General features: G+C 51.8%; 44 protein-coding genes. 15 read left to right on the top strand and 29 right to left on the bottom strand.

What is annotated here, in order from left to right:
* The 4 genes from ACHHZ7_RS22700 to apbC all read right to left on the bottom strand — a co-directional run.
* The coding region (locus ACHHZ7_RS22700; protein WP_001625102.1) for an IS1 family transposase at nt 1-92 on the bottom strand (92 nt) is incomplete at its 3' end.
* A 49-nt stretch (nt 93-141) separates the two neighbouring features.
* Nucleotides 142-366, bottom strand: a complete 225-nt coding sequence (locus ACHHZ7_RS22695) for a hypothetical protein (protein WP_060683548.1) — start codon at nt 364-366, stop codon at nt 142-144.
* A 284-nt stretch (nt 367-650) separates the two neighbouring features.
* The gene (locus ACHHZ7_RS22690; RefSeq protein ID WP_048234930.1) at nt 651-932 is read right to left on the bottom strand and encodes a DUF2574 family protein; all 282 of its coding nucleotides are present in this window, start codon (nt 930-932) and stop codon (nt 651-653) included.
* A gap of 265 nt (nt 933-1197) precedes the next feature.
* On the bottom strand, nt 1198-2307 hold the full coding sequence (gene apbC, locus ACHHZ7_RS22685) for an iron-sulfur cluster carrier protein ApbC (protein WP_003027343.1): 1110 nt from the start codon (nt 2305-2307) through the stop codon (nt 1198-1200).
* Between the two features lie 164 nt (nt 2308-2471).
* Between apbC and metG the strand changes: the two genes are divergently transcribed.
* Nucleotides 2472-4505 (top strand): methionine--tRNA ligase, encoded by a 2034-nt coding sequence (metG, locus tag ACHHZ7_RS22680; protein WP_060683547.1) that lies wholly within the window; start codon nt 2472-2474, stop codon nt 4503-4505.
* Between the two features lie 205 nt (nt 4506-4710).
* Nucleotides 4711-5169 carry a YehR family lipoprotein gene (locus ACHHZ7_RS22675; RefSeq protein WP_060683546.1) on the top strand — a complete coding sequence of 153 codons (459 nt, stop codon included), beginning with the start codon at nt 4711-4713 and terminating at the stop codon, nt 5167-5169.
* 43 nt (nt 5170-5212) lie between these two features.
* Here ACHHZ7_RS22675 and ACHHZ7_RS22670 read toward each other — a convergent pair whose 3' ends face one another.
* Genes ACHHZ7_RS22670 through ACHHZ7_RS22660 form a run of 3 tightly spaced genes read right to left on the bottom strand, consistent with a single transcriptional unit; the run spans nt 5213 to nt 8131 of the window.
* Nucleotides 5213-5683, bottom strand: a complete 471-nt coding sequence (locus tag ACHHZ7_RS22670; protein WP_003834454.1) for a DUF1456 family protein — start codon at nt 5681-5683, stop codon at nt 5213-5215.
* Between the two features lie 46 nt (nt 5684-5729).
* Nucleotides 5730-6449 carry a two-component system response regulator BtsR gene (gene btsR / locus ACHHZ7_RS22665; RefSeq protein WP_003840155.1) on the bottom strand — a complete coding sequence of 240 codons (720 nt, stop codon included), beginning with the start codon at nt 6447-6449 and terminating at the stop codon, nt 5730-5732.
* Nucleotides 6446-8131: a sensor histidine kinase gene (locus tag ACHHZ7_RS22660; protein WP_060683545.1), complete on the bottom strand. Its 1686-nt coding sequence runs from the start codon at nt 8129-8131 to the stop codon at nt 6446-6448. The genes btsR and ACHHZ7_RS22660 overlap by 4 nt, the downstream gene beginning before the upstream one ends.
* Nucleotides 8132-8356: 225 nt before the next feature.
* On the opposite strand from ACHHZ7_RS22660, the gene mlrA reads away from it, so the two are divergent.
* Nucleotides 8357-9088 (top strand): HTH-type transcriptional regulator MlrA, encoded by a 732-nt coding sequence (mlrA, locus tag ACHHZ7_RS22655; RefSeq protein ID WP_003027351.1) that lies wholly within the window; start codon nt 8357-8359, stop codon nt 9086-9088.
* A 52-nt stretch (nt 9089-9140) separates the two neighbouring features.
* Nucleotides 9141-9248 carry a protein YohO gene (locus ACHHZ7_RS22650; protein WP_003027354.1) on the top strand — a complete coding sequence of 36 codons (108 nt, stop codon included), beginning with the start codon at nt 9141-9143 and terminating at the stop codon, nt 9246-9248.
* Here ACHHZ7_RS22650 and ACHHZ7_RS22645 read toward each other — a convergent pair.
* The 5 genes from ACHHZ7_RS22645 to bglX all read right to left on the bottom strand — a co-directional run bounded on the left by ACHHZ7_RS22645 (nt 9229) and on the right by bglX (nt 15513).
* A complete protein-coding gene (locus ACHHZ7_RS22645; RefSeq protein ID WP_060683544.1) occupies nt 9229-9960 on the bottom strand; it encodes an ABC transporter permease in 732 nt (243 codons plus the stop codon). The two genes, ACHHZ7_RS22650 and ACHHZ7_RS22645, sit on opposite strands and share 20 nt — an antisense overlap.
* Nucleotides 9944-10891, bottom strand: a complete 948-nt coding sequence (locus ACHHZ7_RS22640) for an ABC transporter ATP-binding protein (RefSeq protein ID WP_060683543.1) — start codon at nt 10889-10891, stop codon at nt 9944-9946. The genes ACHHZ7_RS22645 and ACHHZ7_RS22640 overlap by 17 nt, the downstream gene beginning before the upstream one ends.
* Nucleotides 10884-12050 carry an ABC transporter permease gene (locus ACHHZ7_RS22635; RefSeq protein WP_060683795.1) on the bottom strand — a complete coding sequence of 389 codons (1167 nt, stop codon included), beginning with the start codon at nt 12048-12050 and terminating at the stop codon, nt 10884-10886. Before ACHHZ7_RS22635 ends, ACHHZ7_RS22640 begins: the two co-directional genes overlap by 8 nt.
* A 15-nt stretch (nt 12051-12065) precedes the next feature.
* On the bottom strand, nt 12066-12983 hold the full coding sequence (locus ACHHZ7_RS22630; RefSeq protein ID WP_060683542.1) for an ABC transporter substrate-binding protein: 918 nt from the start codon (nt 12981-12983) through the stop codon (nt 12066-12068).
* Nucleotides 12984-13215: 232 nt separating this feature from the next.
* Complete coding sequence (gene bglX, locus ACHHZ7_RS22625; protein ID WP_071845296.1) at nt 13216-15513, bottom strand: beta-glucosidase BglX; 2298 nt, start codon at nt 15511-15513, stop codon at nt 13216-13218.
* A gap of 232 nt (nt 15514-15745) precedes the next feature.
* On the opposite strand from bglX, the gene dld reads away from it, so the two are divergent.
* Nucleotides 15746-17455: a D-lactate dehydrogenase gene (gene dld, locus ACHHZ7_RS22620; protein WP_060683541.1), complete on the top strand. Its 1710-nt coding sequence runs from the start codon at nt 15746-15748 to the stop codon at nt 17453-17455.
* A gap of 101 nt (nt 17456-17556) precedes the next feature.
* On the opposite strand, the gene pbpG is transcribed toward dld, so the two are convergent.
* Together pbpG and ACHHZ7_RS22610 are read right to left on the bottom strand one after the other, a co-directional pair.
* Nucleotides 17557-18504, bottom strand: coding sequence for a D-alanyl-D-alanine endopeptidase (pbpG, locus tag ACHHZ7_RS22615; RefSeq protein ID WP_048234922.1), 948 nt, complete (start codon nt 18502-18504; stop codon nt 17557-17559).
* 180 nt (nt 18505-18684) lie between these two features.
* Nucleotides 18685-19272, bottom strand: coding sequence for a Yip1 family protein (locus tag ACHHZ7_RS22610; RefSeq protein WP_003834475.1), 588 nt, complete (start codon nt 19270-19272; stop codon nt 18685-18687).
* 239 nt (nt 19273-19511) lie between these two features.
* Here ACHHZ7_RS22610 and ACHHZ7_RS22605 point away from each other — a divergent pair, with 239 nt between their 5' ends.
* Complete coding sequence (locus ACHHZ7_RS22605; RefSeq protein WP_003834476.1) at nt 19512-20081, top strand: DedA family protein; 570 nt, start codon at nt 19512-19514, stop codon at nt 20079-20081.
* A gap of 37 nt (nt 20082-20118) precedes the next feature.
* Here the strand turns inward: ACHHZ7_RS22605 and mdtQ are convergent, their stop codons facing one another.
* On the bottom strand, nt 20119-21558 hold the full coding sequence (gene mdtQ, locus ACHHZ7_RS22600; RefSeq protein WP_048234918.1) for a multidrug resistance outer membrane protein MdtQ: 1440 nt from the start codon (nt 21556-21558) through the stop codon (nt 20119-20121).
* 169 nt (nt 21559-21727) lie between these two features.
* Between mdtQ and ACHHZ7_RS22595 the strand changes: the two genes are divergently transcribed.
* Nucleotides 21728-22462 carry a bifunctional 2-polyprenyl-6-hydroxyphenol methylase/3-demethylubiquinol 3-O-methyltransferase UbiG gene (locus ACHHZ7_RS22595; protein ID WP_008785256.1) on the top strand — a complete coding sequence of 245 codons (735 nt, stop codon included), beginning with the start codon at nt 21728-21730 and terminating at the stop codon, nt 22460-22462.
* Nucleotides 22463-22719: 257 nt separating this feature from the next.
* Here ACHHZ7_RS22595 and dusC read toward each other — a convergent pair whose 3' ends face one another.
* The 6 genes from dusC to ACHHZ7_RS22565 all read right to left on the bottom strand — a co-directional run bounded on the left by dusC (nt 22720) and on the right by ACHHZ7_RS22565 (nt 28711).
* The gene (gene dusC, locus ACHHZ7_RS22590) at nt 22720-23664 is read right to left on the bottom strand and encodes a tRNA dihydrouridine(16) synthase DusC (RefSeq protein ID WP_003834483.1); all 945 of its coding nucleotides are present in this window, start codon (nt 23662-23664) and stop codon (nt 22720-22722) included.
* 61 nt (nt 23665-23725) lie between these two features.
* Complete coding sequence (locus ACHHZ7_RS22585) at nt 23726-24919, bottom strand: 3-hydroxybenzoate 6-monooxygenase (RefSeq protein ID WP_032943986.1); 1194 nt, start codon at nt 24917-24919, stop codon at nt 23726-23728.
* Nucleotides 24920-24933: 14 nt separating this feature from the next.
* Complete coding sequence (gene maiA, locus ACHHZ7_RS22580) at nt 24934-25578, bottom strand: maleylacetoacetate isomerase (RefSeq protein WP_003834489.1); 645 nt, start codon at nt 25576-25578, stop codon at nt 24934-24936.
* A gap of 8 nt (nt 25579-25586) precedes the next feature.
* Nucleotides 25587-26288: a fumarylacetoacetate hydrolase family protein gene (locus ACHHZ7_RS22575; protein ID WP_060683539.1), complete on the bottom strand. Its 702-nt coding sequence runs from the start codon at nt 26286-26288 to the stop codon at nt 25587-25589.
* A 15-nt stretch (nt 26289-26303) separates the two neighbouring features.
* Entirely contained in the window at nt 26304-27341 is a 1038-nt protein-coding gene (gene gtdA, locus ACHHZ7_RS22570) for a gentisate 1,2-dioxygenase (protein ID WP_057066534.1), read from the bottom strand.
* 11 nt (nt 27342-27352) lie between these two features.
* On the bottom strand, nt 27353-28711 hold the full coding sequence (locus tag ACHHZ7_RS22565; protein ID WP_060683538.1) for an aromatic acid/H+ symport family MFS transporter: 1359 nt from the start codon (nt 28709-28711) through the stop codon (nt 27353-27355).
* 126 nt (nt 28712-28837) lie between these two features.
* On the opposite strand from ACHHZ7_RS22565, the gene ACHHZ7_RS22560 reads away from it, so the two are divergent.
* The 6 genes from ACHHZ7_RS22560 to ACHHZ7_RS22535 all read left to right on the top strand — a co-directional run bounded on the left by ACHHZ7_RS22560 (nt 28838) and on the right by ACHHZ7_RS22535 (nt 33132).
* Nucleotides 28838-29746, top strand: a complete 909-nt coding sequence (locus tag ACHHZ7_RS22560; RefSeq protein ID WP_060683537.1) for a LysR substrate-binding domain-containing protein — start codon at nt 28838-28840, stop codon at nt 29744-29746.
* A gap of 131 nt (nt 29747-29877) precedes the next feature.
* Entirely contained in the window at nt 29878-30282 is a 405-nt protein-coding gene (locus ACHHZ7_RS22555) for a CidA/LrgA family protein (protein ID WP_003834497.1), read from the top strand.
* Complete coding sequence (locus ACHHZ7_RS22550) at nt 30279-30974, top strand: CidB/LrgB family autolysis modulator (RefSeq protein ID WP_003027380.1); 696 nt, start codon at nt 30279-30281, stop codon at nt 30972-30974. Before ACHHZ7_RS22555 ends, ACHHZ7_RS22550 begins: the two co-directional genes overlap by 4 nt.
* Nucleotides 30975-31122: 148 nt before the next feature.
* On the top strand, nt 31123-32007 hold the full coding sequence (cdd, locus tag ACHHZ7_RS22545) for a cytidine deaminase (protein WP_008785263.1): 885 nt from the start codon (nt 31123-31125) through the stop codon (nt 32005-32007).
* Nucleotides 32008-32170: 163 nt separating this feature from the next.
* Nucleotides 32171-32890, top strand: coding sequence for an outer membrane permeability protein SanA (gene sanA / locus ACHHZ7_RS22540; RefSeq protein ID WP_003027383.1), 720 nt, complete (start codon nt 32171-32173; stop codon nt 32888-32890).
* 2 nt (nt 32891-32892) lie between these two features.
* Nucleotides 32893-33132, top strand: a complete 240-nt coding sequence (locus tag ACHHZ7_RS22535; protein WP_003834502.1) for a DUF2542 family protein — start codon at nt 32893-32895, stop codon at nt 33130-33132.
* Between the two features lie 50 nt (nt 33133-33182).
* Here ACHHZ7_RS22535 and mglC read toward each other — a convergent pair whose 3' ends face one another.
* From mglC to folE, 6 genes are all read right to left on the bottom strand, one after another.
* The gene (mglC, locus tag ACHHZ7_RS22530) at nt 33183-34193 is read right to left on the bottom strand and encodes a galactose/methyl galactoside ABC transporter permease MglC (protein ID WP_003027393.1); all 1011 of its coding nucleotides are present in this window, start codon (nt 34191-34193) and stop codon (nt 33183-33185) included.
* A gap of 15 nt (nt 34194-34208) precedes the next feature.
* Complete coding sequence (gene mglA, locus ACHHZ7_RS22525) at nt 34209-35729, bottom strand: galactose/methyl galactoside ABC transporter ATP-binding protein MglA (RefSeq protein ID WP_003027396.1); 1521 nt, start codon at nt 35727-35729, stop codon at nt 34209-34211.
* A 71-nt stretch (nt 35730-35800) separates the two neighbouring features.
* The gene (gene mglB, locus ACHHZ7_RS22520) at nt 35801-36799 is read right to left on the bottom strand and encodes a galactose/glucose ABC transporter substrate-binding protein MglB (protein WP_003027399.1); all 999 of its coding nucleotides are present in this window, start codon (nt 36797-36799) and stop codon (nt 35801-35803) included.
* 293 nt (nt 36800-37092) lie between these two features.
* The gene (gene galS, locus ACHHZ7_RS22515; RefSeq protein ID WP_032943995.1) at nt 37093-38118 is read right to left on the bottom strand and encodes an HTH-type transcriptional regulator GalS; all 1026 of its coding nucleotides are present in this window, start codon (nt 38116-38118) and stop codon (nt 37093-37095) included.
* A 144-nt stretch (nt 38119-38262) separates the two neighbouring features.
* Nucleotides 38263-39420: a DUF418 domain-containing protein YeiB gene (yeiB, locus tag ACHHZ7_RS22510; protein ID WP_060683536.1), complete on the bottom strand. Its 1158-nt coding sequence runs from the start codon at nt 39418-39420 to the stop codon at nt 38263-38265.
* Between the two features lie 14 nt (nt 39421-39434).
* On the bottom strand, nt 39435-40103 hold the full coding sequence (gene folE, locus ACHHZ7_RS22505; protein ID WP_003027410.1) for a GTP cyclohydrolase I FolE: 669 nt from the start codon (nt 40101-40103) through the stop codon (nt 39435-39437).
* A gap of 322 nt (nt 40104-40425) precedes the next feature.
* On the opposite strand from folE, the gene fghA reads away from it, so the two are divergent.
* On the top strand, nt 40426-41262 hold the full coding sequence (gene fghA, locus ACHHZ7_RS22500; protein WP_008785267.1) for an S-formylglutathione hydrolase: 837 nt from the start codon (nt 40426-40428) through the stop codon (nt 41260-41262).
* Here fghA and ACHHZ7_RS22495 read toward each other — a convergent pair whose 3' ends face one another.
* Nucleotides 41263-41652 (bottom strand): helix-turn-helix domain-containing protein, encoded by a 390-nt coding sequence (locus tag ACHHZ7_RS22495; protein ID WP_048224602.1) that lies wholly within the window; start codon nt 41650-41652, stop codon nt 41263-41265.
* Nucleotides 41649-43016: an L-serine ammonia-lyase gene (locus ACHHZ7_RS22490; RefSeq protein WP_123969774.1), complete on the bottom strand. Its 1368-nt coding sequence runs from the start codon at nt 43014-43016 to the stop codon at nt 41649-41651. Before ACHHZ7_RS22490 ends, ACHHZ7_RS22495 begins: the two co-directional genes overlap by 4 nt.
* A gap of 49 nt (nt 43017-43065) precedes the next feature.
* On the opposite strand from ACHHZ7_RS22490, the gene ACHHZ7_RS22485 reads away from it, so the two are divergent.
* Nucleotides 43066-43134: IS1 family transposase (locus ACHHZ7_RS22485; RefSeq protein WP_001680836.1), on the top strand; the 69-nt coding region annotated here is incomplete at its 3' end.

The following is a 43134-nucleotide window of genomic DNA, read 5'->3' as shown; positions in this document are numbered from 1 at the left end:
AGATAGCGCTGATGTCCGGCAGTGCTTTTGCCGTTACGCACCACCCCGTCAGTAGCTGAACAGGAGGGACAGCTGATAGAAACAGAAGCCACTGGAGCACCTCAAAAACACCATCATACACTAAATCGTAAGTTGGCAGCATCACCCATAGCCCGTATCCTGACCCGCGGCCAGTGGAGTAAGCATTGTAGCGGGAATATCGTCTAATGTAATAGTAGCGGTATTTGCTGTATCAAGGAACTTACAAGCGGTACCTGACACCATACCGGTAATTGTTAACGTACCTTCTTCAACCCCAGCAGCAAAAGCCCCGGCACTCATAAATACAGCAGACAGCACAGCAGCAGAAATAATTGAACGTTTCATAATATCTTCCTTAATAAAATAATTTCTATTTGTTAAGAGGGTTAACTCTTGGATTTAAATTCGCACACCAAAAACGTTATCGCAATGTGAACACGTTGTTTTGTTGATTTAAAACAAGTTACCAATTGCAATATAATTGCAACAAATAATTGAAGATAAACACTATTTATATATTTAATAAATTAGCGTTATTAATTGTCGTTTTTTATTTGTTAGAGAAATAGAAAAGCACTCATCATTCATATAAATGATGAGTGCTTAATATCAACACTGAGATTCTTAGTCTAATCGTAACGGTTTAACACTATCTGTCGCATAGAATCCCCTGGTACAGAAACGATCTCGGTCACGACGCCCTTCGCTGGAACAGGATCCACATGACTAACATTTGAAAGATGAAGAGATTGACCGCATTTCTGTTGAACGTTGTTATTCACGACGTCAGCACTACAGGTTGGTTCAACGACTCGCCCACTGATTGTTAAGGTCGCAGTATCGGAAGCGAAGGTAGGGGCGCTCATTCCATAAGTCAGAGCTATAATTCCCATCAGTAAACTTTTTTTCATTTTAATCGTTATTCCTGTGGTTAGCATCAAATAGCATACAGAGGACCTGTTCAGCAGATTATGGGCATAACACCCTGTTTGAACCAATTGAAATTGTAGATTAATGAGATAGATTTGATCAATTATAATGATGCATCGAGGTGATTTATTCGGAAAAAGGCATGAATTATAAACACAGAATGAACAATATCGTAAGATTTTTAAATTTAATATATTCACCGCATCAATAATACATTGATGCGGTGAATATCTGTAACGCTATAAATTACACCGCGCGGAAGGCAATCTCGCCCGGAATAACCTCTCCCTGCCAGTAGAGCTGTGCAGCCACTCGTCCTGCCAGGTCGCGGTAAATAGCAGTAAATTCGCTATCAGGACGGCTAATCACCGTCGGCGTACCACGATCGAGGTCCTCACGCAGAGAAATATGCAGCGGCATCTGTCCCAGCAGTTGAGTGTGATACTGCTCGGCCAACTTCTGTGCCCCACCGGTACCGAAGATCGGTTCATGGTGACCGCAGTTGCTGCAAATATGCATACTCATATTCTCAACAATACCCAGTACCGGCACTTCGACTTTTTCGAACATCACGATGCCCTTTTTCGCATCGATCAGCGCGATGTCCTGCGGCGTAGTGACAACAACTGCGCCCGTTACCGGAATGTTCTGCGCCAGCGTCAGCTGGATGTCACCGGTGCCCGGCGGCATATCCAGTACCAGATAATCAAGATCCGGCCATAAGGTTTCCTGCAACATCTGCAGCAGCGCTTTGCTGGCCATCGGGCCGCGCCATACCATCGCGTTATCGTCAGTGACCAGATAACCAATGGAGTTCGTTGCCAGACCATGAGACATGATCGGTGCCATGTGGGTACCATCTGGGGAGGTTGGACGCTGGTTTTCCGCGCCAAGCATTGTCGGGATAGACGGACCATAAATATCGGCATCCAGAATCCCTACCTTCGCCCCTTCTGCAGCCAGCGCCAGCGCCAGGTTCACGGCGGTAGAGGATTTACCCACGCCACCTTTACCTGAACTGACGGCGATGATGTTTTTCACACCATTAATACCCGGCTGGTTTTTCACGCGTTTCAGCGTCGCGATGTTATGCGACAGTTTCCAGTCGATCGCTTTAGCACCGGTAATACGCAGCAGATCGGCGCTACATTGCTCTTTTAAGTCCTCAAACGCGCTATGCCAGACAAACGGCATGACCAGCTCAACGTGCAACGTGTCATCCATCCAGGCGACGTGGTGCAACGCTTTAAGCGTCGTCAGATTATGCTTCAGGGTTGAATGCTGAAAATTCGCCAGCGTCCCGGCAACCATGGCGCGCAGGGTCTCTGGTGATTTGGCCTGGGATTGTGCGTTCATCCCGACTCCTTTTTGTTGTTCTGAATATACAATAGTCACCAGGTAGTTTACTCCAACCGCAACAATTATTCATTTACGGATAAATGCCCTTATCGCTTGGCGCAGTAATTACCATTTTGGTACTATCAAAGCCCTTTTCACTACAAAAGAAGTAATTGCCCACTATGACTCAAGTCGCGAAGAAAATTCTGGTAACGTGCGCGCTGCCGTACGCCAACGGCTCAATCCACCTCGGCCATATGCTGGAGCACATCCAGGCTGATGTCTGGGTCCGTTACCAGCGAATGCGCGGCCACCAGGTTAACTTCATCTGCGCGGACGACGCACACGGTACGCCAATCATGCTGAAAGCACAGCAGCTTGGGATCACGCCAGAGCAGATGATCGGTGAAATGAGTCAGGAGCATCAGACTGATTTTGCAGGTTTTGACATCAGCTATGACAACTACCACTCGACGCACAGCGAAGAGAACCGTGAGTTGTCTGAGCTGATTTATACTCGCCTGAAGGAGAACGGTTTTATTAAGAACCGTACAATCTCCCAGCTTTACGATCCGGAAAAAGGCATGTTCCTGCCGGACCGTTTCGTTAAAGGCACCTGCCCGAAATGTAAGTCTCCGGATCAGTACGGCGATAACTGTGAAGTCTGCGGCGCAACCTACAGCCCGACCGAACTTATCGAGCCGAAATCCGTCGTGTCTGGCGCAACGCCGGTGATGCGTGACTCCGAACACTTCTTCTTTGATCTGCCGTCATTCAGCGAAATGCTGCAGGCGTGGACGCGCAGCGGCGCGTTACAGGAGCAGGTTGCCAACAAAATGCAGGAATGGTTCGAATCCGGCCTGCAACAGTGGGATATCTCTCGCGATTCCCCGTACTTCGGTTTTGAAATCCCGAATGCGCCTGGCAAGTACTTCTATGTCTGGCTGGACGCGCCAATTGGCTATATGGGTTCATTCAAAAACCTGTGCGATAAGCGCGGTGACACCACCAGTTTTGACGAGTACTGGAAGAAAGATTCTGACGCCGAGCTGTATCACTTCATCGGTAAGGATATCGTTTACTTCCACAGCCTGTTCTGGCCTGCCATGCTGGAAGGCAGCAACTTCCGTAAGCCGACCAACCTGTTTGTACACGGTTATGTGACGGTGAACGGCGCGAAGATGTCCAAATCTCGCGGCACCTTCATTAAGGCCAGCACCTGGCTGAAGCACTTCGATGCCGACAGCTTGCGCTACTACTACACCGCGAAGCTTTCTTCACGTATTGATGACATCGACCTGAACCTGGAAGACTTTGTCCAGCGCGTTAACGCCGATATCGTCAACAAAGTAGTCAACCTGGCATCCCGTAACGCCGGCTTTATTGCTAAGCGTTTTGACGGCGTTCTGGCGAATGAACTGGCCGACCCGGCGCTGTATAAAACCTTCACCGACGCCGCAGTAGTGATTGGCGAAGCATGGGAAAGCCGTGAATTTGGTAAAGCTATCCGTGAAATCATGGCGCTGGCCGACGTGGCAAACCGCTACGTTGACGAACAGGCACCGTGGGTCGTGGCTAAACAGGAAGGCCGCGATGCCGACCTGCAGGCGATCTGCTCCATGGGTATCAACCTGTTCCGCGTGCTGATGACTTACCTGAAACCGGTTCTGCCAACGCTTGCTGAACGTGTTGAAGCTTTCCTGAACAGCGAACTGAGCTGGGATGCCATTGAACAGCCACTACTCGGCCACAAGGTCAACACCTTTAAAGCGCTGTACAATCGCATCGACATGAAACAAGTTGAAGCGCTGGTTGAGGCGTCGAAAGAAGAAGTGAAAGCAGCTGCTGCACCGGTTACCGGCCCGCTGGCTGATGACCCGATTCAGGAAACCATCACCTTTGACGATTTCGCCAAAGTTGACCTGCGTGTAGCGCTGATTGAAAACGTCGAGTTCGTGGAAGGTTCCGACAAACTGCTGCGTCTGACGCTGGATCTCGGTGGTGAGAAACGTAACGTCTTCTCTGGTATTCGTTCTGCGTATCCAGATCCGCAAGTCCTGATTGGCCGCCAGACCATTATGGTTGCCAACCTGGCACCACGTAAGATGCGCTTCGGCATTTCCGAAGGGATGGTGATGGCCGCAGGTCCTGGCGGGAAAGATATCTTCCTGTTAAGCCCTGACGAAGGTGCAAAACCAGGCCAACAGGTGAAGTAAATCAAACATCTCAAGCGCTGCAACCGCAGCGCTTTTTTTTGCTACGCAAGTGCTTCCTCTAATCTTAACCCCTGCTCCATTTTCGGACTGCTTCGTTGTTAATATTAGATTTATTCTATACTGCTCTGGTATCAAGGTAGTCCGGGCTCACCAGATTCGTGGACGTTATTATTTAACATCCGATATTCATGAAATGGAGTTTTACATGAAAGCGTTACAAAAATTATTTTCTCTCGCCGTGGCATCGATTGTGGTTTTTTCCCTGGCGGGATGTGGTGATAAAGAAGAGACAAAAACATTCAATGCCAACATTAATGGTTCTGATATCACCGTCTCTTACACCTATAAAGGTGATAAGGTCCTGAAGCAAATCTCCGAAAGTAAAATTAGCTATGCGTCAGTCGGTGCCAGCAATAAAGAGGAAGCAGCAAAAGTATTCGACGCATTAAGCGCCAAATATCAGAACATTACTGGCATAGAAGAAAAACTCACCTATTCAGATACCTACGCGCAAGAAAATGTCACTATCGATATGGAACAAGTTGATATAAAAGCGTTGCAGGCCATTTCAGGGATGAAGCTATCTGAAAACGCCGATAAAAACATCAGCATGAAGCAAATGCAAACGGTAATGGAATCGGCGGGTTTTAAAGAAGTGAAGTAAACCATCGGCGACCCGATTTTAATCGGCGTCGCCCATTTTTTCTTTATGGCTTCGCGTTATGTACCCGTGATGTCAAACCACGCAGAAAATAACGCAGGAACTGATCGCCGCATTCGCGATAGTTCTTATGATCAGGTGCACGCATCATGGCGGTAATTTCCGGCATCGACACACGGAATTTCTGCTCGGTCATAATAGCCAGAATATCGTCGGTTTTCAGCGAAAAGGCGATACGCAGCTTTTTCAGCACCGTATTGTTATTAACACGACGCTCCAGCGCCAGTTCCGGTGCAGAATCATCTTTACCACGCAGATGATAAATCAGGCCGTTTAAAAAACCGGAGAGAATGATATCCGGGCAACGAACAAACCCAGCCTCATCTTCTTTTGTCATCCAGGTATCGAAACCTGCGGAGGTGGATTCCATGTCAGCAAGCGCAAGAATACGCACCATGTCGTTATTGTTCGCTTTCAGGGTGTAGCGCAGGCTACGAAGAATATCGTTACTTAGCATAGAGCCTTCAACTGTCGGTGATGCAATGGCGCGCAGTGTATCAGTTTTACAGTCCAATCGCCTCTTTTAGACTTTTAAGATAACGACGACTCACCGGAACGGTCAGTCCGTTACGCAAAATCAGTTCCGCCTGACCGTTGTCTTCCAGACGGATCTCCTGCAATTGCGCCATATTTACCAGATATTGCCGATGACAACGCAGCAGAGGAGTACGGCTCTCCAGCGTCCTGAGCGTCAACTCAGTGAAGCCTTCTTTACCATCGCTGCTCGTCACATACACACCACTCATGCGACTGCTGATAAACGCCACATCATCCATTTGCAGCAAATAGATCCGGCTATGGCCGCTGCACGGAATAAACTTCAGTGCCTGCTGATTTTCTGGAAGCAGTGATACATCCTGCTTGGTACGCTCCTGACGCAAACGGATCAGCGTTTTTTCCAGCCGTGCTTCTTCAATCGGCTTGAGCAGATAATCAAACGCATGTTCTTCGAAGGCTTTCACCGCATACTCATCAAAGGCGGTCAGAAAAACAATGTACGGACGATGCTCGGGATCAAGCATGCCAACCATTTCCAGGCCGCTGATTCGCGGCATCTGAATATCAAGGAACAGAACATCCGGACGCAATTTATGCACCGCGCCAATGGCTTCCACCGCATTCGAACATTCACCGACAATCTCGATGTCGCTTTGCTCTTGCAACAGGATCCGCAGATTCTCCCGGGCTAACGGTTCGTCATCGACAATCAGCACTTTGATCATGCCAGTTCCTCCAGAGGAAGTCGTAAAGTGATTCGAGTAAAGCGGTCAGGTTCACACACTACGCTGATGCCAAAATCATCGCCAAACCGCTCGCGCAGTCGTTTATCGACCAGATTCATACCCAGTCCATTGGCTTCTGAGGTTGGCTGATACAGCCCGGCATTGTCTTCAATATCCAGCATCAGATATTGCCCTTCGCGACGGGCGGTGATCGATACTTCACCGGTATCCAGTAACTGAGAAGTACCGTGTTTGATGGCATTCTCCACGATGGGCTGCAGAGTAAAAGCGGGTAATTGCTGATGCGAAAGTTCTTCTGGGACCGTCAAGGTCACCTGAAGACGCGTCTGGAATCGTGCCTTTTCAATTTGCAGATAAGCATTAACGTGTTCAATTTCATCTGCCAGCGTCACAATTTCCGACGGGCGTTTTAAATTTTTACGAAAGAACGTCGACAGATACTGCACCAGTTGGCTGGCCTGCTCGCTATCGCGTCGGATCACAGCTTTGATGGTGTTGAGTGCATTAAACAGAAAATGGGGATTGACCTGGGCGTGCAGGAGTTTTATTTCCGACTGCGTGAGCATCGCTTTTTGCCGCTCATACTGCCCGGCCAGAATCTGTGCCGAAAGCAGTTGGGCGATCCCTTCCCCCAGCGTACGGTTGATCGAACTAAAGAGGCGGTTTTTGGCTTCATACAGTTTGATGGTCCCCATTACCCGCTGGTTTTCACCTCGCAGAGGGATCACCAGCGTCGAGCCTAATTTGCATTGCGGGTGCAAAGAGCAACGGTAAGGAACTTCATTTCCATCGGCATACACCACCTCTCCGGTTTCAATCGCGCGTTGGGTATATGACGATGAAATAGGTTTGCCGGGTAGATGGTGATCGTCACCAATACCGGTAAATGCCAGCAGTTTCTCACGATCGGTAATCGCCACCGCACCGATATCCAGCTCTTCATACAGCACCTGAGCAACCTTCATGCTGTTAACCTCATTGAACCCCTGGCGTAAAATACCTTCCGTTGAGGCGGCAACTTTGAGTGCTGTGGCGGAAAAAGCGGAGGTATATTTTTCAAACATCGCGCGTTTATCGAGCAAAATACGCATAAACAAGGCGGCGCCCACGGTATTGGTTACCATCATAGGCGCGGCAATATTGCTGACCAACCGAAACGCATCGTCAAACGGACGGGCAATTAATAAGATGATCAGCATCTGCACCAGTTCGGCGACAAAGGTAATCGCCCCCGCAGTCAGCGGACTAAAGACTTTATCGGTACGACCACGACGGGTAAGCACGCTGTGCACCAGCCCGCCGAGCAACCCTTCCACAATGGTCGAGATCATGCAGCTAAGCGCTGTCATCCCCCCCATAGAATAACGATGCAAACCGCCGGTAAGACCAACTAAACCACCGACCACAGGGCCGCCAAGCAGCCCGCCCATCACCGCGCCGATAGCACGGGTGTTGGCAATAGAATCATCAATGTGCAGCCCGAAATAGGTGCCCAAAATGCAGAAAATGGAAAAGGTGACGTAGCAAAGCAGTTTATGCGGGAGTCGGATAGTCACCTGCATCAGCGGGATAAACAAACGCGTTTTGCTCATGAGCCACGCGATAACGAGGAACACACACATCTGCTGAAGCAGCAGCAACACCAGATTAAACTCGTACATACCCGCCAACCACACATCACTTAAAAGCGCGTAACATACATGGGCTGCGTGTAACTTTCTTTGAAGTGTTGCAAAAAAAGACGAATTTGTGAGAACGATCACTCGAAAGCGCGAGCATGGTTACAAATTCACCCATTCATAGATCAAAAAACAGACAAAACTACCTGGTTCGCAAAAGAGCGTCTAAAGTAAAACTGGGACCTCGCGAGCAAGAGTGAGACGACGATGGCGCTTTACACAATAGGTGAAGTGGCTTTGCTTTGTGATATCAACCCTGTCACTTTACGCGCGTGGCAGAGGCGTTACGGATTACTTAAACCGCAGCGGACAGACGGCGGGCATCGCCTGTTTAACGATGCGGATATCGACCGGATCCGCGAGATAAAACGCTGGATAAACAACGGTGTCCAGGTCAGCAAGGTTAAAATGTTGCTCAGCAATGAGAGCATTGATGTGCATAACGGTTGGCGTGAACAACAAGAGACGCTGTTGAGCTATTTGCAAAGTAATAATCTGCATAGTCTCAGACTTTGGATCAAAGAGCGTGGCCAGGATTATCCTGCACAAACGCTCAACACCCATTTGTTCATTCCGTTACGCCGACGTCTGCAATGCCAACAGCCGATCCTACAGGCGTTACTGGGGATCCTCGACGGCGTACTGATCAACTACATCGCGATTTGTCTGGCCTCAGCACGTAAGAAACAGGGGAAAGATGCTCTGGTGGTTGGCTGGAACATTCAGGATACGACCCGTTTATGGCTGGAAGGTTGGGTCGCCAGCCAGCAGGGATGGCGCATTGACGTCCTTGCCCATTCGCTGAACCAACTGCGACCGGAGCTGTTTGAAGGTCGCACCTTGCTTGTCTGGTGCGGCGAGAACCAAACGCCCGCTCAGCAGCAACAGCTGAACGAATGGCGCGCGTTAGGTCACGATATTTATCCACTCGGCATTTAATATTCTATTAACAAATAGTGTACAATCCTTGAATTCACATAAGGAGTGCATAATGAGCGCAGCTAAAATCGGTGTTATCACCCTCTTTCTGCTAATGGCTATCGGCGGTATCGGCGGCGTCATGCTGGCAGGCTACACATTCATTTTACGTGCCGGGTAAGGCGGCTCGCTAATCGCTCAAACCCGCGGTCAACAATTACCGCCGCCAGCGCGACCAGCAGCGCTCCCTGAATCACATAGGCGGTATTGAACCCACTCAGCCCGATAATAATCGGCGTACCCAGTGTGTTCGCCCCAACGGTTGAGGCGATGGTTGCGGTGCCGATATTAATAATCACCGACGTGCGAATCCCGGCCAGAATCACCGGGGCCGCCAGCGGCAACTCGACTTTACGCAGCCGCTGCCCCTGACTCATTCCCATTCCGCTGGCAATATCCATCACGCTGGGTGAAATTCCGCCGAGTCCCGCCAGTGTTGCCTGCAAGATCGGTAATACGCCATACAGGATCAACGCGATAATTGCCGGTTCAGGACCAAATCCCATCACCGGTACAGCTATCGCCAACACCGCAACTGGCGGAAAGGTCTGCCCCACGGCGGCAATGGTTTCCACCATCGGCCGGAATTCCGCGCCCCAGGGTCGGGTTACCGCTATACCGGCCCCGGTGCCAATAAGTACGGCAATCAGGCTTGAAATCCCCACCAGGCCAAAATGGCTCAGTGCCAGCGCCGCAAAACTTTCCTGCTGATACACGGGACGCGGTAGCGCCGGAAATAGCGCACTGAACAAGGCCTGACTATGAGGCAACCCAACTAACAGGACCAGAAACAGGACAATAAGCCATAACAACGGATCAGCAAGACGTTTCACGGGTCGGCATCTCCGAAAGCAAATCACGAAAATGAAGCGTCCCGCAGGACACCCCCTGCGGGGTCACGACCGGCAAGACGTCGCAACCGCGCGCTACGAACACCGACAACGCATCACGCAGCGTCATTTCATCTACCAACGGTTCACCGGCTGTGTGTTCACCGCGACGGATAAAATCCCCTACCGTGCGAAGCGACAACAGACGTACGCCCAGTTCACTACGGCCAAAGAATGTTTGCACGAATTCGTTCGCCGGTGCTGTCAGCATCGACAGCGGCGTGCCTTGCTGCACTACCTTTCCTGCATCCATCAGAACCAGATGCTCCGCCAGCCTTAGCGCCTCGTCGATATCATGCGTCACCAGCACAATGGTACGCCCGAGCAGACGATGAATACGCGTCATCTCCTGCTGCAGCGCACCGCGGGTGACCGGATCCAGCGCGCCAAAAGGCTCATCCATCAGCAGTACCTGCGGATCTGCCGCCAGTGCGCGAGCAACCCCGACCCGCTGCTGTTGCCCGCCAGACAGCTGATGCGGATAACGATGGCGCAAACTGTCCTCAAGACCCAGCAGCGCCATCAGTTCGTCTGTTCGGTCATCAATACGAGAACGCGACCACTTTTGTAGCTGCGGCACCGTAGCGATGTTCTGCGCGACGGTCCAGTGGGGAAACAAGCCAATAGACTGAATCGCGTATCCCATGCGCCGCCTTAACTCCAGTACCGGTAGGCTGCGGATCTCTTCCCCGGCAAAGCGAATCTGTCCGCTGTCATGTTCAACCAGCCGATTGATCATTTTCAGCGTGGTGGATTTCCCGGAACCTGACGTGCCAATTAACACCGAAAAGCTGCCCTCCCCCAACCGCAGGTTAAGGTCGTCAACGGCTGTTTGCTGACCATAGGTTTTACTGACATGGCGAAATTCAATCATTGTTTGTTACCTTCAACAGCGCGAGCCCTAAATCAAACAGCGCATCAATCAATACCGCCAGTACCACAACCGGGATCACGCCCAGCAACACTAAATCGACGGCGCTACTGAGTAATCCCTGAAAGACCAGCGCGCCAAATCCCCCTGCGCCAATCAGCGCAGCAATCACCGCCATTCCCACCGTTTGCACCATCACTACCCGTAAACTGCGCAAGAAGACCGGCAATGCCAGCGGGAACTGCACCGAAACAAATCGCTGGAAAGTGTTCATTCCCATCGCTCGGGCGCTTTCCAGTACATCCCGCGGCACCTGATTCAATCCAGCCACAACGCCACGTACCAGCGGTAACAGCGCATACAGCACTAACGCAATAAGCGCAGGCGTCAGGCCGGTCCCGGCGACGCCGAGCGAACCCAACAAAGGAAAGTGCTTCACCAACCCGGCAAGGGGCGCAATTAACAGGCCAAACAGCGCGACTGAGGGAATGGTTTGGATGATATTCAGTACCGCAAAAACCGGCCCCTGACGGGAGACAGAGAAAGCACACCAGATGCCCAACGGCACACCAATAAGCAGCGCGGGCACCACGGTAGCGAACAGAATTGTCAGATGCTGCGCAAGGGCGTCGTTGAAGACATCCTGACGGTTGGCATATTCTTTAAGTAGGGAAAGTTCGTTAAACGTGCCGGAGAACAAAAGCACCAGCGGAAAAATAAACATTTGCGCGTGTAACAGCCAACGCCATGATGCCTGTTCGGTTATGCGACGAATGGCGTCACTGGCGGCCAGCAACATTAGTCCTAGCCCCAACCAGAACCCGCTGCCCAGGCTGGTTCTGGCCAGTGGACTTCCCGTCTGGGCCAGATACGTTGCCGTTGTTCCTGCGGTTACCAGCGCCGCAATCACCAGCAACTGGCTAATAACAAGCGTCAATATATTGCCGGGCTTTCCCGGTACAAAGCACAGAAGAAACAGCAGCGAACAGGCTACTGCCAATCCCCACGCCATGTCGGGCCGGATATCCCAGAGTTGGCGCCCCTCACCGGAGACCAGGCGATTAGGCGCATAGCTAATGAAAGGCAGCGCTGCCGCCGCGAAGGTAAGAAGTACCAGTAACAACAGCACCCGATTAACTGAAATCTTTGACAAAACACCCACCTGCTGCAAACTCCGTTACTTCACCCATCCTTTTTGCTTCAGGTAGTCTGCTGCAACTTTTTTCGCATCCAGCCCCTCCACGGCAATACTGGCATTCAGCTGCTGCAACGTTTTTTCATCCAGGCTGGCAAAAACCGGTTGTAGCCATTCTCCCATTTGCGGGTAGTCTTTCAGCACCGATTCACGTACGACGGGTGCTGGCGCATAAATGGGCTGGACACCTTTGGGATCGCTTAAAGTTTGCAGACCGAGCGCCGCAACCGGGCCATCGGTGCCATAAGCCATCGCCGCATTGACTCCAGAAGTCTGCTGCGCCGCTGCTTTAATCGTCACCGCGGTATCTCCTCCTGCCAGCGACAACAGCTGATTTTGATTCAGTTTGAAATCATAGGCTTTTTCAAACGCAGGCAACGCGTCAGCCCGTTCGATAAATTCAGCAGAGGCAGCAAGTTTTAACGTTCCCCCGTCTTTCAGGTAGCGGCCTAAATCAGCAAGGGACTCAAGCTTGTTCTTTTGCGCGACATCCTGGCGTACCGCAATGGTCCAGGTATTATTGGCGGGTGCAGGTGTTAGCCAGACCAGCTTATTTTGCTCTGCATCCAGCTTTTTCACTTTCTCGAAACCGGCCTGCGCATTTTTCCACGCGGGATCATTTTCATCTTTAAAAAAGAATGCGCCATTACCGGTATATTCCGGATAAATATCCAGCTCACCGGAGGTGATTGCCCCACGCACTACTGGAGTGGTACCCAGCTGTACTTTATTGACGGTTTTCACGCCATGGCTTTCGAGCACCTGCAAAATAATGTTGCCGAGCAGCGCCCCTTCGGTATCTATTTTTGAACCAACTGTGACGGGTGACGCGGCCTGTAAGGGTAGGCTGATCGCGGCTAACAGCACCAGCGAACCCACCGATACTTTTGAGATTATCATGCTGTACTCCTCATCCTTTTGCGGCCCTTTTCAGAGACTTGAGGAAAAAGCATAGTCGAAAAATCAAGCCTTAACCTGGCAATTGGGTGGTAACGCTGAGAGTTATTAGCGGTAAGGCGATAATAAAATAAAAAAAATCCGGCAAACCCAATATGAATTTGCCGGATGATACGACTTTGTCAGCCTGATAAGCGTAGGGCCATCAGGCATGCTGAATGACTTTATTCATCTATTACAGCAGTTCAAATTCGCCCTGCTTCACTCTGGCGGAATCCACGCCGATGAAAACGTTAAATTTGCCGGGTTCTGCATCGTATTTCATCTGCTGGTTCCAGAATTTGAGCGCTTCAATATCAATCGGGAAGCTGACGGTCTGAGTTTCACCTGGCTTAAGATTCACTTTTTCAAAACCTTTCAGCTGTTTTACCGGACGACTCATGGAGGCGGTCACATCCTGTAAATACATCTGAATCACCGTTGCACCTTCGCGCTTGCCGGTGTTGGTCACCTGCACGCTGGCCGTCACGGTTCCGTCACGCTTCATCGTCGGAGAAGAGAGCTTCACATCAGAAACCGTAAACGTGGTGTAGCTCAGGCCATAACCAAAGGGATACAACGGACCATTGGCTTCATCAAAGTAGCGCGACGTGTACTTGTTCGGCTTATCGGCGTTATACGGACGACCGGTATTGAGATGGCTGTAATAGACCGGGATCTGTCCAACAGAGCGCGGGAAAGACATCGGCAGCTTGCCTGACGGATTGTAATCACCAAACAGCACATCGGCGATGGCGTTACCGCCCTCCGTCCCGGCAAACCAGGTTTCGAGGATCGCATCGGCTTGTTGATCTTCCTTCACCAGCGCCAGCGGACGACCGTTCATCAACACCAGAACCAGAGGTTTACCCGTGGCTTTCAGCGCAGCAATCAGGTCACGCTGACTCTGCGGAATAGTGATATCGGTGCGGCTGGAAGCTTCATGCGCCATGCCCTGCGCTTCACCGACTACCGCGACAACCACATCAGATTGCTTCGCGGCGTTAACGGCTTCATCGATCATCGCCTGCGGCGAACGCGGGTCAACCTTTACCGCTTCTTCATACAGGTTGAGGAAATCGACAATGCCTTTGTCGTTGGTGATATTCGCCCCTTTGGCGTACAGCACTTTGCCCTGTTCGCCGACGGCATTTTTAATCCCCGTCAGCACCGTTACCGACTGATCGGCAACACCGGCGGCGGACCAACTGCCCATTACATCACGCTTGCTGTCGGCCAGCGGTCCGACAACCGCCACGGTGGCGGATTTTTTCAGCGACAACGTTTCCAGACGGTTTTTCAGCAACACCAGGCTTTCGCGCGCCACTTCACGCGCCTCTTTGCGATGCAAACGGCTTTCTGCGTTGGTGTCCTGTGGGTCAGATTCTTTGGCCCCCAGATGGCTGTACGGATCGTTAAACAACCCCATATCATATTTCACGTTCAGCACGTGGCGTGCGGCGTCGTCCAGCTCCGCCATCGTCACTTTGCCGGATTTAATCAAGCCCGGTAGATATTTGCTGTAATACTCATCGCTCATACTCATGTTGATGCCGGACTTGATCGCCACACGCACCGCATCTTCAGGATCGGAGGCGGTACCGTGCTTAATCAGTTCCTTAATCGCGCCGTGATCGGAAACGGTAATCCCCTTAAAGCCCCATTCATCTCGCAGCACGTCTTTTAACAGCCATGCATCTGAGGTTGCTGGTGTACCGTTCAGCGAATTAAGACCCACCATCACCGCACCGCTACCGGCGTCCAGCCCGGCTTTATACGGCGGCATATAGTCGTTGAACAGACGCTGTGGGCTCATATCGACGGTGTTATATTCCTTGCCACCTTCAACCGCGCCATAGGCGGCGAAGTGCTTGACGCTGGTCATCACCGAATAGCGGTCAGCCGGGCTTTTCCCCTGCATCGCTTCCACCATGGTTTTACCCATCGTAGCCGTTAAATACGTGTCTTCACCAAAACCTTCTGAAGCACGGCCCCAGCGCGGATCGCGAGAGACATCGACCATTGGCGCCCAGGTCATATTCAGACCATCATCGGCAGCCTCATACGCGGAAATACGGCCAACTGTTCTGACCGCATCGAGATTAAAAGAGGACGCCAGGCCGAGACTTATCGGGAACACGGTACGCTGGCCGTGCAATACGTCGTAGGCAAAAAAGAGAGGAATTTTCAGGCGGCTGAGCTCCATCACCTGATCCTGCATTTTGCGGATATCCTGGCGCGTGACGGTGTTAAAAATTGCCCCAACCTGCCCGTCTTTGATCATCTCGCGGATGGCTTCTTTCGGGTTATCAGGCCCTACGCTTATCAAGCGTAGTTGCCCAATTTTCTCATCCACGGTCATCTGTTTAAGTAAATCGGTAACGAATGCATCCCGCGCTTCTGGCGTCAGAGGATGGTTACCAAACAGCGTGTCCGCCAGCGCTGGTTGCAACGCCAGACTCACCGCGACACCTACAGAACATAGCCATTTCATGTTGATTCTCTCTTTATTTTTTCCCGACGAGGCAGCGAAAATATAACAAAAACCGCAGTTTGCCGTAAGACTAAACGGGAGCGATAAAGAAAGCTAAGGTTATTATCCTAATTTTCGAAACCAACGCGACTCAGTGGAGGACAACCCAGAGACAATGTGAATGAGAAAGCGTATTGTCATACAAAGCGCTATGCTTGTTCCTGATATTGAGTCCCACCACAAGGAGTGGAGAATGTCTTCCATTACAACAGATAATAAAGCTTTTCTGAATGAACTGACCCGTCTGGTAGGTCATTCACACCTGCTCACAGACCCTGCTAAAACCGCCCGCTATCGCAAGGGATTCCGTTCCGGTCAGGGCGATGCACTCGCCGTGGTGTTCCCTGGCTCGCTTTTAGAACTGTGGCGCGTCCTCAACGCTTGCGTCGCCGCAGATAAAATTATCCTGATGCAGGCCGCCAACACTGGCCTGACCGAAGGCTCTACGCCGAGCGGTAATGATTACGACCGCGAGATTGTCATTATCAGCACCCTGCGCCTTGATAAGCTGCACGTCATCGGCAAAGGCGAACAGGTGCTGGCCTATCCCGGCACCACGCTTTATTCACTGGAAAAAGCGCTCAAGCCGTTTGGCCGTGAGCCGCATTCGGTGATCGGATCTTCCTGTATCGGCGCTTCAGTGATTGGCGGTATTTGTAACAACTCTGGCGGCTCGCTGGTTCAGCGCGGTCCGGCATACACGGAGATGTCGCTGTTTGCGCGTATTGACGAGCAGGGTAAATTACAGCTGGTTAACCATCTGGGTATCGAACTGGGCCAGACCCCAGAACAGATCCTTAGCAAACTTGATGACGAGCGTATCAAAGATGACGATGTGCGCCACGATGGACGTCATGCACACGATCACGACTACGTTACCCGCGTCAGAGATATTGAGGCGGACACGCCCGCTCGCTATAACGCCGACCCGGATCGGTTGTTTGAATCATCCGGTTGTGCAGGCAAGCTCGCGGTTTTTGCGGTGCGTCTGGACACCTTCGAAGCCGAAAAAAACCAGCAGGTCTTTTACATCGGTACCAACCAGCCAGAGGTGCTGACGGAGATCCGCCGTCATATTTTGGCAAAATTTGAGCATCTGCCGGTCGCCGGTGAATATATGCACCGCGATATTTATGACATCGCTGAGCAATACGGCAAAGATACGTTTCTGATGATCGACAAGCTCGGCACCGACAAAATGCCGTTCTTCTTCACCCTGAAAGGTCGCACCGATGCAATGCTGGAAAAAGTGAAAATTTTCCGTCCACATTTCACCGATCGGGCAATGCAGAAATTTGGCCATTTGTTCCCCAGCCACTTACCCGCGCGCATGAAAAGCTGGCGCGATAAGTACGAACATCACCTGCTGTTAAAAATGGCCGGTGGTGGCGTGGCTGAAGCGCAAAACTGGCTAAGCGAGTTTTTCAAAACCGCTGAAGGCGACTTCTTTGCATGTACGCCGGAAGAAGGCAGCAAGGCGTTTTTGCATCGCTTTGCGGCGGCTGGCGCGGCGATTCGTTATCAGGCCGTACATGCCGATGAAGTGGAAGATATTCTGGCGCTGGATATCGCGCTGCGCCGTAACGACACCGAATGGTACGAGCATCTGCCTGCAGAGATCGACAGCCAACTGGTGCACAAACTCTATTACGGCCACTTTATGTGCCACGTCTTCCACCAGGATTACATCGTGAAAAAAGGCGTGGATGCGCATGCGCTGAAAGAGCAGATGCTGGAGCTTCTGCACGAGCGCGGAGCACAGTATCCGGCAGAGCATAACGTCGGACATCTGTATAAAGCACCGGAAACATTAACCCGTTTTTACCGCGAGAATGACCCCACCAACAGTATGAATCCGGGGATTGGTAAAACGAGTAAGCAAAAGTTCTGGAAAGAGTCGTAAACCAGAAAAAGATAAGCGCCACCGGGCATGTTGCCGGGGGCGCTTCGCTTGCCCGGCCTACCGCTACATTAGCTATGTGTATGCCGGATGAGGTGTCTTATTTAATCGTTCTGTGCAGTTTGCTCGCTCGTCGCTGAACCCGCCGCTGCCATCTGCGCCGCTTTTTGCTTTTTATAGCTCAGCGCCGCTGCCGGAACCGGCATCACCTTGCCCGTTTCGATCCAGGTACGTAAACGGCTGGCATCGGCAAAGTGGGTATATTTACCGAACGCATCCATCACCACCAGCGCCACCGGTTTGTTATTGATCACGGTGCGCATCACCAGACAGTGGCCTGCCGCATTGGTAAACCCGGTTTTGGTTAACTGAATATTCCAGTTATCGCGGTATACCAGATGGTTGGTGTTACGGAATGGCAGCGTATAAGCCGGGTTGGCAAAGGTCGCCATATCTTCACGCGTGGTGCTTAACTGGCCAATCAGCGGATACTGCTTGCTGGCGATCAGCAGCTTGGTTAAATCACGGGCGGTCGAGACGTTATGAATCGATAAGCCGGTTGGTTCCACAAAGCGTGTCTGAGTCATGCCGAGCGCTTTCGCTTTGGCATTCATGGCCTTAATAAACGCGTTATAACCGCCAGGGTAATGATGCGCCAGGCTCGCCGCCGCACGGTTTTCTGATGACATCAGCGCCAGCAGCAGCATGTCTTTACGGCTAATTTCACTGTTCAGTCGCACACGAGAGTAGATGCCTTTCATTTCCGGCGTCTGGCTGATATCAACTTTCAGCTTCTCATCCAACGGCAGTCGTGCATCAAGCACCACCATCGCGGTCATTAATTTGGTAATCGACGCAATCGGACGCACAAGGTCCGGGTGGTTCGAATAGATAACTTTGTTGGTATTCAGATCAACAATCATCGCGCTACCGGACGCTATCTCAGGCTGAGAAGCTGCTGCGGTAGTTGCCGTTTTAGCCACGGCTTGGGGTGCAAAAGGAACGGCCAGCACCAGGGCAAGGCTTAATAATGAAACTCGGAATTTCAGCATGATGAGATTTCTGATAATGGTTCACGCACGTCACAACGCACACCGCCAGAGACTAAGTATTATCTCAAGCTAGCTCAGGCATCATAGCGATCCGGCAGGTTTGCCGCCACAGGAGAATCGTCTCGAAATGCTGCGTTGCTGACTTTTACGTCAACAACGCAGCGCAGACAGGTTTATCCGTCAGAATAACCGATAGCCGTAACCCCACAGGATTACCGTAATCGCCAGCAGAACTTCCAGTACCAGCACACCGATCGCCAGCGTCGAACTGGAAAAGCTCAGGCCTTCCTCTTTAGAGATATTCAGGAACGTCGGAATGCCGAGATAGAGTAAATAACCGGTGTAAAACAACGCAATGGTCCCCACCAATGCGCACAGCCAGACCAGCGGATAAAGTGCGACCAATCCGCTTAAAAACAGCGGCGTCGCGACATACCCTGCAAAGACCATGCAATGCGCCAACGATGGGCGCTGCGGGTAATTACGTGCCATCCACCAGATAACCCGGCCCATGACGGCGACGCCTGCCAGCATCACCCCGTAAAACAGAATTGCCATCGCAAATCCGGTCAACAGAGATAACTTCAGGATATTGCCATCGCCAAAATTCCAGCCGATTTGCGTGGTACCGATAAACGCGCAAACAACCGGGATTGCCGCCATCAGCAGTACATGGTGGGTATAGTGATGCGAAACACTTTCGTTTTCGCTGTTGATCACGTGCATTTCACGATCGGGATGGGAAAACAGCCCCCAGACATGGTTCATACCGCCCCCTTCTTGTCAGCTCCGGACCTCAACACTTCAAGTATAATTCAGCTTTTGATTATTTTATGTACACATGAAAAATACCGAAGCGCCGGGTAAAAAGTGTGTAAGCCGTAGGCTTGATAAGCGAAGCGCCATCAGGCATTAGGGAACTGAACGACGTTAAGCGCTACTATGCGTCTTTTCCGGCATCAAGTATTCATAGGGTGTATGCTATTACCGTGGAGGTCATACAACGTATGGATATAACGCATTATGTTGCGCAGTACGGCTATGCTGCGTTAATCATCGGCAGCCTGGCGGAAGGTGAAACCATTACCCTGTTAGGCGGCGTCGTGGCGCATCAGGGAGTCCTGAAATTCCCGCTGGTGGTACTCTCGGTCGCACTAGGTGGGATGATTGGCGATCAGTTGCTCTATTTACTCGGACGTCGTTTTGGCGGCAAAATTCTGCGTCGTTTCTCGCGCCATCAGGCGAAAATTCATTATGCGCAGAAAATGATCCAACGGCGTCCTTACCTGTTTGTGGTCGGTACGCGCTTTATGTACGGCTTTCGCGTTATTGGTCCCTTACTGATTGGCGCCAGTCACCTGCCGCCGAAGATATTTTTACCGCTGAATATTCTTGGCGCGTTTGTCTGGGCGTTGCTATTTACCACCCTCGGCTACGTCGGTGGTGAAGTGATCGCGCCGTGGCTGCATAGCCTTGACCAGCATATCAAGCATGGCATCTGGCTGGTGCTGGTTATCGGGATAGTCGCGGGCGTCCGCTGGTGGATGAAACGCCGAAGCACGCGTAAAGCGCAATGAAGATGGCCCGACAGCGGAACACCGTCGGGCCGAACAATCAGGATGCGTGATAACCGCCGCCCAGCGCGCTGGTCAACTGGATTGAGGCATCCAGCCATTGGCCTTGCAAAAGCAGACCGTTGCACTGTTCACGTAATGCCGGGATCTTTGCCTCGCTGACCCTGGAGCCCGCAATAATACCCGCATTAAAGCGCGCCTGCGCCAGCCCCACTACGCGCTGAGCGTCATGTTCAATCTGCTGCTGATGCTGATTTTTCTGCGCCAATGTTTCTACCTGCGATGCCGCACGTGCCACGTCATTCACCGCATCCACCACAGCTTTGTTGTAATTCGCCACCGTCAGGTTACTTTGCGCTTTCGTAATATCGAGATTCGCATTCAGCCTGCCACTGTCAAAGATAGGCAGCGTCAGCCCGGCGGTTACGCCCATTTGCTGCGCGGAATGGCGGAACAGGTCACTCAGATGTAACGCATCCTGTTGTAAAAATGCCATCAGATTCACATCGGGATAAAACGCCGCTTTCGCCGCATCAATGCTACTCAGCGATGACTCAATGTACCAGTGAGCTGCCTGCAAATCTGGTCGACGGGCCAGCAGCGAATAACCTAGCTGGGACGGAAGCTGACTTTCAACCACGGGCAGTTTGGTCGAATGGAGCTTCAGGGCAACGGACTGCGAGTTGCTCAACGCGCTTAGGCGCGCCTCAATCACCTTCATTTTACCGCTGACATCATTCAGCTGCTGCTCTGTTTTGCTGGAATCGATATCGGTTTCGACGCCTTCCACCGAAGAAGTGAGGCCGTTTTGATACAGTTGACGATCGACGGTAATCACATTTTGCTGCTCGCTTTCGATTTGCGTCAGCACGGTTTTCAGCGCCGCCTGCGTCTGCCATTCCCAGTAAAGACGGGAGACACCGCTCGCCAGCAGCTGCCGGGTTTGCTCGCGCTCAGCTTCACGCGCCTTAACGGCTCCAATGCGCGCAGTCACTTCGGCCCGATTCTTACCCCACAGATCCAGATTCCAGCCGGCAGTTAAACCAAAAGTACCGTTGGTATACCACGGCCCCGTGGTTCCTGCTGCGGGATCGGTTATGGCGAAAGGTCCCATCAGCCCCTCAGCTGACATTCTCTGACGCTCAACGTCTGCGGAGAAGTCGATCTCCGGGCCATCTTGCGCTTCCACGGCCTTAGCCTGCGCCTCCGCCAGTTGAATGCGCTGTTCCGCGACCTGCATATCAGGAGAATTTCGCAACGTGCTGTCAATCAACGCATTAAGCTGGGGGTCGTGATATGCCTTCCACCACTGGCTGTCCGGCCAGCCATTTTTTAACGCGGCAGGCAATGTGGTATCGACATTTGCGGCAGGCGTCTGCTGTGACAGAGACTGACGGTCATCATGCATCGGCGCGCAGCCAGACATCAGAACAAAAAGCGGCAACAATGCCGTCGTGACAAACACAGAATTACGATTCATGGAGATATACAGGTAAGAAAAGATGTGCAGAGATTACGACTTGTCGCTGTTGCTTTTTTAGTTACGCGTGGCAATACATCTTTGGCAATAAAAATATATAATCAGCAAAATATACACCTAGTGAATAATATAGATTAAATAATTTTAATAATTAATGGATGGAGATGTTATGTCACAGAATATCTATGACGATCCTGAGTTCTTTGCCGGATATGCCACGCTGGATCGTTCAGTAAAGGGACTCGACGGCGCGCCAGAATGGCCGACAATACAAGCGATGCTCCCCTCTCTTCAAGGCAAAAACATTCTTGATTTGGGCTGTGGATATGGTTGGTTTTGCCGCTACGCGCGCGATAATCAGGCAGCCAGCGTAATGGGACTGGATATTTCACAAAAAATGTTAACCCAGGCACACAGTATGACGCAGGGTAATGGCATCGTTTATCAGCGTGAAGATCTCGAAACGCTAACCCTGTCCCCAAATTCTTTTGACCTGGTTTATAGCTCGCTTGCCCTGCACTATTTGCACGATATAGAACGATTATTCGTAACCATTTACCAGTCATTAACACCAGGCGGTATGTTAGTTTTCTCTGCCGAGCATCCAATTTATACCGCACCGCTTAATCAGGGCTGGATAAAAGATAAAACCGGGCAGCTGTCCTGGCCGGTTAATCATTATCAGCAGGAAGGTGAGCGCATCAGTAACTGGTTTGCTGAAGGCGTCAAAAAACAGCACCGTAAGCTGGCGACCTGGATTAATGCGCTGATTGCCGCCGGATTCGAGATCGTCTGTGTCGATGAATGGGGACCGTCCGCGCAACAGATTGCTGAAAACCCGGCTTTAGATGAAGAAAAAGAGCGGCCGATGGTGTTTCTGCTCAGCGCACGTAAACCTGCATAACAACGCCTCCAGGCAGAATGATTGATACTTTCCTATACTCAATCTGAACTTACCAAAAAAAGGAAAGTTAATGAAAATTCTGCTGTGGGTAATTCTGATTATTTTTCTGATTGGGCTATTGGTGGTAACAGGCGTGTTTAAGATGATTTTCTGATGTCGTCATTTCGCCCAGGCCTGATAGCAGAAATCTCAGGCTATTATTCTCTCTGATGCCGGATGGCGGCGTAAACGCCATATCCGGCCTACTGGAGCTGAGTTCAGGCAGTAATCTCGATAGCCTGAATCGCACGTGCGATATCCGGCGAATTATTTAACGCTCGAATTTCCTGAAACAGTTCTGTTGCCTCTGAATATTCTTTGCGCAAATACCCTAACCACTGCTTAATCCGCGCTACATGATACAGCCCGGTGTCCCCCTGCTTTTCAAGGCGGGTATATTTTTGCAACAGCGTCACGACTTCAGGCCACGGCATACGCGGCTCGTTGTATTTCACCACGCGGCTCAGGTTCGGAATATTTAATGCGCCACGTCCGATCATCACCGCATCGCATCCGCTGATGGCCATACAATCCTGGGCGCTCTGCCAGTCCCAGATTTCGCCATTCGCAATAACCGGAATGGTCAGCCGCTGGCGGATCTCGCCAATCGCCTGCCAGTTGATATGTTCCGCCTTGTAGCCCTGCTCTTTGGTTCGGCCATGCACCGCCAGTTCGCTGGCACCAGCCTGCTGGACGGCATCGGCAATTTCAAACTGCCGGTCGCTGTTGTCCCAGCCCAGACGAACTTTCACTGTCACCGGAAGATGAGCCGGGACCGCCTCGCGCATAGCTTTTGCGCCCCGGTAGATAAGCTCAGGATCTTTCAATAATGTTGCGCCACCGCCGCTACCATTCACCAGCTTCGATGGACAGCCACAGTTTAGATCGACACCGTACGAGCCCAGTTCTACCGCTCGTGCGGCATTCTCCGCCAGCCACTGCGGATACTGTCCTAACAGCTGAATGCGAACCAACGTGCCGGATGGCGTCCGGCTGTTGTTATGGAGTTCCGGGCAGAGTCGATGAAATACTTTTGCCGGCAGGAGCTGATCCACCACGCGCACAAACTCGGTGATGCACAGATCGTAATCATTCACTTCAGTCAGCAGCTCGCGCACCAGTGAGTCGAGCACGCCTTCCATCGGCGCCAGTAAAACACGCATATCGTCACCCGCAAAAAAAGAGGCGCTATGGTAGCGCCTCCGTTCGGGAGATTAAAGAGGCTCAGCGCGGCAACAGGCAGTTATCTTCTTTCCAACCGTACAGCCATTCCATACCGCGATAAAACTCCGCCTGCGATTTGTCTTTCCACAGCAGATTACGCACCTGCCGCTCGACGCCTGCGGCGTGGTAGACACGGCCCATTTCACGCGTTGACCAGACGATGCGTGCGGTACGCGGAATACGCACCGACTCATACAGCGCAAAGGCATCAGCCGCATCGCCATCACACTGCTGTAGCGCTTTACCGAGCGTTACAGCGTCTTCCAACGCCATACAGGCACCCTGCGCCATATATTGCGCCACCGGGTGCGCGGCATCCCCCACCAGCGTGATGCGGTCGGTTCCCCATTTTTCTACCGGCTCGCGGTCGGCGGTGGACCAGCGCCGCCATGACGTCGGTTTATCCAGCATCTGACGCGGGCGCGGATGAATACCCGCAAAATAGGAGAGCACTTCCTCTTTGCTGCCATCCTTCACGCCCCACTCTTCCTGCTGACGACTGTGGAAGGTCACCACCAGGTTATATTGCTTACCGCCGCGCAGTGGATAGTGCACCAGGTGACAGTGTGGTCCGGCCCACAGCACCGGTGCGTTAATGCGTAAATCTTCCGGCATATCATCGCAATCAATCACGGCGCGATAGACCACGTGTCCGGTAACCCGTGGCGCATCGCCAATCAGAGACTGACGAACGACCGATTTTACACCGTCACAGCCCACCAAAATATCCGCCGTCCAGCTGTTGCCGTGCTCATCAAATACCGTCACGTCATTCTCGGTCTGGCGAATATCAACCACGTTAGTTGAAGTGCGATACTCAACGTTAGGATGCACCAGCGCCGCTTCCCACACAGAAGCATGAATATCAACCCGATGGATAACCGCATAAGGACCGCCAAAGTGATCGCGGAACGCCTGGCCGGTTTCAATGCGGACCACCTCTTTTGCGTTTACCGCATCCATCATCGTAATGTGGTCGGTGAAAACGGCGCGCTGACGGGCGACTTCCCCCACGCCAAGGCTGTCCAGAGCAGAGAATGCATTCGGCCCGAGCTGAATACCCGCGCCAATTTCACCAATCTCGTGCGCTTTCTCCAGCAACATCACTTTAATGCCCTGACGAGCCAGCGATAGCGCGGTCGCCGCGCCGCCAATCCCGCCACCCACGATAATTGCGCGTGTCACTTTAGCCATTGTCGTTCTCCTTATCAGGCTGGAATTTTATCTTGTTGATTCTCGGGCGCGGCGGCGATAAACGCCGGAAGCTGAGTACAGGCATCATATACCGCCTTACAGCGCGGATATCCGCTCAGATCGCAACCCATACGTAACGCGTTCGCCCACTGTGGGATCAGACAGCAATCCGCCAGCGTCGGCGCATCACCCACGCAGAACTTCCCCGAATGACTCTGGCGCAGCATCTGTTCCACCGCGCTTAACCCTTGCTGGATCCAATGTGCATACCAGCGTTTTTTATCTTCTTCACTGACCTTTAACTCTTCGCTCAGGTAGCGCAGTACCCGCATGTTATTCACCGGGTGGATATCACAGGCGATGGCATAGACAATTTCCAGCACCTTACTGCGCACCGGGAAGTCGGCAGGCAGCAGTGGCGTTTGCGGAAAGTGGCCATCCAGCCAGTCAATTATTGCCAGCGACTGCCCAAGTGATTCTCCGTCATCGGTCACCAGAGTCGGCACCAGTCCCACCGGGTTCATCCGTCGGTAGGCCAGTTCGTTCTGCTGACCGATGCGAATGTTGACGCCCACCGTCTGGTAATCCAGCCCCTTCAGCGCCAGCGCAATGCGCACCCGATATGACGCCGAGCTATTAAAGAAACTGTACAGCTTCATCATCCACCTCAGATAATCTTCACGGCGATGGGGGTTAAACCGTCTACGTTTCCGGTGATCACATCCCCTTTCACTACCGCCCCCACGCCTTCTGGGGTACCGGTGTAGATCAGATCGCCCGGCTGCAGTTCGAAGAAACCAGACAGATAGCTGATGGTTTCATTCACAGACCAGATGAGGTGGCGAATATCGCTACGCTGATGATCGTCGCCGTTGACCTGCAACCAGATTGGCGCATGGTTAACATCCACACTTTCGCTGGCTTTATGCAGCGGCGCGATGGGCGCGGAGAGATCAAACGCTTTGCCAATTTCCCACGGACGCCCCATCTGGCGCATCTCCATCTGCCGGTCACGGCGGGTCATATCCAGACCGGTGGCATAGCCCCAGATATATTCGTGCGCTTTTTCCAGCGGAATATCACTGCCCTTTTTGCCAATCGCCACCACCAGCTCTATCTCATAGTGATAGTTATCGGTTTGCGATGGGTACGGCAGTTCGAGGATCTGACCAGCCGCCACCGGGACTACCGCATCGGCAGGTTTACAGAAAAAGAACGGCGGTTCGCGATCCGGATCAAAGCCCATTTCACGGGCATGAGCGGCATAGTTACGGCCCACACAGTAAACACGGCGCACAGGAAATTGTTCATCACAGCCAACAACCGGAACGGTAACAGGCGCTTGTGGTTCAAATACGTATTGCGTCATTTTCTCTCTCCCAAATTAATAGCGTGCTTCGCGGAACAACCCCAGTGCTTCCTGAACCGGTCTGTCCGAAAAACTGAATAAGACGGTATCTTCGTGGGTCTGGAACGACACGCCGTGCCAGGTTGGCACCACAAAGATATCTTTTGGCGAAAAGTTGAAGGTCTCGTTACCAATGGTGACCTGCCCACATCCTTCCACCACGTGGTAGATAGTGCTGTCGGTGGTACGCGCCATCCGTGAGGAAAAGCCCTGCGGCAACAGTTGCAGGAAGGTTCCCATCGAAGGCATGGGATAACCGCCGGTTACCGGGTTAACGTAACGCATCTTGTAACCGTCCCACTCATCGGCGTCGCCCATGCGGGTCAGGTCATGCAGTGCTTCACGGCTGCGATCGTAGCGATAGTTAAAAATAGGCGATGAGTTACCTTTCTGATGACGCAGCGGCAGCATATTGGCCGCGTAGCGCGGTAAGTAATCCCCTTCCTTGCGCGTGACCGGCTGCTGATCTTCCGGGTAGTCTTCCGCAAAGCCACAGCCCAGCAGGTTCACCAACGGCAGGTCCAGACCGTCCAGCCACACCACCGGTTCACTGCCCGGGTTGCCGTGATCGTGCCAGCGCCACTGCGGCGTCAGAATAAAATCGCCTTCATGCATTTGGGTGCGCTCACCGTCCACGGCGGTAAATGCTCCTTTCCCTTCGACAATAAAGCGCAGTGCAGACTGATTATGACGATGACTCGGCGCAACCTCGCCCGGCATAATTAACTGCAATCCCGCGTACAGCGTTGGGGTGATTGAAGACTGTCCACGCAGCATTGGGTTTTCCAGCACCAGCACGCGGCGAATCGCCTCTTTCGCGCCAATCAGATCGCCACTTTCCAGCAGCAGCGGGCGGATCTCCTGATAGTTCCAGTACGCAGACGCGCAATGTGCGTTCGGTGTTGGCGGCACCAGGCGGTGCAGCGACTCCCACAGCGGGGTCAGATTCTGCCCGGAAATATGCTGGTAAAACTGCTGACGGCTGTTCTTAACGTCCTGATTCAGTTCAGACATAGGGATTCTCCTTATTCATTCACAACACCTGCGCGTGGCAGAGTATTTGAGACAGAGGCCGACTGGCGGATAACAACCGTCAGCAGCGTAAGCATTACCGCGCTGATGGCCGCCGGGACGGCAATAATGAAAAACAGGTTATCGAATGAGAAATTCATCGCCATCATCACCCCGCCGGAAAGCGAGCCGACAATCGCGCCGCAGCGCCCCACTGCATTAGACCAGCTGACGCCCGTCGCCCGGCTTTGTGTCGGATAAAGCGTAGCGGTTAACGCATTAAGACCAACCTGAGAACCGCTGATGCCGATGCCGGTGCCAAAAATAGCCAGTGCCATCAGCCACAGACCGTTTTCGCTCAGGCCAATCATGACGATGCACACTGCGCCCAGCGCATAACTCACGGCCAGCACGCGGAAAGGATTGTATTTGTCCATCAGCACGCCCAGCGCCAGTGCCCCCAGCGTTCCTCCAATCTGGAAGGCGGCAGTTACCCAGGAGGCATGCTGCAGATCAATTCCACGATGGTTAAGCAGCGTTGGCATCCAGCTAGAGAGCAGATAAATAATCAGCAGGCTCATAAAGAACACTACCCATAGCATCAGAGTAATAGGCAGCTGCCGCCCAACGAACAGCTGGCGAATGCTGCCTTTAGCTATCGCGGCACCTTCGTTGAGATAAAAATGGGTATTGTCATAACATTCCCGGGTGATGGCGCTAACGGTTCTGGCAATCACGTTTTGCGGCAGTTGACGACGAACCTGCCAGCGCGGGGATTCCGGTAGCGCAAACAGCAGAGCAACAAACAGCATTAGCGGCAGAACGCCTCCCAGCACCAGAATGCCGTGCCAACCAATCACCGGCACCAGCTGTGCGCTGACGATACCGCCCATTGCCGATCCCAGAGTAAAGCCACAGAACATCATGGTGACCAGTGCGCCACGCCGACGCGCGGGCAGGTATTCCGAAGTCATAGTAATGGTATTCGGCATCGCGCCGCCCAGCCCTAAGCCGGTAAGAAAGCGCAAAATAACCAGCGTTTGCAGATCGGGTGAAAAAGCCGAAATTAGACTAAGCGCACCGAACAGCGCCACGCAGAGTTCTATCACTCGTTTGCGGCCAAAACGGTCGGACAGCGGGCCACAGAGCAGCGCGCCAGCGGTCAGCCCCAGCAGACCAGCGCCAAACAGCGGTGCCAGATCGCCGGCAGTCAGCTGCCAGTGAGTGCGAATGTCGGGTGCGATAAAACCAATCGCCGCGGTATCAAATCCGTCAAGCATGACAACCAGAAAACAGCAGATAATAACGCGCCACTGGGTCTTACCGACGGGGGCGGAATCGATCAGTGCTTGTAGATCACGTTGTTGAGTCATAGTGAATGCCTCAGTGCAGGTAGAGTAGATGTCTGTTTTGTTTTAGGTATGTTGCGACTTTGTATGTTTGGAGATGAAATGTACAATGGCTTTTCATGCAGAGGCATAACCTGGAGGTTATAGCAAATGGCAAACTGGGCGCAGAAACTGAAGTTGCAACACCTGCAAACGCTTATCGCGCTGGGCGAACAGGGAAATCTGACGCACGTCGCCCGGATGATGAATATCACCCAGCCCGCGTTGTCGAAATGGTTATCACAGCTCGAAGATGAGATTGGCATCACGCTCTTTGAACGTCACAGTAAAGGCTTGCGCCCTTCCGAAGGCGGCAAGTTGCTACTGCAACATGCCCAACGCCTGATCAATGATATGGAGCGTTCGCAGTATGAAATCGCCCGTTTTAAGCAAGGCGGCCTTGTAGGGAGTCTGAAGATTGGCTGCTCGCCGGTAGCGACCGACTGTGTTTCACAGGCAATACTGGGTTTGCTCACAGAACTGCCAACCCTGCATCTAAATATTGAAGAGAAAGTGATGACCCCGCTGCTGCACGATCTGCTCGCGGGTTCGGTGGATGTCGTCGTCGGTCGGGTCGGCGGTCGGGCGCTTCAGTTGCCGCTCAATTATCAAGTGCTGTATACCGAGCCGGTCTGTTTCGTCGCCCGCCCCGATCATCCCTTGGCAAAATATCCCCTGCTCACCTGGCACGATCTGGCTAACTGGCGCTGGATTGTCTGGCCGACAGGAACCCCTATCCGGATAAGCATTGATAACGCGCTGGTTGATAACGGCGTAATGTTGCCGGAAAACATCATTGAATCGGCATCAATCAACGTCAGTACCAACCTGCTGCAAAGTAGCGACATGATCTCTATTCTTTCTCTACGGCTGGCACAACGGTATGCCGCCCAGGGACAACTGGTTATCCTGAATCTGCCGAAGATTGAACAAAAAGGCAGCGTCGGCGTATTCTGGCGCAACAACGAAACGCCTACTACCGCCCTGAATCGTTTTCTGTTCTACCTGGCACAAGTTTAGCGCGGAGAGTTAGGGCCATCGCCCGATGTTCCAGATATCTATTTCCTCTATGCTTAGAATTCATGATGTGATCGGTAGCACGTTTTTAAGTTTAATTGTATGATGAATGAGTCTCGTCAAGGGTTTCAACTATGAGCAAAGCACTGAACGTTATCTGGCAATATTTGCGCGCATTCGTCCTGATTTATGCCTGCCTCTATGCAGGTATTTTTCTTGCATCGCTACTCCCTATCACCATTCCGGGCAGCATTATCGGCATGCTGATTCTGTTTGTTTTACTGGCTTTGCAGGTGTTACCGGCAAAATGGGTTAACCCCGGCTGCTACGTGCTGATTCGCTATATGGCCCTGTTGTTTGTCCCGATTGGCGTGGGGATCATGCAGTACTTTGACCTGCTGCGCGCGCAATTTGGTCCGGTGGTAGTGTCTTGTACCATCAGTACGCTGGTCGTTTTCCTGGTGGTGAGCTGGAGCTCGCACATTGTGCACGGTGAGCGCAAAATCGTTGGGCAAAAAGAGGCTAAAGCAAAAAAATGATGTCGTATATCTGGTGGTCATTACCTCTTACGCTGGCGGTATTTTTTGGCGCACGTAAGCTGGCAGCTCGCTTTAAAATGCCTTTGCTGAACCCTCTGCTGGTCGCCATGGTGGTAATTATTCCCATTCTGCTGCTGACAGGTATTCCCTACGATCACTATTTCAAAGGCAGCGAAGTGCTGAACGATTTGCTGCAGCCTGCCGTGGTCGCGCTGGCCTATCCGTTATACGAACAGTTGCACCAGATTCGCGCCCGCTGGAAATCAATCATTGCTATCTGTTTTGCCGGGAGCGTTGTGGCGATGGTTACAGGTACAACAATCGCCTTGTTGATGGGCGCATCGCCGCAAATTGCCGCGTCTATCATGCCAAAATCGGTCACCACGCCTATCGCTATGGCCGTGGGAGGCAGTATTGGCGGCATTCCGGCGATCAGCGCCGTATGCGTCATTTTTGTCGGCATTCTCGGGGCGGTATTTGGACATACGTTACTCAATGCCATGCGTATTCGCACTAAGGCCGCTCGTGGGCTGGCAATGGGCACCGCGTCGCACGCCCTGGGCACCGCACGCTGTGCGGAACTGGACTATCAGGAAGGTGCGTTTAGCTCACTGGCGCTGGTCATTTGCGGCATTATTACCTCGCTGGTAGCCCCGTTCCTGTTCCCGATTATTCTGGCAGTGGTGGGTTAATCTTCATTTTTTAGCTATTTATTTGCGATGCGTTGCACATTTTTCATTTAAGTTTCATAAGTTGCATACACAATGAGATTTGGATCACATATAAAGCCATAGCAGGCCCGTAAACTACGATTCCATTACATTGTTATGAGGCATCGCCATGCATCCACGTTTTCAAACTGCTTTTGCCCAACTCGCGGATAACTTGCAATCAGCCCTGGCCCCTGTTCTGGCGGATGCACATTTCCCCGCCATGCTGACTGCTGAGCAGGTCTCTTTGCTGAAACGCGAATCGGGACTGGACGAAGACGCGCTGGCATTCGCTCTGCTGCCGCTGGCTGCGGCCTGCGCACGTACTCCGCTGTCCAACTTCAACGTTGGGGCAATTTCTCGCGGCATCAGCGGCAACTGGTACTTCGGTGGGAACATGGAGTTCCTGGGCGCGACCATGCAGCAAACTGTTCATGCCGAGCAAAGCGCTATCAGCCACGCCTGGCTGCGCGGTGAAAAAGGGCTCGCCGCCATCACCGTCAACTACACGCCGTGCGGCCACTGTCGCCAGTTTATGAACGAACTGAACAGCGGACTGGATTTACGGATTCATCTGCCGGGACGTGCGCCACACATGCTGCGTGATTACCTGCCAGATGCCTTCGGCCCGAAAGATCTGGAGATTAAAACGCTGCTGATGGACGATCAGGATCACGGCTTCGCGCTGCAGGGCGATGCGTTGACCCAAGCGGCAATCACTGCTGCCAACAGATGTCATATGCCGTACAGCAAATCCCCAAGCGGCGTGGCGCTCGAGTGTAAAGATGGCCGTATTTTTAGCGGCAGCTATGCTGAAAATGCCGCCTTTAACCCGACCCTGCCACCGCTGCAAGGCGCGTTAAACCTGTTGAATCTGAACGGTTATGATTATCCAGATATCCAACGCGCCGTGCTGGCTGAAAAAGCCGACGCGCCGTTGATTCAGTGGGATGCGACCTCCGCCACGCTGAAAGCACTGGGCTGCAATAATATTGAGCGCGTTCTCCTGGGTTAATCGACTCAATAACGCCGGTTCGTAGGCCGGATAAGGTGTTTACACCGCTATCCGGCACTATGCAGAATGCCTAAAATCCCCTCAATCAGACTGCTGTTTCTTGCGCTACGTCTTCCGGTACAGTAGCCTGATTGAAATTCCATCCAAATAACGAGTTTTCTGCATGTTAAAGCGCGTGTTTTACAGCCTGTTAGTCCTGTTAGGCTTGCTGCTTTTGACTGTGCTTGGACTCGATCGCTGGATGAGCTGGAAGACTGCTCCCTACATTTACGACGAACTGCAGGATTTACCCTACCGCCAGGTCGGTGTGGTTCTGGGCACGGCAAAGTATTACCGCACCGGCGTCATCAATCAGTATTACCGCTACCGCATTCAGGGCGCATTGAACGCCTATAACAGCGGGAAGGTAAACTATCTGCTGTTAAGCGGCGACAATGCCCAGCAAAGCTACAACGAACCCATGACGATGCGTAAGGATCTGATTGCTGCAGGCGTCGATCCCGCTGACATCGTGCTTGATTACGCCGGATTCCGCACGCTCGACTCCATCGTGCGTACGCGTAAAGTATTCGACACCAACGATTTCATCATTATTACTCAACGATTCCACTGTGAGCGCGCCTTGTTTATTGCGCTGCATATGGGCATTCAGGCTCAGTGCTATGCGGTGCCTTCGCCAAAAGATATGCTCACCGTGCGGGTACGTGAATTTGGTGCCCGTTTTGGCGCACTCGCCGATCTCTACATTTTCAAACGTGAGCCCCGTTTTTTAGGCCCACTGGTGCCCATCCCTACCATGCATCAGGTACCGGACGATGCGCAGGGGTATCCGGCGGTCACGCCTGAACAATTACTCGAATTACAAAAGAAACAAGGAAAATAAGCATGGAAGGAAAAACGATCTTTATCGTTATTGGCGTACTGATGATTGTTCTCTGGACGTGCAGAGAAGGCCTGAAGGGACTGCGTTCCGGTATCGTCGAGAAAACAGTGAAAGGTTCGCAGACGCCAATGATCATTTCTCGCGCTAAAGAACCCAGCACTTACTGGAGCTATATCATCGTTTATTTCGGTATGGCCATTGGTGCACTGTTCACTGGTATCTGGTTACTCTTTATCAAATAAAAAACCGATGCAGAAAGCCTCTGCACCGGTTTTATTTTTCTCTTCCCAGATTACTTCTTACGCGCGTACTTCAGTGAGTCCAGCGCGACCGCGAAGATGATAATGCCGCCTTTGATAATATACTGCCAGTAAGGGTTCACGCCGATGTAGGTCAAACCGTAGTTGATGACGGTGAAGATGATCACACCGGTCACTACGCCAAACACGGTACCTACCCCGCCGCTGAACGACACGCCGCCAACCACGCACGCCGCAATCGCATCCAGCTCATACATAAAGCCGAGGTTGTTGGTCGCTGAGCCGATACGCCCTGCTTCCAGCAAACCACCGAAGGCATAGAACACGCCAGACAACGCATAGATAATCAGCAGGTTCAGCGCAACGTTTACACCGGACACTTTCGCAGCTTCCGGGTTTCCGCCGATGGCGAAAATGTTTTTACCGAAGCGGGTCTTGTTCCACAGCACCCACACAAAAGCCACCGCAATCAGCGCATAGAAAGTGATGTAGGAGAGTCGGAAACTGCCCAGTGCAATAAAGCCCTGCGCAAAGGTTGAGAATCCACTGTCAAAGCCAGAAATTGGCGATGCGCCGACGAAGTCGTAGTACAGGGAGTTGATCCCGTAAACGATAATCATCGTACCCAGTGTGGTAATAAACGGCGTTACGTTCAGATAAGCAATGATAATACCGTTCACCAGACCGATAATGGCGCCAATCACGCAGACAATCAGCACCACTACAATGATCGGCATCGTCGCCATTTCCGGGAACACCTTGTTGGCATTCTCCATCGACTGCAACAGAGTTGCCGCCACCACTGCCGCCAGGCCAACCTGACGCCCCGCCGATAGGTCGGTCCCTTGGGTAACAATCAGTCCAGCCACACCCAATGCGATAATAATACGCACCGAGGATTGCGTGAGAATATTACTCAGGTTCAGTAAGCTTAAGAAAGTGGGATCCTGGAAAATAATAATCGCCAGCAAAACCAAAAGAACAACGTAAATTCCGCCTTCTTTCAGGTAAGTAAGAAAACTTTTCTTATTTAACGCACTCATGAGGAGCCCCTAATCTTAAAGGTGCAAAGACGCAAGACGGAGGATTTCGTTTTGCGTTGTTGTTTTAGTGTCAACAATTCCAGCAACGAGACCATTGCTCATCACCAGAATACGATCGGTAATACCCAGCAGCTCCGGCATTTCAGAGGAAATAATAATAATCCCCTTATCCTTTTTCGCGAGTTCGGCAATCAACTGATAAATTTCAAATTTCGCACCAACATCGATTCCGCGCGTCGGTTCATCCAGCATCAGAATTTCTGGCTGGGTTAATAACCAACGACCAATAACCACTTTTTGCTGATTACCGCCAGAAAGTGAACCGATTTGTGTACGATGACCCGGCGTTTTTACCCTCATAGAGTCAATTACCCACTGGGTATCACTCTTCATGCGGGAATTATCCAACAGACCAACTTTGTTTTTATAGTTTTGGATATTGGAGATTAACGAGTTAAAACCAATGTCCAGATACGCATAAATACCGGTTGAGCGGCGCTCTTCCGTGACCAGTGCAAAACCATGGTTGATGGCTTCATTTGCACTGTGGTTATTAATTTTTTTGCCGTGTAGCGTAATCGTACCTGATGATTTCTCACGAATACCAAAAAGCGTTTCAACGATATCCGTGCGTTTTGCGCCTACCAGACCTGCAATCCCAAGAATCTCCCCTTTGTGCAAATCAAACGAGATATCACGAATCGACGGCTGGCGCAGCGAGGTCAGGTTACGCACTTGCAGAATGACTTCACCAGGTTTGTTTTCTTTATCCGGAAAACGTTGGTTCAGTGAACGTCCGACCATCATGGCGATGATCTTATCCATATCCAGCCCTTCCAGCGGCTGGGTCGCAATCCACTGGCCATCGCGCAGAACGGTAATTTCATCGCACAGCTGGAAGATTTCTTCCATTTTGTGAGAGATATAAACAATACCGCATCCACGCTCTTTCAGCTTACGGATGATGGTGAACAGATGGTTAACTTCTTTTTCGGTTAACGATGAAGTTGGCTCATCCATGATGACGATTTTGGCGTCATAGGAGAATGCTTTCGCAATTTCAATCATCTGCATTTGTGAAACGGATAATGTGCCGACACGCGCACGCGGATCGATATCAATATCCAGTTCATCAAATATCGCTTTGGTATCGCGGTACATTTTTTCCTGATCGACAAACATGCCTTTGGTGGGATAGCGTCCCAGCCACATGTTGTCCATTACAGAACGTTGTAATACCAGGTTTAATTCCTGGTGTACCATCGAAATACCATTTTCAAGCGCTTCTTTCGCAGAATGAAAATCGATTTCTTTACCCTGAAATAAAATACTGCCGGAATCTTTTTGATAGATGCCGAAAAGACATTTCAATAATGTTGATTTCCCCGCGCCATTCTCTCCCATGAGGGCGTGAATAGAATGCGGGCGGACTTTTAAATTGACATTATCAAGCGCCTTAACGCCGGGGAAGGACTTGTTGATGCCGGTCATTTCCAACAAGTATTCGCCTGACGACTGAGTATGTGTGCTGACCATAATTATACCTTGTTGGCCTTGCAGAGTGCGTTATTAAGGGCGCAATGAAATTGCGCCCACATACGGAGTATTTATTTGTTGGTGAACTCTGCCAGATTATCTTTATCGACACCTACGTACGGAACGCGAACAATCTTGTTCTCAATTTTCCAGTTAGTGCCATCTGCCGCACCTTTGCCGTCAGCCAGGTTTTTCGCCAGATCGAAGGTGGCTTTCGCCTGGTTGTTGGCATCGTTCAGGACGGTACCGGCCATGGCGCCAGATTTCACCAGAGCCAGCGCTTCAGGCAGCGCATCCACACCAAATACTGGTACGCTGGTTTTGTTGTGCGCTTTCAGCGCTTCAACTGCACCCATTGCCATCGCATCGTTGTTAGCGATAACCACTTCAATTTTGTTCGCGTTTGGACCAGACATCCACGCATCCATCTTATCTTTCGCCTGAGCGGTATCCCACATTGCAGTATCTAACTGCAGCTGCTCAGTTTTAATGCCTTTGTCGTTCAGCTCTTTAATCACGTAAGTGGTACGTGCTTCAGCATCCGGGTGTCCCGGTTCGCCTTTCAGCAGAACAAACTGAATTTTGCCGTCTTTGTTCAGGTCCCAGTTCGGGTTAGCTGCCCAGTGTTTGGCAATCAAATCACCCTGAATAATGCCGGACTCTTTAGAGTCGGTACCGACGTAATACGCTTTGTCATAGCTGTCCAGCGCTTTACGAGAAGGTTCTTTGTTGAAGAATACGATCGGTACGTTCTGTCCGCGTGCTTTTTCAATGACCGTGCCAGCAGCTGCCGGGTCAACCAGGTTAATCGCCAGTGCTTTAACGCCTTTTGCCAGCAGCACGTCGATCTGATCGTTTTGTTTGGACTGGTCGTTCTGCGAGTCGTTCATCAGCAGCTGTACATCTGGTGCCGCTTTGGCATCTTTTTCAATAGCCTTACGTACTACAGACATAAAGTTATCGTCATACTTATAGATAGTCACACCAATGCGGGTATCAGCAGCGTGCGCAGCCGCGCCGAATAACATGCTTGCCATTACAGCAGACAGGGTCAACACCTTCTTATTCATGGTATCTCCGGTTTTATTATGCAGGGTAGTACTTGAGATAAATGCTCGGCAGGCAGAACGTTACTGAAGTGTTACTGAACGCCGAAACTCACTTTTAAAAAATATTTCTTCCGTGTCTGGCAACGCTCCAAAAACAGGCTTTAATTTTTGTTTAAGGCACCTATACCTCGATGAAAGTGATTATTCACCGTTACATAGTAGTTACAGCGCAACAAACAGTGTCATCATAGCTATCGCATTGTTAATATACTGTGAATTTACTCACATATTGAAAGCGGTTACATCGCGCAACGTTATGAGTTAGTGATCGGTGCCGCATTCTGCCGCAGCGCTACTGAATGACGACGCACCAGCGTTGGCATAAAACAATGCGACGCCTGCGGATCCAACGTGCCAGCCGCCCCCTGTAGCGCAAGCTCCGTCGCCATTTTTGCCATTGAGGCAATGGGATAGCGCACAGTGGTTAGCTGCGGATCGGTGTAACGTGCGATGGGAATATCATCGAAGCCAATGATAGAAAGGTGTAATGGAATAGCGATGCCGTTATCTTTTAGCGCGGTCAGTGCGCCTGCTGCCATATTGTCGTTATAAGCGAAGACCGCCGTCAGTTGTAAGTTACGCCCCAGCAATTCCACCATCGCGGACTCTCCGCCCTGCATATCGGGCGAACCGGTGCCGACCCAGCTTTCTGCCGCAACAATCCCTTGCTCTTTCAGGGCAGTTAACCATCCTTCTTTGCGCATGGCGTCATCTTCAATGCGGTGGCTTGATGCCAGATAACCGATGCGTTGATGACCATTATTTAGCAGCATTCGGGTAGCCATTTTGGCACCGCTGATGTTATCCAGGCAGACGCAACGGTGGGCGTAGCCAGGAACAAGGCGGTTGATCAGTACCATGCCGGGGATTTGATCCATAAACTCGGCCAGTTCCCGATCGCTCAGCGCTTTAGAGTGTACAATCAGCGCGTTACAGCGTTGGCGAATCAACACCTCAATGGCATGACGTTCTTTTTCCGCCTCATGGTAGCTGTTGCCAATCAGGACATACTTCTGATGCTGCTGGGCAACCATATCCACGGCTTTTACCAGCGCGCCAAAAAACGCATCTGATACATCCATGACGACAACACCAATCGTGTCGCTTACCTGCGTCGCCAGTGCTTGTGCGTTGGCATTAGGTCGATAGCCAAGCTGAGTGACTGCTTTCATTACCGCTTCACGCGTATCGGGACTCACCAGCGCACTGTTGTTCAGTACGCGGGAAACGGTCGCTACAGAAACGCCAGACTGCCGTGCCACATCACGAATGGTTACCATATTCACTGCCCTGTTTTAGATTGCGGCTGCCCGCAGACACCCCAGGCTGGGTATTTTGTCAGCACAATGAAACGGACTGCGTGAGTGATGTCACAGGAATGAAAGCGCTTACATCCATTTTGTTAATGAATGTGATCCAGATCGTTATCTGGATGTTCGCGGTAATGATGTCCCCGCAGCACGCAGGGTTAATTGACGCCACAGCCATTCCACCGGGCCCTGCCGGTAGAAACGCAGCCATATGACAGAGAAAAGTAAGTTAATCGCCCAGACAGGGATGACGAAAAACAGCAGCTCCAGCCGGTCAAATTTCATAAATAAACCGGCCTGATAAAACAACGTGGTGCAGATTAAGGTTTGTAACAGATAGTTGGTTAATGCCATGCGCCCCACACAGGCGATAGCAATGACCCATTTGAAGCGACTAAGCTGTGGCCAGAAACCAAACATCAGCGCAGCATAACCAATGGTTTGCAAAGGCGCCCCCAGCTCTCGCGGGGCTTGTAACAGGAAGGCACACCAGCGGTAGGCCCAGTCCAGATGCCACTGAGCGATGATAGCAGGCAGGTTAATCGCCATGCCGATAATAACCAGCAGAACGCCAGTGCGTCGATAATGCTGCAAACTGTACTGCCCTTTTAGCCAGCCGCTACGCATTAATGCCGCGCCGAGCAGCATCATCCCCGCCAGTTGCCAGCCATATTGCGCGCCTAACGCCAGCAAGCTATTGGACATCATATCCACGCGATTGCTGATTGCTTCCATTCCGCCGTTCACTTTCCAGTATTTTTCATACAGCAGCGCTGAAGCATCCGGCGTCCAGGCCCGGCTGGTTTCGCTCCCGGAGATCACACCCAACAGCAGTAATACACCAACGCCCGCCAAATAAAGCACCACGCCGGTGTTAAACAAGCTTTTCACCGACGGCGCATCCCGGATCAGCCGCCAGCAAATCAGGCCGATCAAGCCATATGCCAGCAGGATATCGCCATCCCAGAAGAGTAAACCGTGAAGGAATCCCAATAGCACCAGCAACGTAAGCCGCGACTGGATCCAGCGTTTACCACGCGGGAGCAGCATTTGCAGACCAGCACCAAACAGCAGAGCAAACAGCGTGAGGAATTTTACCTGCGCGAAGAGATCGAGCAGCGCCCAGGTCCAGGCGTCAGATAAGGTAATGTCGCCATACCAGGCGGGGTTGAGATATGCCGCCTTCGGCAAGCCAAAGGCGCTAATATTGAGAAGCAGGATACCAAGAATGGCAACGCCACGAATAAAATCCAGCGTGACATTACGCTCCATGGTTCCTGTCCTAATCAGTTGTGATGACGTACTGCGCGCAGAAATTCCTGACGCGTGTTCTGGCTGGACTTAAACAATCCGCCAAGAGAAGTGGTGGTGGTCGCACTGGTCGCATCGCGAATGCCGCGCGCTTTCACACAGTAATGCACCGCATCAATCGATACCGCCACATTATTCGTCCCGAGCAGCGTTTGCAGCGCGGTGAGAATTTGCTGGGTCAGACGTTCCTGTACCTGCGGACGCTGCGCAAAGAACTGCACAATGCGGTTAATCTTCGACAGACCAATGACCGAATCTTTCGGAATATACGCCACCGTCGCTTTGCCATCGATAGTGACAAAGTGGTGTTCGCAGGTGCTGGTCAGCGTGATATCGCGAACCGTGACCATCTCGTCCACCTTCATTTTGTTTTCAATGACGGTGATTTTCGGGAAGTTGGCGTAATCGAGGCCGGAGAAAATCTCATCGACATACATTTTCGCAATGCGATGCGGAGTTTCCATCAGACTGTCATCGCTCAAATCGAGATTGAGCAATTGCATAATCTCGGTCATATGGCCAGAGATAAGACGTTTGCGTGTTTCGTTATCCATCTCTTGCACGGGCGGGCGCAGCGGGGTTTCGAGACCACGCGCAACCAGCGCTTCATGAACCAGTGCCGCTTCTTTACTGAGTGATGACATTTCTTCTTCTCCTGCAGGTGGGGCGCCTCTGCCCTGCATGGGGCAAAGTTTTTAGGCTGTGTCACAGCCAGAACATTGTGCGTGAGGCGGCGCACATAATCCAGTATTCACCGTGATAATTATTGAAATTGGCACAGCCTTTCAGCGTTGCTGATTTCACTTGTCGTTCAGCCCGGTGACGTCGAGTGTTAATGTAAAGTTATATAGATGATGAAGTATGTTTGCTCAATGCGGAAGTGAAAGTTACTCACAGTGCTATGAATAATCTGTATTATGATGAGTTCGCAAACACATTCAGGTTCAACACAACAAGGAGCCACGCATGGAAATGCTTGAAGAGCACCGCTGTTTTGAAGGCTGGCAGCAACGCTGGCGTCACGACTCCGCCACGTTAAATTGCGCCATGACCTTCAGTATTTTTCTTCCACCACCCCGTGATAACGCCGCACCTCCGGTGCTGTACTGGCTGTCGGGCCTGACCTGTAATGATGAAAACTTCACCACCAAAGCAGGCGCGCAGCGCATTGCTGCTGAGCTGGGTATTGTTCTCGTGATGCCGGACACCAGCCCGCGCGGCGAGCAGGTTGCCAACGATGATGGCTACGATTTAGGTCAAGGGGCCGGATTTTACCTCAATGCCACCCAGCAGCCGTGGGCAACGCATTTTCGTATGTATGACTATCTGCGTGATGAGCTTCCGGCACTGATTCAGTCGCAGTTTAACGTCAGCGATCGCTGCGCCATCAGCGGACACTCCATGGGCGGCCACGGCGCATTAATTATGGCGCTGAAAAATCCCGGGAGATACACCAGCGTTTCCGCCTTTGCGCCGATCGTAAACCCTTGTCGTGTTCCGTGGGGTGAGAAGGCTTTTAGCGCTTATCTGGGCGAAGATAAAACACAGTGGGCAGAGTGGGATAGCTGCGCGTTAATGCTGGCCAGCAAACCCGCAGACGCGATCCCGACGCTAATCGATCAGGGAGACAGCGATCAGTTTCTTGCCGATCAGTTGCAGCCCGCGGTACTGGCCGAAACTGCCCGTCAGACCGCATGGCCAATGACGCTACGCATCCAGCCTGGTTACGACCACAGCTATTACTTTATTGCGTCGTTTATTGAGGATCACCTGCGCTTCCACGCCCAGTATTTGCTGAAGTAATCACCAGTAAAGAGTGTTTTCTATTGCCGCGCTGTAGCTCATCTCTTCTGATTGCGGCGCGGATGCTTTACGATTTAGATCGGCCGCCTGTTGGCGTACCTGTAATCGCCCCACGCTCTCACCGCCTTCATGACCTTCGTTAAAATTACGCACTTCAGACTCGAATAAGATTGCATCCAGATGGTGCAACTTATTCAGTGCCCGCAGCAGGGAGATAAGCGTGTCCAGATTGAGGCCGCCGCCTTTCTCAATGCGTTTAATGGTCGCAATGCCCACCTGTGCGCGGTCAGCAAGCTGCTGCTGCGTTAGCGCCAGAGAAATCCGCGTTTCTCTGATGCGAGCGCATAATGACAAGATGATTTCATCATTATTCATGGTGTGATATTTCATGCCGCCCTCCCCGATTTTTTTGGCTGAATTTTCCCAAGGCAGCCGTGATACGTTTCACGGTACTTCGCACTCATGTCTTTACCCGTTTCATACATGGCAGCAATCACCTCATCGAGCGAAACACATGGCTCGCTGACACGGCTCATCGCCATCGTTGCGGCGTTAATCGCTTTTACGGACGAAATCGCGTTTCGTTCGACACAGGGAATTTGTACCTGTCCGCCAACCGGATCGCAGGTCAGCCCGAGATGATGCTCCATGGTGATTTCTGCAGCGTTCAGCACCTGAGCAACTGACGCTCCCATCAGTTCCGCTAATCCGGCCGCGGCCATCGAACTGGCCACACCGATCTCTCCCTGACACCCGACTTCAGAACCTAAGATAGACGCGTTTTGTTTGAACAGTAGCGCAATGGCGCCAGCAGTGAGGAAAAAGCGGATAACCGATGCACTATCCAGCTTACAGACAAACTTATCGTACCAACTTAGGACCGCTGGGATGATACCGCTGGCACCATTGGTCGGCGCTGTCACCACTCGCCCTCCTGCGGCGTTTTCCTCGCTGACGGCAATCGCAAACGCATTCACCCAGTTGAGGTTGGTGAGGAAGTCGTTAGCAGAGGGTTTCATTGCCAGTAATTTATAGAGCGAGCAGGCCCTGCGCGGCACCTGATACGAGCCAGGCAGTAGTCCTTCAGTATGCAGACCACGATGGACTGCCTGCTGCATTATCGCCCAAACATGCGCGAAATAGTCATGCAACGCCGCCTGAGAATGCATCTGTAACTCATTTTTCATCATTAACGCCGCAACGGATAATCCATTACGCTGACACAGCGCCTGCAGCTGCGCGGCATTTTGAAACGCAAAAGGAAATGCGTTTTTTTGCGCGGTTCTCTCGGGCACCGACTCGCCGGGTTTGCGAACCTGGCCGGCGCCGGTTGAAAACCATGTTTCTTCATACAAGGTAAAATAATCATCTCTGGCGCGAAACGTCATCGCGTAGGGATGACCAGAATGCGGTTGTTGATTCGGCTTAATTACGACCGTCACGGTAACTGAAGGAGAAAGCGTCAGGGTGCCGTCCTGTTCAGCACGTTTAATGAGATCCATCTGCTGGCGTAAATCAACATCATCCGGCTGGTTGCCCAACAGCCCCAGATAAAGAGCGATATCAACGTTATGACACTTGCGGCTTAATGAGAGCGCGCCATATAGCTCAACCTCGATTTCTCGCGTTAGCGGTAAGATCTCCTGTAGCTTTAATTGTGAAATGAAGTTAAACGCGGCACGCATTGGCCCTACTGTTCTTGAACTGGAAGGCCCAATGACGACTTTAAAAATATCAATACAACTTTCGGTGATGCTGCCAACTTACTGATTTAGTGTATGATGGTGTTTTTGAGGTGCTCCAGTGGCTTCTGTTTCTATCAGCTGTCCCTCCTGTTCAGCTACTGACGGGGTGGTGCGTAACGGCAAAAGC

Origin of the sequence: Citrobacter freundii complex sp. 2024EL-00216 (genome assembly GCF_043945515.1) — a bacterium.
Classification (GTDB): domain Bacteria; phylum Pseudomonadota; class Gammaproteobacteria; order Enterobacterales; family Enterobacteriaceae; genus Citrobacter; species Citrobacter portucalensis.
Note: the sequence above shows the minus strand (reverse complement) of the source record. Positions and strands in the feature narration are given on the sequence as shown.

Coding starts and splice junctions, on each gene's coding strand:
- ACHHZ7_RS22695 (WP_060683548.1), bottom strand. CDS start 366: ATGAAACGTTCAATTATTTCTGCTGCTGTGCTGTCTGCTGTATTTATG.
- ACHHZ7_RS22690 (WP_048234930.1), bottom strand. CDS start 932: ATGAAAAAAAGTTTACTGATGGGAATTATAGCTCTGACTTATGGAATG.
- apbC (WP_003027343.1), bottom strand. CDS start 2,307: ATGAACGCACAATCCCAGGCCAAATCACCAGAGACCCTGCGCGCCATG.
- metG (WP_060683547.1), top strand. CDS start 2,472: ATGACTCAAGTCGCGAAGAAAATTCTGGTAACGTGCGCGCTGCCGTAC.
- ACHHZ7_RS22675 (WP_060683546.1), top strand. CDS start 4,711: ATGAAAGCGTTACAAAAATTATTTTCTCTCGCCGTGGCATCGATTGTG.
- ACHHZ7_RS22670 (WP_003834454.1), bottom strand. CDS start 5,683: ATGCTAAGTAACGATATTCTTCGTAGCCTGCGCTACACCCTGAAAGCG.
- btsR (WP_003840155.1), bottom strand. CDS start 6,449: ATGATCAAAGTGCTGATTGTCGATGACGAACCGTTAGCCCGGGAGAAT.
- ACHHZ7_RS22660 (WP_060683545.1), bottom strand. CDS start 8,131: ATGTACGAGTTTAATCTGGTGTTGCTGCTGCTTCAGCAGATGTGTGTG.
- mlrA (WP_003027351.1), top strand. CDS start 8,357: ATGGCGCTTTACACAATAGGTGAAGTGGCTTTGCTTTGTGATATCAAC.
- ACHHZ7_RS22650 (WP_003027354.1), top strand. CDS start 9,141: ATGAGCGCAGCTAAAATCGGTGTTATCACCCTCTTTCTGCTAATGGCT.
- ACHHZ7_RS22640 (WP_060683543.1), bottom strand. CDS start 10,891: ATGATTGAATTTCGCCATGTCAGTAAAACCTATGGTCAGCAAACAGCC.
- ACHHZ7_RS22630 (WP_060683542.1), bottom strand. CDS start 12,983: ATGATAATCTCAAAAGTATCGGTGGGTTCGCTGGTGCTGTTAGCCGCG.
- bglX (WP_071845296.1), bottom strand. CDS start 15,513: ATGAAATGGCTATGTTCTGTAGGTGTCGCGGTGAGTCTGGCGTTGCAA.
- dld (WP_060683541.1), top strand. CDS start 15,746: ATGTCTTCCATTACAACAGATAATAAAGCTTTTCTGAATGAACTGACC.
- pbpG (WP_048234922.1), bottom strand. CDS start 18,504: ATGCTGAAATTCCGAGTTTCATTATTAAGCCTTGCCCTGGTGCTGGCC.
- ACHHZ7_RS22610 (WP_003834475.1), bottom strand. CDS start 19,272: ATGAACCATGTCTGGGGGCTGTTTTCCCATCCCGATCGTGAAATGCAC.
- ACHHZ7_RS22605 (WP_003834476.1), top strand. CDS start 19,512: ATGGATATAACGCATTATGTTGCGCAGTACGGCTATGCTGCGTTAATC.
- mdtQ (WP_048234918.1), bottom strand. CDS start 21,558: ATGAATCGTAATTCTGTGTTTGTCACGACGGCATTGTTGCCGCTTTTT.
- ACHHZ7_RS22595 (WP_008785256.1), top strand. CDS start 21,728: ATGTCACAGAATATCTATGACGATCCTGAGTTCTTTGCCGGATATGCC.
- dusC (WP_003834483.1), bottom strand. CDS start 23,664: ATGCGTGTTTTACTGGCGCCGATGGAAGGCGTGCTCGACTCACTGGTG.
- ACHHZ7_RS22585 (WP_032943986.1), bottom strand. CDS start 24,919: ATGGCTAAAGTGACACGCGCAATTATCGTGGGTGGCGGGATTGGCGGC.
- maiA (WP_003834489.1), bottom strand. CDS start 25,578: ATGAAGCTGTACAGTTTCTTTAATAGCTCGGCGTCATATCGGGTGCGC.
- ACHHZ7_RS22575 (WP_060683539.1), bottom strand. CDS start 26,288: ATGACGCAATACGTATTTGAACCACAAGCGCCTGTTACCGTTCCGGTT.
- gtdA (WP_057066534.1), bottom strand. CDS start 27,341: ATGTCTGAACTGAATCAGGACGTTAAGAACAGCCGTCAGCAGTTTTAC.
- ACHHZ7_RS22565 (WP_060683538.1), bottom strand. CDS start 28,711: ATGACTCAACAACGTGATCTACAAGCACTGATCGATTCCGCCCCCGTC.
- ACHHZ7_RS22560 (WP_060683537.1), top strand. CDS start 28,838: ATGGCAAACTGGGCGCAGAAACTGAAGTTGCAACACCTGCAAACGCTT.
- ACHHZ7_RS22555 (WP_003834497.1), top strand. CDS start 29,878: ATGAGCAAAGCACTGAACGTTATCTGGCAATATTTGCGCGCATTCGTC.
- ACHHZ7_RS22550 (WP_003027380.1), top strand. CDS start 30,279: ATGATGTCGTATATCTGGTGGTCATTACCTCTTACGCTGGCGGTATTT.
- cdd (WP_008785263.1), top strand. CDS start 31,123: ATGCATCCACGTTTTCAAACTGCTTTTGCCCAACTCGCGGATAACTTG.
- sanA (WP_003027383.1), top strand. CDS start 32,171: ATGTTAAAGCGCGTGTTTTACAGCCTGTTAGTCCTGTTAGGCTTGCTG.
- ACHHZ7_RS22535 (WP_003834502.1), top strand. CDS start 32,893: ATGGAAGGAAAAACGATCTTTATCGTTATTGGCGTACTGATGATTGTT.
- mglC (WP_003027393.1), bottom strand. CDS start 34,193: ATGAGTGCGTTAAATAAGAAAAGTTTTCTTACTTACCTGAAAGAAGGC.
- mglA (WP_003027396.1), bottom strand. CDS start 35,729: ATGGTCAGCACACATACTCAGTCGTCAGGCGAATACTTGTTGGAAATG.
- mglB (WP_003027399.1), bottom strand. CDS start 36,799: ATGAATAAGAAGGTGTTGACCCTGTCTGCTGTAATGGCAAGCATGTTA.
- galS (WP_032943995.1), bottom strand. CDS start 38,118: ATGGTAACCATTCGTGATGTGGCACGGCAGTCTGGCGTTTCTGTAGCG.
- yeiB (WP_060683536.1), bottom strand. CDS start 39,420: ATGGAGCGTAATGTCACGCTGGATTTTATTCGTGGCGTTGCCATTCTT.
- folE (WP_003027410.1), bottom strand. CDS start 40,103: ATGTCATCACTCAGTAAAGAAGCGGCACTGGTTCATGAAGCGCTGGTT.
- fghA (WP_008785267.1), top strand. CDS start 40,426: ATGGAAATGCTTGAAGAGCACCGCTGTTTTGAAGGCTGGCAGCAACGC.
- ACHHZ7_RS22495 (WP_048224602.1), bottom strand. CDS start 41,652: ATGAAATATCACACCATGAATAATGATGAAATCATCTTGTCATTATGC.